This is a genomic window from Stenotrophomonas sp. YJH_SMC_46, from assembly GCF_059370315.1.
In genome coordinates this window covers 56,312-111,064 of sequence record NZ_JCAFTO010000004.1, presented here as the reverse complement: position 1 = coordinate 111,064, position 54,753 = coordinate 56,312, and the positions used below count along the sequence as shown (strand labels likewise).

Genomic DNA, 54,753 nt, shown 5'->3' with positions numbered 1-54,753 from the left:
GAACTGCGGGTTTCCGGCCTGCTCGACCGGGCGCTGGACGCACGCATGGCCGAGTTCAGCAGCACGCTGCTGATGCTGGACCGCAACGAGGAAGTGCTTGCGCTGACCGATGGCATGGCCGGTGTGGCGGCCGAAGGTGAGTCGCCCTCGGCGACGGAAGCCGAATGGGTGGCGTGGCTGCTCAACAGCCGGCTTATGGCGCTGCGCCGGTTGGGCCGTAACGATGATGCGCTGGCCACAGCCAGGCTGGCCGCACGCATCGGTGCGCTGGGCCCGGATGGTGCCGAGCACCAGTTCAACGTCGGCTTCTTGCTCAGTTCGCTGGGCCGCATGCAGGACGCTGCTGTCGCGGTGAATGACATGCCGGGCCTGGCCGGTTACGGCAAGGCGGCCCAGGCACTGCTGCAGTTCGTTGCCGCCCGTGAACGTGGCGATGCCAAGACCGAACAGGCCGCGCGCGCAGCCATCCTGGCCCAGGGCGATGACGCGCGCCTGTTCCAGCGCGAGATGCTGCTGGAGGAAGGCAATCTGGACGCGGCCGCTGCGGTGCTGATCGAACAGCTGCGCTCACCGGTTGAGCGCGGCGAGGCACTGGCCTCCCTGCAGGACATGCGCACCTATCCGTCGCTGCCCGGCGACGTGAAGATCGATGCCGCGTGGCGTGCACTCAAGCAGCGTGCCGACGTGCAGGCCGAGGTGGCACGCGTCGGCCGCATCGAGCGCTACGACCTGGTCAGCACGTCCACCTCGCGCTGAGCCGATTTCCTGTGGAGCCGAGCGTGGGCTCGGCACTACACCTCCCGCCTAGCGGGCTGGCACTTCGGTGCGGATGCCCATCGCTTCGCGGTAGCGCGCGTACAGCGCCATCACCTTGTCCACATAGGCCAGGGTTTCGGCGTAGGGCGGCACGCCCTTGTAGCGGGTGACTGCACCGATGCCCGCGTTGTAGGCAGCCGCCGCCAACGGGCGATCGCCGTTGTAACGGCGCAGCAGCGCGCGCATGTAGCGCGCGCCGCCCTCGATCGACTGCTGCGGCGAAAACGGATCGCGCACGCCATATTCCTGTGCGGTCTCCGGCATCAACTGCATCACGCCCTGTGCGCCCTTGCTGGACACCGCCAGCGGATCGAAATTGCTTTCGGCATGGGCGATTGCGCGCAGCCAGGCATCGTCGACGCCCGTGGCCTTGGCCGCGGCCTTGAACTGCCTGGCGTGCTGCGCCAGCTGCGGCTTGCCCACCTTGCCCAGGCCTTCGTGGGCAGGCTCGCCCGGCGGCGTGGCCACGGTGAACTTCAGGAATACCCGCGAGCCGGGCAGGTTGCGGGTGGAGTAGACAAGCACGCCATCCTGCTCGCGCTCGTACAGTACGCCGCTGAACACGCCCATGTTGCCCCACAGGTTCGGGGTCTGGATGGCGTTGTCGTCGATTTCCTTCGGGCTACAGCGCGAACCCGGTTCCGGCGCGGTGGCCAGGCTGACGGTGTTGCCCTGCACGCAGCGGTAGACGGTGCGCGCGGCAGCCAGCCCGGGCCACAGGCTGGGCAGCAGCAACAGCGCTAGCAGGAGAGGGCGACGGGACATGGCGGCCGGATCATCCGGCCGCGCCCGCTAATGTTGGGTGAATGGGGGCCGGCAGGGCTGCGCCCTGCACCTGCAGAGGCCAGATCAAGAGCAACAGCAGTTGAAGGATGGCGGGGTGGGTCCGGCTGTGGGGGACGCTGCAAGTCCCCCTCCGGGGCCCGGCCCAGCCGCTGGCGGCTGTGCGTTCGGGCGCTTGCGAAGCGGTGCTTCGCAAGCAAAGCGCCCTCACCCATGTAAGCTCGGTCGCCGCTTGCTCGTGTGCGCAATCCTGCGCACACGGCAAGACCGGGGTTGGGCGTCCTGCCCAACCCGCCCGAGGCATGCCTCGGGCTCATGCGGCTCACGCCCCCACAACCGGACCCACCCCGCCTTCGACAGTTCCCAGCAGCGGGCGGTAGATCCACGCCATGCGTGGATGAAGCTCTCTGGAGACGATGGGTCAATGGATGGAACGAAGACGTTGGATCACTTCGCGGTCTTCCGACGCACCCAATACCCCACGCCCAGCAGCACGAACCACACCGGGCTGGCGATCAATGCCTGGCGGGTGTCGGGCTGCAGGCTCAGCAGCACCAGCACGGCGGCGAAGAACACCAGGCAGGCCCAGCACATGGCAACCCCGCCGGGCATCTTGAAGATCGACGCAGCGTGGCGTTCCGGGTAGCAGCGGCGATAGGCCATGTAGGCCACCAGGATCAGCGACCACACGAAGATGAACAGCACCGTCGCCAGCGTCGTGACCAGGGTGAAGGCGGTCACCAGGTTCGGAATCAGGTAGATCAGCAGCGTGCCACCGAGCAGGCACAGGCACGAGAACAACAGGCCACGGGCCGGCACGGCGGCGCGTGACAGTTTCGACAACCCGCGCGGGGCGTGGCCCTCTTCGGCCAGGCCGTACAGCATGCGGCTGGTGGAGAAGATGCCGCTGTTGGCCGAGGACGTGGCAGAGGTCAGCACCACGAAGTTGATCAGGCTGGCCGCGGCCGGAATACCGGCCAGCACGAACAACTGCACGAACGGGCTCTTGTCCGGCACCACCTGGCGCCACGGGGTGACGGCCATGATCGCAATCAGCGCCAGCACGTAGAAGATGATGATGCGTACCGGAATCGAGTTGATCGCCTTGGGCAGGTTGCGCTCGGGATCGGCGGTCTCGGCGGCGGTGGTGCCGACCAGCTCGATGCCGACGAAGGCGAACACCGCAATCTGGAAACCGGCGAAGAAGCCGACCAGGCCCATCGGGAACAGGCCGCCGTCATTCCACAGGTTCGACAGCGACGCGGTGTGGCCACTGGGCGAGGTGAAGCCCCAGGCCACCAGCCCGGCACCGGTGATGATCAGCGCGCAGATCGCCACGATCTTGATCAGCGCAAACCAGAACTCCATCTCGCCGAACAGCTTCACGGTCACCAGGTTCAGTGCCAGCAACAGCAGCACGCAGGCCAGCGCCGGTATCCACGCATCCAGCCCGGGGAACCAGAACTGCGCATAGGCGGCAATGGCGATCACATCGGCGATGGCGGTCACGATCCAGCAGAACCAGTATGTCCATCCACAGAAGAACCCGGCCCATGGGCCGAGCAGATCCGTGGAGAAATCGATGAAGGACTTGTACTGCAGATTCGACAGCAGCAGCTCGCCCATCGCGCGCATCACGAAGAACAGCATCGCGCCGATGATCAGGTAGACGAAGACGATGGAGGGTCCGGCCAGGCTGATGGTCTTGCCCGAGCCCATGAACAGGCCGGTGCCGATGGCACCGCCGATGGCGATCAGTTGCAGGTGGCGGTTGGAAAGGCTGCGGCGCAGGTGCTCGGGGGGCGTTGCGGGCTCGGTCATGGGCGCGGGCAAGAGGGCGGCGAAGCGTTCGACGGTAGTCCTCCAGCGCCCGGAGCGCCAGCATCATACGGGTCAATCACGTCAAATTTGGCCGCTTTCATCACAATGTGACCGAATACCGGATTGATCCCATTCCGCCCGGCCCTGCGCCATGCTCAGATAGCCGTTCCTGCCCAAGGATCGGCCCGCCCATGTGCCCTGCCCTGCCCACCCCGCTGGAGCCCCGGCCATGAGCCGGCTGCGCGTGATCATCGGTGGCACGGCGCTGGCGATTCTGGCCGCAGCCGTGCCGATCGCGGTGATGGCCTATGCCACCTGGGACCGGGCCGTCAGTGTCGAGCAGCAGCGCCTGCGCGATATCGCCGGTCGTACCCTGCGCCGTGCCGACCAGTCCTACCGGGAAGCACTGGCGGCGCTGCAGTCGGCCGAGGCCGGCGCCCAGGACGCCTGCGGGCCGGACCATATCCGGCGCATGCAGACGCTGGTGATGACCTCGCCGTCGGTTGACCAGATGGGCTACTTCGAGGGTGGCAAGCTGCGCTGCACGTCGTGGGGGCCGTTTCTGTCCGACGTGAACCAGCCCAGGGCCGACCACGTCACCAGTGATGGCGCCGGCATTGCCGTGGATGTGCGCCCCGAGGCAAGCGGACGGCGCCAGGTGCTGTCGATCCTGTATGGCAACTACGACGTCCTGGTCGATCCGCGCCGGTTTGTCGATGTCATCGCCGACCCGAACGTGCGCCTTGCCCTGGCCAGCCCGGATGGCCGCCTCCTGGCCAGGCAGAGCGGCATGGATCCCGCGTTGCTGGAGACCCTGCTGCGTGCGCCCGAGGAAGGCCTGGACCACAACACCCTGTACGCCACCGCCCGCAATGAAGAGTGGCTGGCGATCGCAACCACGCCGCGTACCGCGCTGGCTGCAACCTTCCGCCAGCAGGCGTGGCTGTTCGTGCCGATCGGTGTTCTGCTGGCCGCTGCCGGTGCCGGCCTGGTGGTGTGGCTGTCGCGTCGCCGCCTGTCCCTGCGCGGCGAACTGGCCACGGCGATCCGCCGCCGCGAGCTGTACCTGCACTACCAGCCGATCATCGAGCTGGATACCGGCATCTGCGTCGGCGCCGAGGCCTTGGTGCGCTGGCAGCGCCCGGATGGCACGCAGGTACGGCCGGACCTGTTCATTCCGCTGGCCGAAGAGGCCGGCATGATCGGCGCGATCACCGATCTGGTGATCGAGAACGTCGTGCGCGACATGCGCGATCTGTTGGTCGCCGACCGCAGCGCACACATCGCGATCAACCTGGCCGCCGAAGACATCAGCAGCGGCCGTGCGCTGAAGATGATCTCCAAGCACATGACCGGCAGCGGCATCCTGCCGCAGCAGATCTGGATGGAAGCCACCGAGCGCGGCTTCCTCGATCTGGACCGCGCCCGCACGATGCTGGCGCAGGCACGTCGCGCCGGCCACAGCGTGGCCATCGATGATTTCGGAGTCGGCTTCTCCAGCCTGCAGTACCTGGAGCAGCTGCCGCTGGACGCGCTGAAGATCGACAAGTCGTTCATCGATGCGATCGACACCGAGAGCGCGACGAGCCCGGTGACGCCGCACATCATCGACATGGCCAAGGAGCTGGGCCTGTGGGTGGTGGCCGAGGGCGTGGAGACCGAGGCGCAGTTGGCATATCTGCATGCGCGCAAGGTCGAGTTCGCGCAGGGCTGGCTGTTCTCGCGGCCGCTGCCACGGGACGAGTTCGTGGTGTTCCACCACAAGCGGCAGCAGCGCTATGGCGCGGCGCGGGAGCACATGCAGAATCCGCGCAGCGTGCCGATCGAGCGTGAGGGCGTGGAGTAGGGCGGCGAACGGCAAAGCCCCTCGTGGTGGGTCGTGCCCGGTGAATCCATCAGTTGGGGCCGGGTGGATGGGTCGCGCAGGGGGCGCTGCAAGTCCCCCTCCGGGGCCCAGCCCAGCCGCTAGCGGCTGTGCGTTCGGTCGCTCGCGAAGCAGTGCTTCGCAAGCAAAGCGCCCTCACCCATGTAAGCTCGGTCGCCGCCTGCTCGTGTGCGCTGTCCTGCGCACACGGCAAGACCGGGGTTGGGCGTCCTGCCCAACCCGCCCGAGGCATGCCTCGGGCCCATGCGGCTCACGCCCCTGCGCAACCCACCTACCCGGCCACGGACACATTGCGGCGGCGTCCCACCACGGAATCAACAGAAGAAAGCAAAAGCAAAGGCAAACGCGGGTCGCTGTGCTCGGTGGATCCACGCCATGCGTGGATGGCGTGGACCACGGTAGTGCCGGCCGCTGGCCGGCACCGCGCCATCACTGACTCGCCGCCTACGCCCAGGCCTTCGGCCGTGCCAACAGCCACGCCACGCTCACCGCCAGCAGCAGCAACGGCAGCCATCCCAACTGGTTCGGGCCGCCCGCCTGCAACAGCAAACCCCCTGCAACGCCACCGGCAGCAATGGCCAGGTTCCAGCCGGTCACCAGCATCGACTGCGCCAGATCCGCGGCGGCACCGGCACGCCGCGCCAATGCGGTCTGGAACAACGTAGGTACCGCGCCAAAGGCAACGCCCCACAGGATCGTCGCCAGCAGCAGCGCGATCGCGTCGCCCGGCCACAACAGCAGGGTCAGCACCGGCACGATGAAGCCGATCACCGCGGCCCACACCAGCGTGCGCAGATGACGGTCCACACCCCAGCCGGCAATGACGATGCCGGCGATGGCGGCCAGGCCGAAGGCCAGCAGCAGGCGGTCCAGCCACGGGCCGGCACCGGCCTCCACCGCCAGCGGTTCGATGTAGGTGTAGAGCACGTTGTGCGCCAGCACGTACAGCACCATCACCGCCAACGCACTGCGCACGCCCGGCATGCGCCACACCGTAGCCAACGACGTACGCTGACCGGCCGCCGCCGCCGGCAACGCGGGCAATGCCCAGCGCGCGTAGGCCAGCAGCACGACTGCCAGCACGCTCATCAGCGCGAATGCCCAGCGCCAGCCGATCTGCTGGCCCAGCAACGTGCCGGCCGGTACGCCCAGCGACAGTGCCAGCGGCGATCCGACCATCGCCACCGCAATCGCCCGGCCCTGCAGCGAGGGCACCACCATGCGCGCGGCGTAGCCGGCCACCAGCGACCACAGCAGGCCACCACACACGCCGGCCAGGAAGCGCGCGGCCAGGATCAGCGGGTAGCTGCTGCTCAATGCGGTCAGCGTATTGACCACCACGAAGCCGGCAATGGCGGCGAGCAGCAAGGGACGTCGCGGCAGGCGCTGGGTCAGTGCGGTCATCGGCAGTGCGGCCATCACCGAGCCAAGCGCATACACGCTGACCAGCTGGCCAACCGCCGCGTCGCTCACACCGAGGCTTTCGCCCATCGGCCGCAGGACGCCGGCCGGCAGGGTCTCGGTCAGCAGAGTGATGAAGCCGCCACCGGCCAGCGCCAGCAGTCCCGCCCACGGCAGGCGCGTGGCTTTACCGGCCGGGCCAGCCGCATCGATGGCATGGCCGCTCATCGCGCGGTCTCCAGATCGGCATAGACCGCATCGCGCAGCTCATCGACGAAGGCACCGTCCATGCCTTCGTACAGGGTGTTGGTCAGCGCCACCACGCTGAGCCCACGCGCAGGATCGACAAACCAGCTGTGCCCGTAGGCGCCGCCCCAACGCCATGTGCCTGCGCTCTGCGGCGTACCGCTGGCGGCCGCATCGCGCAGCACCGCAAAGCCAAGGCCGAAGCCCCAGCCGGCCGGTTCCGGCGGCCCTTGTTCGCCCACCTGCGGGCTGGCCATCTCCGCTGCCAGTGCCGGCGGCAACAGGCCTGAACGCTGCACATCACGCAAGGCCTCCAGCACCGCCATCACTTCATCGGCGCTACCGACCAGGCCTGCCCCGGCCGAAGGGAAACGGCTGGCATCGGTGGCGCGCGCGAGGCTGTACTCGATACCGACAGTACCCTCGAACGGAGCGACCACCTCGCCTTCGCGCAGGCGGTGCGGCTGCGGTGTGTCGCTCACATAGGGCGTGGCCAGCCGTGCCGCGTTGCGCGCAGCGAAGGCGGTGTCACGCAGGCCCAGGGGTGCGGCCAGCAAGCGCTCGAACAGTGCCTGCAGGGATTCACCGGTCGCTGCTTCAGCCACGGCACCGGCAACGTCCACGCCCAGCGAGTACAGCCACTGGCTGCCCGGCGCGAACAGCAGGGGTGCCTGCGCGATGCGGCGCACGTTGTCGGCCAGAGAGAGCGGGTTCGCGTCCATGCCATCGCTGACGCCAGCGCGTGCGTAGGGACCCTTCGCATCGGCTTCGAGAAAGCGATAGCCCAGCCCGCTGCTGTGGCTGAGCAGCTGGCGCAGGCTGATCGCTGGCGTGCTGCCATCAGCCAGCGCCGGGCGGAAGTCCCGCAGCCAGCGCTGCACCGGTGCATCCAGGTCGAGCACGCCCTCGGCCACCAGGCCCAGGATCACCGTGCTCAGCAGCGGCTTGCTCACCGACGCCAGCCGGAACAGCTGGTCGCGCTGCATCGGCGTGACCGATTCACGATCGGCCAGCCCGGTCGCGCTGGCATGGCGCAGTACGCCGTGCTCGCGCACCAGCACCACCGCACCGACCAGGCGCTGCGGGTGGACCTGCTGCAGCAGCCGCTGCACCGAAGGCAGTGTCGGCGCGGGTTCGAAGGAAGGAGCAGCATTCATCGCGGTGATCCGTGGGGAGAGGCCGCCACGTTAGGCAGCGGGCGTCCGCGCAAAAAGCCGGTTGCCGCTCCGGGCATCATGGACCGTGTAGTCCGCAATCGGCATGATGGCCGGAACCGCAAGGCCGCAACGGTCTCCACGCCACCCCGCACCACAGTGTTGCGATGGCGGAGCCGCCCGCTACAGCCGCGCCGGCCTACCCTGCCGCTTTCATTGCCCGCACGCCCATGTCAGTCCTGGACAACCTCGCCAACCTGCAGACCTTCGTGCATGCCGCCGACACCCGCAGCTTTGTCGAGACCGGGCGCCTGCAGGGCATATCCGCCTCGGCAGCGGGCAAGTGCGTGGCGCGGCTGGAGCACGCACTGGGCGTGCGCCTGTTCCACCGCAGCACGCGCAGCATCACGCTCACCGCCGAGGGTCAGCTGTTCCTGGCGCGTTGCCGGCGCATCCTCGACGAGCGCGATGCCGCACGCACCGAGCTGGCACAGCCGCACGCCACGCCCCGCGGTACGCTGCGCATCAGCCTGCCGCTGGTGGGCGACCTCACCCTGCCGTTGATGGCCGAGTTCATGGCGGCGTATCCGGATATCCGCCTGGACCTGGACTTCAGTGACCGCCTGGTTGATGTCATCGAGGAGGGCTTCGATGCGGTGCTGCGCGTCGGCGAACCCAGCGACTCGCGGATGAACGCACGCCGGCTGGGGGTATTCCCGCGGCGTGTCGTTGCCTCGCCGGGCTACCTGCAGCGCTGCGGTGTTCCGCGCACGCCGGCAGGCTTGATGCAGCACACGCTGCTGCACTATCGCTTCCCCACCACCGGCAAGCTGGAACCGTGGCCGATCCACTGGCCCGACGATGAAACGCCGCAGGAGCTTCCGGTGCACATGGTGGCCAACACCATCGAAGCGCGGGTAGCGCTCGCACTGCGCGATATCGGCCTGGCCTTCGTGCCGGTGCACTCGGTGCGCGATGCCCTGGCCGACGGCCGCCTGGTCACGGTGCTGGACGAACACGTGCATTCCTGCGGCACCTTCCATCTGCTGTGGCCGTCGGGCCGACACGTACTGCCGAAGTTGCGGGTGTTCATCGACTTCGTCGGCGCCCGCCTGGGTACCGTGCCGTAGCCGCGAGCAATCCACCCATGCCCGGCCCACAGTAGATCCACGCCATGCGTGGATGCTTCTCGCGGCGAAAGGAAGCCGAGCATCGGCTCGGCTCTACAGAACCGCCCGATCATCGGTAGCGCCGGGCCATGCCCGGCGGCCGCGCACCCGACCATTCAGCCACTGCCGCTATACTGGCCGCTCATTCCTCCAAGAGGCTCGCGACCAATGCGCCATTGATGCCGCCGTCTTCCCACTAGACGGCCTGACTCTTCCCGCCCCTGCGCGCAGGGGAGAACCCGGCATCCATGGAGGTCGCATGACCCCGCATTCCCTCACGCTCGATCGCGTGTCGTATCGATTGGCCGACGGCCGCCCGCTGTTTTCCGATCTGACGTTTTCCTTCGAACCGGTCGCCACCGGCCTCGTCGGTGCCAATGGCGCCGGCAAGAGCGTGCTCGCACGCCTGCTGGCCGGCCGGCTGCTGCCCGACAACGGCCAGGTTCGCGGCAGTGGCCGCGTGTTCCTGTTGCCGACGCCCGGCTATCCACCCGCCGGCACGGTCGGTGAACTGGCCGGTGTCGGCGCGGAACTGGCCGCACTGCAACGCATCGAAGCCGGCAGCGTGGACGAGGCCGACTTCGCCCGCGTCGGCGACCGCTGGGATCTGCGCGAACGCCTGCAGCAGCAATGGCGTACGCTGCAGCTACCCGACGACCTCGATCCGGCCCAGCCGGCCGCGCGCCTCAGTGGTGGCCAGGCCATGCAGGTCGCGCTGTCCGGTGCCTGGGCCAGCGGTGCCGACTGGCTGATCCTGGACGAACCCAGCAACCACCTCGACGCACGCCATCGCCAACAGTTGTATGAACAGTTGCAGCAGTGGCGCGGCGGCCTGCTGGTGATCAGTCATGATCGCGAACTGCTGGCGCACATGCAGCAGATCGTCGAGCTCGACGCGCGCGGGCTGCATCGCTATGGCGGACCGTGGCAGCACTACGCCGACGCGCGCGCCTCCGAACGTGAAGCCGCCGCCGCCCAGCTTGACCATGCACGTGCACAGCACCGGCAGCAGCAACGCAGCGCGCGCGAACAACACGAACGCCAGCAGCAGCGCCAGGCACGTGGCAACCGTGATGCGAAGCAGGCCAACCAGGCCCCGATCCTGCTCGGCCGGCAGAAGCAGCGCGCCGAGGCCAGCCACGGCCGCGCACAGCAGGTGCAGGCCGAGCGCCTGCAGGCCAGCGCAGAGCAGCTGCGCGCAGCGGCATCCGCGGTGCATGCGGCGCCGGAACTGGCGCTGTTTGCCGGTGCGGGCGAGCGTGGCAGCGCGCGTCTGCTGGAGGCCGAGGCGCTGGTGCTGCCACATGGCTGCAGCGCCCCGCTGCAGCTGGAGATCCGCCGGGGGCAGCGCATCGCCGTGGTCGGTGACAACGGCAGCGGCAAATCGACCCTGCTGCGTGTGTTGGCCGGCCAGCTGCCTGCATGCAGTGGCACCGTGCAACGGCATGCACCACTGGCCCTGCTCGACCAGCAGTTGCTGGGGCTGTCCGGCGCGCGCAGCATCCTTGACACCGTGCAGGCCGCCAACCCGCGCGCGGACCCAGGCGAGCTGCGCACGCGGCTGGCCCTGCTCGGGCTGGATGCACAGCGCATCCAGCGGGCGGCCCACAGCCTCAGTGATGGCGAGCGGGTGAAGGGTGCGCTGGCCAGCGTGCTGTATGCCGATCCCGCGCCCCAACTGTTGCTGCTGGACGAACCCGGTAATGCGCTGGATCTGAGCGCATTGCAGGCGCTGGAGGAACTGCTTGCGGCGTGGCCGGGCGCGCTGGTGATGGTCAGCCACGACCGGCACCTGCTGCAGGCATTGCGACCGACGCAGGTACTGCGAGTCACCTCCGACGCTTGGCAATGGCGCGACGCCTTGTAGATCCACGCCATGCGTGGGTTCGATTCTGTAGAGCCGAGCCCACGCTCGGCTGACGCATCACGCATGGCGTGGAACCACTGCAATTGCAGCCGAGCGTGGGCTCGGCTCTACAAGGCGGGCAAAGACCGGTTGAACCGCCATCCACGCATGGCGTGGATCTACAGGAGCCGTTAGCTCAGCGCTTCCACACCGGGAATGCCTGCGGCATCTGCTGCCACAGCAGCGGTCCCGCACGCAGCTCCTGGTCGTTGAGCAGGCACGCATCCAGCTCTGCGCGCACCGCACGCTCATCCATGTGCACCCCAATCACCACCAGTTCCTGGCGGCGATCCCCCCACAACGGGTGCCACAGCCGCTGCATCGCCGTGTACGCGGCCGAGTCCGGAAATTCCTCAAGCCCCGGCAACGGCGCGCTCCAGCAGTCGGCCTGCTGGCGCGCCCATCCGAGGTCGCTGTACGGCAGCGGTGTCGGCGGCAACAGCGGTGTGGTGTCCTCGATGCCCGCACGCACGCGATCGCGCGCGGCGTACCAGAAGCCCGCCGCCTGCGTCCGCGTCGCGGCCCCCACGGTGTTCAGCTCGCCCACCCAGTCCATCCTGTTGGCCAGCCAGAACCAGCCTTTGCTGCGGATCACGCCGGGCATGCCCGACTGCAGCGCGCGGGCGAATCGCGCGGGGTGGAACGGACGTCGCGAGCGGTAGACGAAGCTACCGATGCCGTACTCCTCGGTTTCCGGTGTGTGCTCGCCCCGCAGTTCCTTCACCCAGCCCGGCGCACGTTGCGCACGCTCCATGTCGAAGCGACCGGTATCCAGCAGCTCGGCCAGCGGCACATTGCCGAAGCTGGACAGCAGCAGCTTCGCGTCGCGGTTCAGGCCACGCAGCACGGCCAGCGTGTCCTGCAGCACTTCGTCATCCACCTGGTCCACCTTGCTGACCACGATCACGTCGGCAAACTCCACCTGCTCGCACAGCAGGTCAACCACGCCGCGATCGTCCTCCGGGCCGGCCTGCTGGCCGCGCTCGGCCAGTCGCGACGTCGAGCCGAAGTCGGCAAGGAACGCGCTGCCGTCGACCACCGTCACCATCGTGTCCAGCCGCGCGATGTCACTCAGGCTGAAGCCGTGCTCGTCGCGCACCGCGAAGGTGGCCGCCACCGGCATCGGCTCGCCGATGCCCGTCGATTCGATCAGCAGATAGTCATAGCGGCCCGCATCGGCCAGACGGCGCACTTCCTGCAGCAGGTCATCGCGCAGCGTGCAGCAGATGCAGCCGTTGCTGAACTCCACCAGCGTCTCTTCGGTGCGGCGCAGTTCGGCCCCACCTTCGCGCACCAGCTGCGCATCGATGTTGACCTCGCTCATGTCGTTGACGATGACCGCTACACGCAGACCCTCGCGGTTGCGCAGGATCTGGTTGAGCAGGGTGGTCTTGCCGGCCCCCAGGAAGCCGGACAGCACGGTGACCGGAAGGCGACGGTCGGCGCGGGAAACAGTGTTCATGTCGGAGCGGGTTGGCTGCGGAACGGGAAATGTTACTGTATAACAATTGTTGCGCAAGGAACCTCCCCCGATGAAGTCGCCTTCTGCCGCCCTGCTCGATGCCGGCGCGGTCGCCCTGTCCAGCCTGTGCCTGCTGCACTGCCTGGCGCTGCCCCTGCTGGCCGCCGCGCTCCCCCTGTTCGGCACCTGGGCCGAAGCGGAATGGGTGCATCTGCTGTTCGTGGCCATCGCCCTGCCGCTGACCGGCTACGCGCTGTGGCGGGCCGAGCGCCGTCACCCGCTGCCGGTGCTGGCCTGGGCCACCGCCGGCGCCGGTCTGGGCCTGTTGCTGGCCGGCGCGTTGGCGCTGCCCTCGCATGACTGGGAAACGCCGATGACCGTCACCGGCAGCCTGCTGCTGGCCGCCACGCACATCTGGAACGCACGGCACCGGCACGCGGGGTAGAGTCGACTGTTAGTCGACTCTCGCGCGAAGCGCGGGATCTCATGCCGCCTGGGCGAAGAGCAGTCGACTAACAGTCGACTCTACCGCCCCTCGGCCTATTTGCCGTAGCGGCGCAGCAGCTCGACCAGCACCGCGGCCTCGTCCGCCCGCTGCTGCGGGTCGTCGGCAGCCACCACATGTTCCTGCAGGTGCTCGTGCAGCAGCTCCATCAACAGGCTGTGGGCTGCACCGCGCACGGCGGCGACCTGCACCAGCACGTCCGCGCAGTCGCCCGCCTCGCCCTCGGGCTTGTCCAGCGCCTGCTCCAACGCCGCCACCTGACCCGCGATGCGGCGCACCCGGGTCAGCAGCTGCTTTCGATTCTTGTGTACATGGGCCATGACTGGATCATATACCCTATGGGGGTATCCACTCCACCCCCTTGGTCCCCCCATGCACCTGGACGCCCTCGCCGCCGCCCGCCGCCACGAACACCGCTTCGACGACGGCAACCCGCTGGCCGAACGCAATACCCGCCGCGCCCTGTGGCTCACCGTCGGCATGATGCTGGTGGAGATCGTAGGAGGCTGGTGGTTCAACTCCATGGCCGTGCTCGCCGATGGCTGGCACATGAGTTCGCACGCGCTGGCGCTGGGCCTGGCGGTGTTCGCCTACCGCTGCGCGCGCCGCTACGCGCACGACCCGCGCTTCGCCTTCGGCACCTGGAAGATCGAGATCCTGGCCGGCTACACCAGCGCCATCGCCCTGCTCGGCGTCGCCGCGCTGATGGCCGTGCAGTCACTGCAGCGGCTGTGGGTACCGGCGCCGATCCACTACAACGAAGCCATCGCCATCGCTGCGGTAGGCCTGGGCGTGAACCTGCTCTGCGCATGGTGGCTGCACGACAGCCCGGGCCACGCGCATCACCACCACGGGCATGACCATGGCCATCATCACGGGCATGACCACGCACACCACGATCACGGCCATGCGCACGGTCACGACCTCAATCTGCGCTCGGCCTACGTGCACGTGCTGGCCGACGCCGCCACCTCGGTGCTGGCCATCGTCGCCCTGCTCGGCGGCAAGCTGCTGGGCCTGACCTGGCTGGACCCGGTGATGGGGCTGGTCGGCGCCGCGCTGGTCACGGTGTGGGCTGTAGGCCTGCTACGCGACAGCGGCCGCATCCTGCTCGACGCGCAGATGGACGCACCGGTGGTGGCCGAAGTTCGCGAAGTGATCGAACAGGGTCCCTGGCCGGCGCGCCTGGCCGACCTGCACGTCTGGCAGGTCGGCCGCGGCAAGTACGCGGTCAGTGCCAGCGTGGTCACCAGCGACGCAGGTCTGGATGCCGATACCGTGCGCAACGCGCTGGCGATCCATGAGGAGCTGGTGCATGTAACGGTGGAGATCCACCGCAGCTGATCCTGCGCGACTGCGGTCGAATCTGTAGAGCCGAGCCCATGCTCGGCTTGCCGTTGCCTTTGCAGCGCCGAGCCATGCTCGGCTGTCGCAGGCCATCAGCCGAGCACGGGCTCGGCTCTACAGTCAGAGCTTCAGCATCATCCGCAGCAGGTACATCAGCAGCGGCAGCGCACTCAGCACCGCACCACCGATGCCGATCCACGGCCAACGCTCACCGCGCACGCGCGAAGCCACCGCCAGACCGCCGCCCACCAGTGCCGCACCCAGCACGCCCACGCCCAGCCCGGCGGCCATGCCATTGCCGCCTGCGGCCACCGCCGCCTGCGCAGCCAACGTGCCCGCGCCCCAACCCACAGCGATCCCCAGCCAACTGGCCATGCCGCACCACGGTGCCTTGCCCTGCGCCATCCGAAAACCCCTTTGTTCTTGCCGAATTTCTGTACGGGCCGTGCCCGCATGCTGCCTACACTAGCCGCACCTGCCCCGTAGGGACATCCCATGCGCATGCTCCGCCTGCTGCTGCCCGGTGCTCTCCTGCTGCTCACCGCCTGCGGTGGTGATGCCGGGCTTCCTTTCAGCGCCGACCCGTTGCAGGGCTGCTTCGCCACCGGCGCGCGCAAACCGGCCGATTTCCGCATCGACAAGGAAGGCGGCCAGTACTTCGTCTCCTTCAGCCGCGGCGACCAGTGGCAGCGCGAGCCCAATGCGCTGCACAAGGCCACCCGCAGCGAGATCAGCCGCTACTTCCGCGATGACGCCGAGCAGATCGACAGCGCATTGATCCGCATGGCCGGTGGCTTCGGCATCTTCCACTTCAACAAGGACGCGACGCTGAAGGGCAAGGCCAGTGATAGTGACTACATGGCGCTGATGCTGATCGGGGCCGGGCCGGTGTATGCAGTGAATTGCCCGTAGGACGCAATGATTCTGATGGCGGCTCAGGGCAATATGGGTACATCCTGTCTTCTTTGAGGAGCGATGCCAATGCTGCTGTTTCTGCTGCTTGCAGTAAGCGCGCCGAAGACGCAGGGTGCCTATGACGAAGTCCGGCAGCTGCCCGATGGCCAGACCCTGATCATGCGCACCCTGGACTGGGATCTCGGTGATGGCCGCCACGAGCGCGTTACCGTTCACTGGCTGCTGCAGGAAGACGGCAGCCTGCGCTACGACTTTGATCGGCAGCCACCGCAAACCCAGGAGGCCCATCGTCGATCGTGCGCGCGGCAGGGCATGCAGCCGTCGCGTGGCGTCGGCATGATCGCGGGGGAAGGGACCACACACGGTTACAGCTGCACCAGCGCTAGCGTCGGGCCCACGCCCGACTCCTCCCTGCCTGCATCCACGCATGGCGTGGACCTACTTTGACATCGGCTTGGCTCTACAACAGCTGCGGTACCATGCCCTCCCCCGAACCGCCCCGGTACCCGCCGTGCCCCATTACACCGGCCCCCTGCTGACCCGCGACAGCGCTGACACCCTGCGCCGTGCCTATGACAAGGGCGCTGCCGACTGGCAGGGCTCGCTCGACCTCGGCCGCAGCGAGGACAGCGTGCCGCTGGATGCCGACGGCTTCCGCTTCCGAGGCCAGCCCTACCCGTGGCCGGGCAAGCTTAAGGACCGCACGCTGTACTACTGGGACGGCGAGGAATTCGCGCCGATCTCGCGTTACAGCGGTTCGCTGATCAAGCTGGTGCCGACCGAATGGGGCGCACCGACCTTCGAGATCGACGGCATCAAGATGCTGCCGACCTCCAAGCTGTCACCCTTCGAGGATGCGCGCCGCAAGGTCGAGCTGGTCGCCCCGGCCGGCAAGGTGATCCTCGATACCTGTGGTGGCCTGGGCTATTTCGCCGCCTGCGCGTTGGAGGCCGGTGTCGGCCAGATCCGCTCGTTCGAGAAGAATGCCGACGTGATGTGGCTGCGCACGCTCAACCCGTGGTCACCGGATCCGGACTCGGCTGCGGCCGGTGGCCGCCTGCAGTTCAGCCACGGCGATGTCTCGCAGCAGATCGAACAGGTGGCCAGCAACAGTGTCGACGCGATCCTGCACGACCCGCCGCGTTTTGGTATCGCCGGCGAACTGTATTCACAGGTGTTCTACGACCACCTCGCCCGCGTCATCCGCAAGGGCGGCCGGCTGTTCCATTACACCGGCGCGCCGAACAAGCTGACCAGCGGCCGCGACGTGCCACGTGAAGTGGCCAATCGTCTGGAAAAGGCCGGCTTCAAGGCCGAGCTGGCGCTTGACGGTGTGCTGGCCGTCAAGCGCTGAGCCTCACTCCGAATCCACCTTGGCCAGCTTCATCACCCACGCCGGCACCTCGGGTTCACCGGCGTAGAACTCCTTCGGTTTCTTCTCCGCCATCGCCCAGCGGTGCAACCAACTCGGGCCGTAACGGCCGCTGTAGCCTTCGGCACCACGTGCATAGGCCGGGTCACGCATCGCTTCATCCAGTGAGATGAAGCGATAGCCGCGGCGCTTCGTCGCCGCCACCAGTTCGGCAAACGTGGCTGCATTGAGTTCGTTGGCGTGCATCAGCCAGACCTGTGGCAGCGCGTAGCCCAGCAGTGCCTGCGACTGCGTCTCGTAGTAGTCCAGCTTGTTCAGCATGTACGGCACGTAGCCCTTGCGCAGCTGTGCCAGCGTCGCCTCGCGCGCCGGTGAATCCGGCTGCTCGTTCATCACGTTGGCGTAGGCGAACGCCCACACCCACTCGCCGTTGTCGACCGTCACCGGTGCCACGCGGTAGCCATGCTGCTTGAAGAACGCGTCCATCTCCGCGCGTTCTTCCGGCGTGCGCCCGGCACGCAGATAGGGGTGACGCATCCACTGCGGCTTCAGCCCGCGCTCGGCCAGCAACGGCCGCAGCACCGTCTCGCCACGCAGGAAATCCCGCTGGAACGCAGGCACGCCCTTGGCGTTCAGGTCCATGTGCGAGTAGGTGTGATTGCCCAGCATGTAGCCGGCGTCCAGCCAGTCGCGCAGCATCTGCACCCGCGCCGGCTGCATCTGCCCGTCGATCTCAAGCTTGTTCTCGTTGACGAAGCCGACCACTGGCACGCCTGCCTCGCGCAGCTGGTCCATCAGCGCTTCATGCCGCGCCTGCAGGTCCGGCGGAACGATCTCATCCACCCGCGCCCAGGGCAGGTCGTCGATGGTCACCGCAATCCGGCGATCTACTTCAGCGGCGTGTACCGCCAACGAACAGAGCAGTAGCGGTACAGCGCGAAGCAACCAACGCATCAGCACTTCCTTGCAGGGGCGAAGTACGGACTTTAGCGTGATTGAGAACGCCTGGTCGGGCATGCAGCTGCTATGGGCTGGGCGACTGCACCTCCCGCTCGCGCACGATCGCCCGCCACAACATGAATCCTGCAGCCATCGCCATCAGCATCACTGCGACCAGCACCAGGGCCAGATCATCGGGATTGCGCAGCAGAGGGGCATGCTCGTGGGTGAGGATCTCGAACACCACCTCCTGCGCCTGTGCCAGCGGCAAACCGCCCTGTTCCCCCAGTTCCATCAGGCAGGTTGTCGGCGCCAGCTTGGCCACACTGGTCCATGCCATGTCGTACAGATGCAATGCCCGCACCGCCAGCACCAGCAACGCGCCATGCAGCATCATCAAGACCCGGTTGGCCCGCCGCAGCCGTCCGGACAACCGCCCCAGCCGATAGACGCTGATCGACATCGCGCCCAGCAGCGCCAGCACCACGCCCGCCATCGGAATCCACTGCAACGGTTGCCACGGTGCAAGCGCAGTGGATCGCGCCAGCAGCTGTTCGGCCACCTGTATGCGTGCGGCCGCGTCGGGCCCACCGCATGCGTCATCCACCGGCTCCAGCAGCAGTCCCACACGGTAGTGGAAGAAGCCGGCTGCAAGGCCTACCGCCAGCAACGCCACCACCTGCAGCGCCAGCAGGATCGGGCCGGGACCACAGATGCGACAGAAGCGGGCAGCGGCAGAGACCATCGGTTCATCCATGACAACAAAGGACCATCCTAACCAAGCATCCTGTGCCTGTCGGCTGGCGTATACGACAACCACCGCGTGGTCCCGGTAGGATGTAGACGAGCATGGATGGTCGTCTGTAGAGGTGTTGTGGATGGTCACGCTGTATCTGTGGGTGCGAACCCTGCTCCCGCTGCTGGCGTTCGTGATCGCGTGGATGCTGCTCTCGCGCCTGATCCAGGCCCGCGTGGCGCGCCTTCCGCGCGTTCCCTTGAACCTGCCTGAGCACAGCAGCAGCCCGCGCAGGAAGGACCGACGTATCTACGCGCGCAAGCTGCGGCGCAAACCGGGGCTGCGCAACGCGACTCGACCCGCCACCGCGCCGCGCAGCTGGATCCTGGCGGCGGTATTCGTTTCGCTGTGCGTATTGATCGCCGCCGTGCTGGCCGTACCAGATGGCGCGCGCTTCCAGGTCATGGTCGAGAGCCTCACCGGCTACCCAGCCACGATTGCTGAAGTACATGTTCCCGCTGCCGGGCAGCCCCTCGTGCTGCAGGCGTGGCAGCCCGCACTGGCGCAGCTCTCACGGCCGGTAACAATGCGCTACCCGATCGGGCGCACCGGCGGCCAGCAGGACGCGCGTGCCACGCTACCGGTACAGGTGAGACATCAGGGTGATCGGCTGCAGGTGGCTACGGCCGTGCCGGTGGATTCCGAGCTGCTGCGTGCGGAGCTTGCGCGCCTGGCTGGGGTACCAGTTGAGGCCATCACCGTCGGCCAGAACAAGATCGCGCCCTGGCTGGAACCCGCCTGGAAGCCGCTGGCCGACCTGTAGAGCCGAGCCTACGCTCGGCTGCTGTTGCCCGCCGACCAAAGGCACGCGCTGGGCGCGTAAGCCGAGCATGGCTCGGCTCTACAGATCAGGATCCCCGCGGTAGCTTCGCCGCCCACATGTTGTCCACCAGATTCGGATAGCGCCGACCATTCTCTTCCGCCCGCTGTCGCGCCGCCTCTTTCTGCGCAGGCGACAGCGGCTGCGAGGTCTGGCCCTTGGGGTTGGGCTTCTTCCACGGGGGTGTCTTGGTCTGGCGCATGGCCGCAGCTTACCGCTTCAGGAAGTTCAGCAGCGCCAGATTGAAGTGGTCCGCATGGCTGGTGTTGCAGCCGTGCGGCGCGCCTTCAAGGATCACCACTTCGCTGCCCGGAATGGCCTGGTGCGTGCGCTGGCCCGAGCCTTCAAACGGCACGATGGCATCGCTGTCGCCGTGCAGGATCAGGGTGGGCACTGTGATCTTCTTCAGATCATCGCGGAAGTCCGTGGTGGCAAACGCTTTCATGCAGCCCAGCGCTGCCGTCTGGTCGGACTGATGACACAGCGCGATCGCCGCCTGGCGCGCTTCCTCGGTGACCATCAGCTTGCCGTTGGCGCTGAAGAAATCGCGGGTGAAGCCGTCGAAGAACGCTTCGCGATCCTTCTCCAGACCACTGCGCATTTCGTCAGCCTTGTCCTGGGTCAGCGGGCCTTCCGGGTTGTCATCACTGCGCAGCAGGTACGGCGGCACGGCGGCAGCAAACACCACGCTGTGCAGGCGCTCCTGCCCGTGGTTGGCCACATAGCGCGCCACCTCACCGCCGCCCATCGAGAAGCCGACCAGGGTGGCGTCGCGCAGGTCACGTTCCTCGATCAACCCCGCCAGGTCCGCCGCCAGCGTGTCGTAGTCATAACCTTCGGCCGGCTTGTCGGAGCGGCCGAAGCCGCGCCGGTCGTAGCTGATCACCCGGTGCTGCGCGTCGCGCAGAATCGTCACCTGCGTCCTCCAGGCATCGGCGGACAGCGGCCAGCCGTGGATCAGGATGACCGGGCGGCCGTGGCCCCCTGTGTCTTCAACGTGCAGGCGGATGCGGGAAGCAGGCATGGGCGCTCCTGTGGAAAGGGAGGCGTTCAGGCTAGTGGCCGTGCCCTGTGGCGGCCGTGAGGGAATCCCGGCCGCTCATGACATCGCCTGCACAGCCAGGGCCCCGGCGCTGGCGCCGGGCCGCCAATGCGGGCGTTCACTCCGTGGAAGGGCCGTTTCGTCGGACGCCGGCTGCAGTGGCCCAAACGCCATGCGAGCCTGCGTGAACCCTCCCTGGAGCCTCACCATGCTGCTGCCCACCCTGCCCTTGCTGGCCGCCGGCCTCGTTGCCGCGCCAGCGCCCGCCGACTCCCTGCGCGAGCAGATCCGCCAGGCCGACACCCAGCTGTTCGCCGCCGCCTTCGAGGCCTGCAATGCCGACAGGGCCGCCGCGATGACGACCGACGACATGGAGTTCTTCCATGACAAGGACGGCAAGTCGGCCAGCAGCCGCGAGGACTTCCGTCGCAGCGTGGCCACCCTGTGCAGCAGCGCGCGCAAGGGTGGCTGGCAGCTGCGCCGCGAGCTGGTGGAATCTTCGCTGCAGGTCTTCCCGCTGCACGATGAGCGGGCGCTCGAAATCGGCAACCACCGCTTCCATGAACGCGGCAAGGATGGCGTGGAACGCTGGACCGGCCAGGCCCGCTTCATCCAGGTCTGGCGCCGCGTGGACGGGCGCTGGTTGGCCGAACGGGTGATCAGCTACGACCATCGGCCGGCGGACTGACCTTTCCGGCGCCCTTCACCGGCCGGATTTATACTGGAGGGGTTCACCCCGACCCACCGCTACCGTTCGATCGCCATGGCAGAACTCACCCCCAACCACCCCGACTACGGCCTCAACCAGCAGGTCCGCCAAGGCGTGGCCGCTCTGGATGCCCAGCATGGCCGTGCGTTCGACCAGACCAGCGAACGCCTGACCGCCAGCCTGACTGTGCTGGCCCGCGAGCAGGGCCTGCAGCAGGTCGACCATGTGCTGGTCAGCAACGCCACGGCCAACCATCCGGCAGGACACAACATCTTCGTGGTACAGGGCGACCCGGCCAATCCGGCGCACCTGCGGGCGATGATGCCGACCGCAGTGGCCGCGCAGACGCCGGTGGAGCAGTCGATGCAGAAGCTCGGCATTGCCCCGCAGCAGCCGGCCATGGGGCAGCTGCCCGAACAGCAGGCCCGTGAGCAGGAACAACAGCAGAACCCAGCACACCGCCTGGGCTGAGCCGCCTCCAGCGTTACTGGCGGCCCACCGCGAGTACGGCGGCTCGCCGTGGCGCTTGCTGCGCTAGGCCATGCGCGGACCGGACTGCTCCTGCACCTGGCGTTGCTGCAGCTCATCCTGCGTGCGCACCTGTGCAGACTGCGACAGCTGCTCGGCACGCTCGAACGAAGTTTCTGCCGGTGTCTGCGCAGCCACCGCTGTTGGCATGCTGGCGCGCAGCTGTGCCGGATCGTTGCGCTCGCCCTGCACGATGAAGATGTTCTGCGCAGCGTCGGGCTGCGCGGTGCGATCGCTCAACAGCACATGGTCAACCTGGGTCAGGCCATTGGCTTTGGCCAGCGCGTACAGGCTGGCACTGATGTTCTCGCTGGTGGCATCGAAGGCACGGCCCCGCTCTGCATCGAGCCGGGCCACGCCCTGGTGGATCTGTGAAAGCAGCGGGTCGTTGCTGTGCCGGGCCAAAAGATCACCGCTTCGTTCGCCCATGCCCTCGGCATCACTCAGCATGTGTTGCTTGAGACTGCGCTCCGGCAGGGGATTGGTTTTCCTCTGGTTGAGCTCGCTGTCCGGAAACGGCGGATCAATGCTATCCACACCGTGGATGTTGCGCAGCGGTCGGAATGCGTCCTTGCCCGCCCCCTTGATGTCAAGAGGAATGCGAACATCCGGAAGAAGCTGGCCAGCGGGACCTCCCAACGCGTTCACGTCGATGCTACTTTTCCGCTGGATGCCTGCGTGGTTCAAGGCTTCCCAGGTGAAGTCCACGCAGTTGTTGCGCACGTCCTTGTATTGAAGATCGAAGCCGTACTTATCCGGGTGCGCACCGAAGGCCTCAAGCTTTCTGTACTGTTGCTCGCTGATCTCGAGCGTGCGGCTGTAATGCGGGTTCCTGTACTCGACCGCATCGGTCTTCATGACCTCGCCCGGCCCGTTCATGCTTCCATGCTCCGTAGGCGCGAAGCCGAAACTCCGCGTGGTCTTGTCCGGCCCATGGAGCACGTAGAACATGTGTCCGGGCCCGGATGTCTGCGGAACCCCGTCCACAACTTTCTGTACACCTCTCTCGTCCACCAACGGCGTACCAGGTGCGGCAATGACGATTTCTACGGTGTAGCGCGGCTTATCCATAAGAAAAATCCTTCAGTTCCTTCCAGCAGTGGGATGACGTCTATTTTCCAGAGAGTGGGTCGGCATGAACCCGCAGCTGCGCCGGGTAATGCTGGAGCGCAGCGGTGGGCTGCACCGTGCGCACATCCAAGCGGTAGCGGGCACCCATTTCTATCGGCAGCGTGACGATGCTCAACCTGTATCGGCTGGCGTCCATCGATACCTGCTGCGCGTAACGCCAGTCTGCCGACTCATGCCATTCGGGGAGCGGCTCACCCAGATTGCGCGCCCGTGCCTGATAGACATCAGACGTTGCAACGTCCTGCCAGGCACCTGCGACCCAGCGCTGCAGGGACAGCTGAAAGGGAACATGAACATTGTCCATGTCAGGCTCACTGTCAGGCCCGGGTCCATGTCGCTGCACTTCAAGATCCAGAACATAGGGACGACCCGGATAGAAGTTGCGGGCATTCGTCTCGAACTCGAACCGCACCGCTTGGCCGGACCCGGCCACGTCGATCGGCTTGACCAGATCCAGCGGCTCCGGCGCATCCGGTACGCGGCTGCTACAGGCGCCGAGTGCGCCCGCCAGCGTGAAGATCAGGCCGGCGCGCAGCCAGCGGTGGATACCCAGCATGATTCAGATCCTTTGGCTCCCTGCCATAGGCCTCAACCCTAGCGGGTGACCAACGGCGTCGCAACCAGGCGATTGATTACTTTCCAGCGGGTCGGGCGGCATGGATCCGAAAACGGGCCGAGTAGCCCTGCAGTGCCTCTGTCCTCTGCACCGTGCGCACGTCCACGCGGTAGCGGGAGTCAATTTCCACTGGCAGAGCAACCAGGCTCATCGTGTACTGGCCGTCACTGCCCATGTGCGGCGACGTATACCGCCATTCGCTGGATGCATGCCATTCCGGAAGCTGTTCACCTGCATTGAGCACCCTGGCCTGATAGCTGTCGTAGGTGGGAACATCCTTCCAGGCATCAGTGCCCCATTGCTGCAGGGTCACCTCGAACGGGACCCTTGATGTGCCCACGTCAGGCTCGTCCGGCCTTCGTGTCCCTTGGCGCTGCAACTCCAGCTCCAGCGCATACGTGCGACCCGGCTGGAAGTTGCGGGCATTCGTCTCGAACTCGAACCGCACCGCCTGGCCAGGCTCGGCAACGATAATTGGCTTGACCAGATCCAGTGGCTCCGGCGCATCCGGTACGCGGCTGCTGCAGGCGCCGAGTGCGCCCGCCAGCGTGAAGATCAGGCCGACGCGCAGCCAGCGGTGGATATCCAGCACGATTCAGATCCTTTGGCTCCCTGCCATGGGCTTCAACCCTAGCGGGTTGGCGCTGGGCACTGCAACCAGGCAAAGAAAAAGGCAGGGCCTGCACCCTGCCTTCTTCACGCGGCGCGTCGCCGGGCGGGACCCGGCGTCACCCCATTACAGCTGAATCCGTGCCACGCTCTCGTCAGCGCCCTTGTCATCCTTCTCGCCGTTCTTGATGCTCACGAACAACACGTTGTTCTTCGCATCCAGCGCCAAGCTGTTCGGGTGGGTCGGCACGGTGTAGGTGGCCACCTTCTGGTAGCTGTCACTGTTGTAGGCGGTCACCGTACCGGCTTCGCGGTTGGTCACGTACAGGCGCTTGCGCGGTGCATCCAGCAGGATGCCCAGCGGGCCGGCATCGGTCGGGATGCTGGCCAGTTCCTTGCCGGTACTGCGGTCCAGCACCAGCACGCGCTGGCCCGGATGCTTGCTGACCAGGCCGCTGCTCTTGGCCTGGTAGCCACGCAGGAATTCCGAGCCCTGGTCGGTCACGAACAGGCGCTTGCCGGCCGGGTCCAGCGCGATGTTCATCGGCTGCTCGGCAGCGATCCTGTGCTGCGCCACCACCTTGTTCGACTCGGTGCCCACCACCACCAGGTCGGCCAGCAGGTTGCTGGTGTAGACGCGCTTGTTGGCCGCATCCAGCGCCAGGCCCGGCGCCTTGGCATTGCCCAGGCCGTCGATGGTGTTGATCACCTTCAGCGTGGTGGTATCGATCACGAACAGCACGCTGCTCACGTCCGGCTGGCTGCTGTGGCCGGTCACGTACAGGCGGTTGGCGGCGCTGTCGACCACCAGCTCGCGCAGGTCGTGGGTGTAGGCGGCCTTGCCGTCCTTGCCGGTCTTCTTCTCCATCAACTGGATGGTGCCCACGGCCTTGTTCTGCGCGGTGTCGACCACGGTCACCGACAGGTCCACGGTGTTGCCCACGTACAGGCGGTTGTGGGCGTCGTCCAGCACCACGCCGAAGGCTTTGCGCTCCAGCGGAATGCGGGTTTCCACGGCCAGCGTGGCCGGGTTCAGGCGCAGCACCTGGGCCGGGCCGGCGTCATCGCCGAAACCGCCGGAGGAGGCCACGAACACGGCGTTCTGCTTCGGGCTGTAGGCCAGCTCGTACAGGCCCTTGGCCACGGCCTGGCGCTGCACAGCGGCGGTGGTAGCACTGGCAGCGGGTGCGTTGTCGGCGAACGCGGAGGGCGCGCCGAGGCTGAGCGAAACGGCAACGGCCAGGGCGGCCGAGCGGAAGAGAGGAGTACGGAACATGCGAGCGTCCTTGAATGGGCACGGGAGGGTGTCCTGGCTCGCTGGGCCGTACTGCGACGGCCCGCCCCGCATCTGTCTGCGCGGGTGGGCTGGCTGGGGTTGCGGGGGAATGGTAGCAGGTGGGGGGCGTGACGTGCGCCGGCGCGGGCATGGCCGACGCTCGACCTCGATGCTGCGCCCGCGGCTATGCCATCCGTGGACCGTGGCTCTGCTGAAGCTGCTGCTCCTCCTGCAGGCGCTGCGCGTCTCGCTGCGGCTCGTTCTGCTGCAACTGCGCGACGCGATCGAACGAGGCCTCCACCGGTGCCTGCGCAGCCACCTCCGCCGGCATGCTGGCGCGCTGGTGTGCCGGGTCACTGCGGTCACCCTGCACGATGAACAGCGTCGGTGCGGTATCACCGCGCTGCTCGCCCAGCACCACCTCGTCCACGCGCGAGAATTGCTGCTCCTTCGACAGCGCGAGCAGGCTGGCACTGACATTGCCGTTGCGTACACCGAAAGCGCCGAGGTCGGCCACCTGCTGGTGGATCTGGTTGAGGCGGGCATGATCGTCGTGCGCCGGGTCTGCGGGCGTGCCGCTTGCCGCGAGTGCACTGTTGTCGCGCCACTGCTCGCCGTTCTCGGTGAACATCCACTCGCGGAAGGTCTGCTTCGGCATCGGGTTCCACTGCACCTTGTCCAGTTCGCTGCCCTTCACCTGCTGCGGAATGGCATTGACGGCGCGGATGTTGTCCAGGACCCTGGTAGCGCCCTCGTAGTTGGTGATCTCCCCGGCCAGCCCCACCGGGCGCAGCCCTGCGTGGTTCAGGGCACCCCACGCGAAATCGGTGCAGGCGTTGGAGAAGAAGTCGTAGTTCATGTCGAAGCCGTGCTTCTTCGGGTCTGCCGAGAACTCGAGGATGCGGTCGTACTGCTCCTTGCTGATCTCGATCGTGCGCTCGAAGCGGGGCTTGTCGTAGACCCACACGTCCATGTCATCGACTTTGCCCCTGTTCGGCTCGTCCTTGGTGCCTGCGTGGGTGAAACCCATGCTCTCCGGCAAGGGTTCACCCGAACGGCGCAGCGACAGGAACATGTGGCCCGCGAACGAGGGCTCCAGCAGAAACCTGTTCCCCTCAGCATCACGGCCGTAGCGCGGCGTGCCGGGGGCCGCCAGATGGATGGTTACGCTGTAGCGTTCGGCATCGTCCTTGTGCATGTCTACTTTCCTAGTGATTGGTAGCCAACGATCAGTTCTGCTTTCAGGCCATTCAGCCGGGGTCGATCCTCCACAAGGTCGACCCGCAGAACGTAGCGCCCGGGTGCAATGCCTCCGACCTGCGCCAACTGCAGCGTGCGATAGAGCACGTCTTCAGAGTACAACCCGGCCTCGGCCAAGCTGTTGATGTCCACGCTCCCCGTCGTCAGGTCTGTTACCACGCCATCCTCCCCGATTTTCTGAGAATCGCGTCCATCGCGAGTACGCTGCCAGAGCTGCACAGGACCAGGTGCACCGCCATCAATACGCTCCAGGCGCAGCCGCGTTGGCAGCCGTCCCAGCGTGATCTTCTCCGAAGCATCCAGCAGCCGTCGCGCATCGGTATCCTGCAGCCGCAACCCGATGTTCAGGATCGGAATGGCCGGCTTCTGGGGCGCCGGCAAATCAAACGTGACCTCGGCAATCCGACCGGCCTTCTGCAACTGCACGGCCCGCGTGAACGGCACAACCGTGCGCGCCTCGGCCTGTGCGCGCGTCAGCAGGGGCGGCGCAACCTCCGGCGCTGGTGACGCACGGCATGCCGCCAGCGCGCCCAGCACCGCCAGTACCACCAGCCCCCGCCGCAGTGGCCGCATCATTGCTCCTTCAACCGCAGCGAATCGGCCACATCGGTCTTGGCCGCCACCTCGGTGGCGATGCTGGCGCGGCGGTGCCCCGGGTCGTTGCGGTCCCCCTGCACGATGAAGATGCTCTCCGCCGCATGGCTGCTTTGGGTCGGCCTGCTGAGCAGCACGTGGTCCACGCGCGAGAGATTGTTCTGCTTGGCCAGCACCAGCAGGCTGGCGCTGATGCGCTGGCTGGCCGCATCGAACGGGCGGCCGTGCGCGGCATCCAGTTCGGCCACTTTCTGGATCAGCTGCGAGAACAGGCGATGGTCCGGATGTGAGGGGTCCAGCAGCGTGCCGGCCACTTCGATCGGCGTCGGTGGCGGTTCATCGATCGCGCGGTCGCCCTGGCGATGATGTTCGGCCTCGCGCTCGGGCATCGCGTGGTGGGTTTCGGCATTCAGATCGCTGCCCGGGAACGGCGCGGCAATGCACTGGATTTCCGGCAGGTTGAACAGCACCGCGAACTCGCCCAGGTTGCTGCTTCCGTCCAGCGGGGCCGGTAGCGGATGCAGGCAGGCGTAGTGCAGCGCCGCCCAGACGAAATCGCTGCAGCGGTTGATGGTGGCCGGGCGATCCACATCGAATTCGAACTCGGCCGGTTCCTCGGCGAAGTCGCGCAGGCAGCCGTAATGCTCTTCGGTGATTTCCAGGGTGCGGCTGTAGTACGGGTCCAGATGCTCGTCGGCATCGTCGTGACGCACCTGCGCGTACTGCACGCCGGTGGGGGCTTCACCCGGCGCGTAGCGCGGCGGTGCGAAGCCGTAGCTGTGGGCCTCGTCGCCTGCGGCCACCTGCAGGTACATATGGCCGCGCGGCGAGGTGCCCCCACTCTTCAGCGGGGTGCCGGGGGCGGCCAGGTACAGCGTTGCGGTGTAGCGTGTTGCCTGCTCCATGCCTGTTCAGCCTTGATGGGTGCTGCGGTCCTGGCCGGATGATGGCATAGGTGGGATGGGGGGTAGGTGGAGGACAAAGTTGGGGCCACGACTGGCATGCTGAATGTGTGAACCAGCCAGCAATCCAAGAAGCTGACTGCTTCGCTACTTGGGCCTGCGCAGGTAAGCAACCAGCAGTTCCGGGTGGAACGGCTCAAGCTGCGGCAAGGGCGAATGCAGTTGCACTTCAACCCGGTATCGGCCCGGCGAGGGATTGCGTGCCCATGCGAAGGCCAGCTGTGCGTAGGTATCACCGGGTCGTTCCAGCCCAGCATTCTGCAGCGCCAGTACGTCAGCATCGTCCAGCCACGCGCTGGTTACTCGACCATCGGTGGGGATGGGAATCGTCTGGGCAGGTTCCCCGATGATCGACTCCAGCCGGAGCAACGGCACGTCCTTCCATCCACCCGATTCCAGGCGCGCCATGGAGACGTTGGCCTGGAGCCCGGATGCCTGAACATCGACCAGTGCCTCCAGTGCCGGGACGTCGTCCGTACGATTGACCCGAATACCGATCATGAGCGTCGGAGAGGAATTCCTGCTGGGAACATCCACATCGAATTCCACCGCCAATGGTTCATCCATTGGCGAGGTGGGCATGGCGCGCACAAGCGGCACCAGATCCGGACGATGGGCATCTGCGAACGAGCCTGCGTCGCGAGCCGCCTCGGGTCGGCACCCCGTAGCCAGAAGAACGAGCAGTCCAGCGAGCATGCAGATCCGGCGCTTTCCTTGTGGCTTCATCTTCGGTCCTTTTCGCAGGTCGCCCAGTGCAGCTCACACGTTGATCATCCCCCGCTGGCCGCACGAATCTGGATGTCGTGCTGCACACGCTGATCTTCCAGCTGCTGATCCATCTGATTCGCAAGCGCACGCTGATGCGCTTCACGGCTGACAGAGTCGAACTGTTGCAGTGACTCTTCAACTGATGTCTGCGCCGCCATCTCGGTCGGCATTGCAGCACGCTGATGCGCCGGATTGCTGGGCTCGCCCTGCACCACGAACAGCGTGTGCCCGGCCGGGTGTTCGTGCGTGGCGTTGCTCACCAGCACATGGTCCACCCGTTCCAGGTCGTTGTCCTTGGCCAGTACCAGAAGGCTGGCCGTCATCCGCTCGCTGACTTCATCGAAGCTGCGGCCGTGCTTGGCATCCAGCGCTTCCACGCCCTCGCGGATCTGCTGATACAGCGCGTGATCGGGGTGGCCGGGCTGCGTAGGGTCGTGCAGCGCCAGGTTCGGGCCCGATGCCTCATCCGGTGCGGGCGCGGCTGGCTCAGGGCTTGGCGCTATCGTGGGCTCGGCAGGAACGGTGACAGCCGCAGTGACAGGCTGGGGTTCATCCAATGGAGCCGGTTCGGGCTCTGGCACGTGTCGTGCCGCTTCCTGCTCCAAAGGCCATGGATCGCGCGCAGGCTCAGCAGGCAGCGGCTCCTTGAAGGGCACCGGTTCCACCTCCTGCACTGCCATGTCCTGCGTTGGAGTGGGAGCAACCGCAGGCACCGGGGCGATCCGCTCCGGCTCCGATGCCTGCTCTGTGCGCTGCGTGGGCATCATCTGCGTTGCCGCATCCAAGGGCGCGGCGACATGTGGCGTCGCGCGCTCAGGTGCGGCCGGGTGCGCCTGCATCGGCCCAGCGGGCTCCGGCGTCTGTGAGGCGGTACGGTTCTCGGTGGGCGCTTCGCTGTTTGGATGGGGCTGAGGTTGCGGCTCCGCCTCACGCCGCGGCGGATCGCGCTGCTCGGCGTGCCGTTGAGGCGCGGGCTTGTCCTGTGCCGCGGGCGTAGGTGGTGGCGTGACCGCTACCGCGGGCGGCGCTGCCACAACCGCCGCAGGCGCGATGGGTTGCGCAGTCGCCGGCTCTTCAGGCCGCACTTCCACGTTTCCATCCTGCTCGGATGGCTTGTCGCCATGTGCCACCTGCGCGGCTGCTCGTGCAGCCTGTCCTGCATCTACCTGCGCAGCACCCAGCCGATTGGCTTCCTGCAGTGCCTGCCGGTACGCCTCCTGCTCACCCGCCGACAGCGCAGCAATGCGCAGCTCGGGCGAGTCGGGCAACGGCGCCTGCTCATTGGCACGCGCGCGCACCTCATTCCATGCGGCCTGCAGCTCCTGCGTGCTGGTGGTCGCGAAGGCGCGCGCCACGCCATCCTGACCCACCTGGTAATGGGTGATGGGCCGAGACGCGCCCGCGTTGCCCTCGGCTACAGGCCCCAGTTCCTGCAGCGTGGGACCCGTAATGCCGTGCTGCTCGCGCGTGCGTGCCGTGGCCAGGGCAATGGCCTGCTCCCACGCCGGTGACAGCGCGACGCCCGCAGCGTAGTAGGTGTGGCGCAGCTCGTTCTGGTTCACTTCCGCCGCAGATGGCAACGGTCGCGCGTCCAATGCAGCAATGGTCTGGTTGAACTGATCGAGCGACGGCTGCTGGATGATGCGGGTCAGCTCCAACTCCAGCGCCATATTGCCCTGCGCGATCTGGCCAGCGTGGTGCCATTGTCCTGCGTCATCGCGCTGGTAAAGCTGGTTGTCCGAGCCCTGGATGGCGTCGGGCCTGGCACGCGCCTGCTCCACCGCTTCCGGCACCAGCGGCACGAAGTCGCTGGCGCGGGTAGCGGCGTAGGTCTCCAGGTAGCTGGCGGCAATGGCGGCTTTGCCGTTGGCAATGTTGTTCTCGATGCGCTGCACCGCCTCACGATTCAACTCGTTGGCGCGTTCGGGGGTGGCGGTCTGCGTCTCGTACACCCCCCGGTCGTTAGCGCCGGACACGCCAATCTTGACCTGCCGCGTCCACTGCTCGGTCTGCGCATCGCGGTACCAGTTGGGATTGTCCAGACGGCCCTCGCCGTCCTTCGCCGGGATGCTGAAAGGATCCTGCGGCGGCGGCGCCTTGCCCAGCGCCAGCTCTACCGCTTTTACGTGGGCGTACGCACCCAGCTCGCGGGCCTTCTCGTAACTGGCGCCCACACTGCGCTCAGCCGGATTGCCCAGGCCGTCGCCTGCGCTGTCCATGACCGCCTGGCGCTGCCAGTTCAGGCCATTGAACTGCCACGTGACGCCGGCCTTGTCGGTCTGCCGGTAAATGGCGCGGTTGTCGAGCAGATCGGCGCCCTTGTCGAACGCCTTACTCATCAGCAGCGCATCGCCCGCGACGATGGCCGCAGGGACGAAGCTGGACGTGCCGATCACCGACGCGGTGGCCATGCCACCGACCCAGCCACCGCCGTTGCGTGCCAGAGCGTGGGTGAGCTCGGACTGGGCGGCGGCGCCGTTGCCTTCTTCCAGCAGCTGCGAGGTGCGACGGGCGGTGATGACAGCGTCGGCGCCAGAGGCGAGCAGGCCGCCGGATCGGATCAGTTGGCTGGTGGAGGCTTCGCCGAGGAGGAGGTCCATGGTGATGCCGCCTTGCTGCAAGCGAGGCGCACGAATGCGATAGGCAGCCTCCTCACCCAGCACACGCTCCACTTTCAGGATGCCGGGCTCCGACATGACAATCCGACCAGACTGTTGCGCTTCGGAGATTGCCGCCGACAAGCTGTTCTTCTGAAGCTCAAGATCACTTCCTTTAGTCAGCTTGGCGCCGAACTGATCATGGACATCCAGCAAAGCCACAATGCGCGATTCAGTCCTGGTCACTAGAAGATGCATTCGCTCGTCTGGACTCATGCCAGTCAACGCACCGTACTGCAAGGAGTGGACCTGCGCGTAGTGATCGACACTCCCGAAGAATGCCTGCGTTCGCGGCCTGATGGCATCTGAATCCATGCCAAGAGGGGCGTTCGTGTAAAGATCACCATTGACCAGGCCAATCGTCATTGTGTCGCGAAGGCCGTTGACCTGAGCTGCCACGCGCTGCATCGCAGCCACGTCACCGCGAAGCGCAGCTTGGCCGTCTGGTGATGCCTCGATCAGCTCCAGAGAAAAGGTGATTCCGTTCTGATAGTCCTTGATCGGCCCCCCGCCATGAGGGGACACCCCCATGGCAGCAGCGAGCTTCTTGTCTGCCGGCATGTAGAGCAGGTTCTCGAACACGTCCTTCTCAACGAGCTCTGCGTCCACCAATGCCTGCAGAAAATCGTTGTTATTGAAGGTTTGTTGCTCAAGCACATGGTGCTTCTGAAGAATCGGACTGTTGCGCGGCATAGAGCGACCTCTTCCTTGAGTTCAATCAGCGGACTCAGATATCAGCTGCGTCCGTAAACGATAGTCCTCGCGACTCGCCCCTACCACCGATGCCGGCGGCCAGAACCGCATCGCGCAAAGCGCTGTCACAGAAAACCAGGTTCCCTGAGTAAGGCGTTCTGAATATGTGCGCCTGGCTGATGACATCCTTTCGGAACGCCAAGGAACTCCCACCCCTGAGGTCGTAAAACTTGCCTCCGGGATAGCCCTCGTCGCGAACAATGCGGAGCTTTGACGCAGCTTCATCGACCGCATCGATCACTCGGGTCACATCGCAGAGGAAGTAGCGCGGCCCTTCAGATCCATTGGCGAGGCGGTATTCGCTCTCCGCAAACTCGAATCCGTTGGGATCGACAGAGACGAACGCGTTGCGCAAGCGCTCCGAGACGAGCCAGTAACCGCTCATTCCTCCTTCAAGATCTTCCGGAAGCCCCCCCTTCTTGGGCGAGTGAACCAACAGTGGTTTCTCTGCCAAAGGTGGAAATCCCCCCCCTTCAGGACGCAGGATCAACCGTGGAGGTGTGCGAAGTTTCTTCATATTCTCGAACACTACCCCGTGCCCCTTTCCCCCTCGCGTGGTATCCGGCATCAAGAGGAAGAATTCCCCATGTCTGGGCTGAGTTGACTCCATTTGCTCCATGATATTCATCCCTTACAAAATCCTAATTGCTAGCCTAGAGCCAACCTGAAGGAGAGGAAAGTGACCTCCTTTCATTTAAGTGAAAGCTGGCGCCACGCTGCCGCACGTTGCCCTGCGTGACATAGCTGTCGTACGTTCCCAACGCACCGAAGCTCCAAGAGCTGGCACTCCCCAGCTTCAGCTCCGCTAGGCCAACACCAGATCCCCATTGATCAGCGCCACCTTCACCGTGTCCTGCAGCACCCTCACGGCCTCCACTGCCCGAACGATAGAACCTAGGTCGCCTTCAAGCGCCCCTTGCCCGTCCGGCGAGGCCTCGATGGTAGCCAACTGCCGCAACATGCCCTGTGAGTAGGCATCAATCGGCTCCTGCACATAGCGCGAGCATCCCAGCTCATCTGCGAACGCCTGCTCAATGGGCAGGTACAGCCAATTGTTTGCAGAGTTGATGTCGAACTCACCCGCCGCCTGCAGATGGCGAAGCAGGTTGCTTCCCGCAACGATCGTGGGACCGATGATCAACTGAGAATCGAACAGCGCGTCATTGTCTTCGATGGCAGCCATGGGTCTCCTTTCCTATGGGTGTTGCGATGGGTAACTACGGTCCTCTTTTACTCTGGCATGCATTGGTACGCAATCGGACCACAATCAAATTTTTCGGACCGCCGACGGCGCGTCCCGCCGTGTGAGACCCATCGCAGCCACACTCCTCTTCTCACTGGAGGATGCCCATGATCAGAATCGACCCCACATGGCTGGAAGCCTTCGACAACGAGCTCCTCCACCTGTTCGCCATCGACCATCGCGATGCCGGCATGGATGAGTACCTGCTGGGTTGCTACGCAGATCTGCCTCCGCACGAGGCCGCACTGGCGTTCGGCAACGACTACGACCTGGAGCGCGACGATGCGCTGTGGCCACGGCCTGGCATGCCAGTGTGAACCGTGCAGCCGTCCGGCGCGCCGGCATTCAAGGCAAGCCATGCCAGAGGATGGCCGCTATGCTGGCAGCGCACCGGAATGGAAACCACGTATGCCCCGTTTGAACACCACCCTGGCACTGAACCTCGTTCTGATGCTGCTGGGCGCTACACCTGCCATGGCCATGGCGGCAGACCCGCAGGTTTCCACTGAAGTGTTCGTAGAGCGCGGTGACAACCCCACCTTCGAGCTGCAGCAGGCGCCTGCCGTTGTGTATTCAACGGCCCCTGCCACCCCGCCCGATACCTTGCTGCAGATGCCCATGGCGGTGCTGTTGGTTGCTCAGCTGGATGAGCTGGGCCAGGTTTCCAACGTGATGGTGGTGCGGTCCAGCGGACTGCGGGAGCTTGATCGTGCGGCCTTTACCGCAGTGGACCAGTGGCGCTTCGAACCGGTCGTGGTTGAGGGCGTCGCGCGGCATGCGCGGGTTCGGGTGCGTTTGAGCTTCGTGCCTCCGGCCGAGGCGCCGCCCGGCTGAACCGCTGGTTCAATCTGTCGCGATTGGCCCTACGCCATGGCCCAGACTGCGAGCAGTTCTGCACTTGGGGCCAATAACGCCAAGCCCTCCAAGACCGTTGCGGCGCAATCGCTTGCCGGCTTAACACCGTGTGCGACAATGCCGAAAGCGTCAGGACTGGCAATCGCCGGTTCTGCAGTTTCTTGGCATTTGGTAGCTGTACGGGTATCTCTTGGCGTGCCACCGGAAAAGGGTGGCGCGGGACTCGAAAACCCGTCTGAATACCCAGTGCTTTACGCTTGCCAGTCGGCGTCATCTTCGGATGGCGCCGGCTGGCAATCCGTTCGCGTTCCATGGCGGGCGGTGCGTGGGGGCCTTCGGGCCCGCCGGCTTGGGTATTCACCGGTTTTCGAGCCCGCACCGTCCGCCACCTTTATCGGTGGCGCTGCTATCTGTCCTGTACGGAGCATTGCCATGAACACATCGGACTTCCGTTCCCTGCACGCGCACTACGATCCGGACAACGCCGTGACCGAGCGCGAACCCTCACCCGATCCAAACTCCTTCGTCGCCACGCTGCACCGCATCGGCACCGGTGCGGCGGCGGATGGCCAGCCGTGGCCGGAGCGGCATCAACTGCCTGGGCGCTGCCTTCAGTTGGCAGATGCAGATTGCGCGCTGGCGGGGCTGCGCGTGGTGGCGGAGCTGATGCTGGCTGCGGAGCGGACTCGGCAGAACGGCGCGCCCGAGGAGTACCTGGGGGATCGGGTGATGGAGGGGTTGAAGATGGCTTGTGTGGCGTTGACTGCGCAGGTGAGTGAGCGGTTGCACGTGCGGGAGTAGCACGTGTGCATGAGCGGCCGGCTCCGATAGTTCAGGGAACCCAGCTACTGAGCTCGCTGCTATGCGCAGCGGGTGGGTTCACTTGAGGAGGGATGTTGCCATTCGGCCGCCAGTGTTCCGGCGTCACCAGCAATCCACGCTCTAAATCAAAGGGCAACACCCAAAGCTGTAGTTCGGCGCTGAAATCAAATGCGGGAAGGGGCTGCGTGAATCCCGCGTGCTGCGGATAGACCAGCGCCAACTGCCCTGCTCCACCCAGGTAGCGCTGCCCGTAGGCAAACATCTGGTAGAAGTCGGATTGTTTGAGCCCATACTTCTCACGCGCATCGCTGGCCGTCGCATCCAGCACCTTCCACTTCGTATCAAGTACGCGGAGCTCATCGCCTCGTCGCAGCAGAAAATCTGGAATCAGATTGAACCAGCTTGCCCCGCCATGGCTGCACAGGTACTCCGACGCTGCACCGCCAACCCGCCACTCCGGCGCGAACTGGCGCGCTAGGCAAGCGCCCACGTAGCGCTCAAACAGCCGCTCCATGGGGAACATCATGCTTGGGCTGCGCCAATCGCCCGCCAATGCCAAGGGGCTCTGGCCCGACAAGATCAGCTCGCATAGCGGACGGACTTCACGATAGTGGGCCATCAGCCGGTCGCTGCCCCAAGCGCGCAGATCGTTAGCCACCTGGGTACTTCGTGGCACGCTGGCCATACGCGTAGACAACTCCTGGGCAAGTCTCCAGGTTCCCGCGTTGCGCGTACGTGCACACACGCGATCCAGGGCGACGCGCAGTAGCCGGTTCTCAGGCCTGTCCTCGCTAAACACATCGTGCTCGATGTTGAAGACGTGGGCACGAGTGGGCGACTGACGGAGCTGACGCGAAATATCCAAGCGACCACGCAGGAACAACTGCTCCTCGCGGACCCGTGTGTAGTCGAAGCGAAGTCCGCGCTTTAGTAGTTCATCCAGCGCGCCGATGAATCGCCCCATGACCCATTCATTTAATGGCGTATCGAATAGAGTCACGTCGGCAGGACTACCTTCCCTCGGTGAGATGTCTAGCACGGTGCATAGCATGCGGCGCAGCAACCGCCTCGCGCCGAGCGCATCATCTACATGTGCAACGTGCTTCGGCAGCACCTCCAATGTGGTGCCGTCGGGACATTCCACTACACCTACATACTGGTCCAGACGCAGCCAGCGTGCGCCATCGCGCTGCATGAGCGCCGCTCCGCCCGCGCGCAAGCGCTCGAACTCACCACAGAGCCAGTCAAAGGACGCCTGCGGGAAGAAGGCGGCATCCAGCCCCTCCTGCTGCGGACCGCCTTCTGAAACGCCGATCCGCGCATACTCGCGCACAGTCAGCACAGCCATCGGTCAGTCTGCCTGGCCGACGAGAATTCCCCTGTAACTGGCTGCCTGCTCGAACGCTGACTCATGGATATACCAATTGGCGGTGTCAGGTGCGAGCTGTGCCTCCGGGGCAAACAGGCGGTTCAACTGCAGCTCGCGCTGGCGCAAGAAGCGCTCACCCTGCGGCTTAGCATCATCGTTCAGCACCCAAGCGATACGACGCCAGTCTTCGAAGAAGTACTCCTGCAGCAACGGCAGAATGCGCAGGCGGAACGCCTCAGCCAGCCCAGGCAGATCTTTGGCGCCCATCAAGTACGCATGGCCGATGAGGTGATCCCGGCCGAGCAGAACTTCGATGCGACTGTTTAGGGTGCTTAACAGTTCACCCATGCGAATACCGTCGACGTCCCAATCAAGCAGCTCCGGCTGGGGCGGCATTTCGATGAACCGGAAGCGTCGGCGCAGTGCTACGTCCATCGCAGCCAGCGAGCGGTCCGCAGTATTCATTGTGCCAATGATGTGCAAGTTGGCTGGCACCGCAAAATCTTGCTTGGAGTACGGCAAGCGAACGGACAACGCTTCATCCATCCCCTGCCGCTTGCTGGGCTCAATGAGGGTAATGAGCTCGCCGAAGATGCGGGCGATGTTTCCCCGATTAATCTCGTCGATGATGAGTACGTATGGCAGGTCGCTGTGCTGCGCATCGATGCAAAGCTCGAGGAAGACACCGTTCTCAACGCCATACTCGAGCGCACCGCTTGCACCTGCACGAGCCTTCAGGCCCTCCACGAAGTCCTCATAAGCGAAGCTCTGGTGGAAGGTGACGAAGCGGATGCGTCCTTCTTCATGCAGCGCATCGAAGCGTTGCTTGAGCACGGCTCGCGCACCAGCCCCCTGACCCTTGATGGCGGCCAGCAACTCCGGATCGAGGATCTCCAGAGCCTTATCCACCACACCATAGGTCTTGCCGGTACCGGGTGGGCCATAGAGGATGGTGTTGGAGGGAGCGTGCATCACCTGCATATCGTCATCCTGTTCCACAGCTTCATCTTCTTGCTCCTCAGCCTCTGCACCGTCGCCCTGCTCATAGGCGATGGCCACCCAGAGGAAGGACTGAACGTCGATCATGTCTGAGGGCGGCCAGCCGTCATCTGACAGTCGATCGGCGAGGCGGCTCGAGAGCGCACGAATGCGCTCCCATTCTTCGACGGTCATGCCGCCCTTGCGGAAGTCGAAGGTCGGGTCGAGCAGACCCAAGGCACGGCGCATCTGGCCGGTCTTGATGAAAAAGTAGCGAGTCGGATCTTTTAGAGTAAGCAGAAGGCTTGAAAGCGACCGTTGGCCGGCAGGCTGTAGCGGTGCGCTCAGCTTGTACAAGGACTCATTGAAGGCCTCAAGTGCAACGTTGTCGTCCCGCCTCCTAAGCAGTGAGAGGACCGCCCTACCCAGCGCTACTCGATCGTCCTCTGGCAACTCGGCCAATTGCGCGACAATTCGCCAACCAACAATGTTCTGAGGTTGCACGTTCTCTACGCCAACGCGAACCTTAAGCAGCTTGAGCAGCGCAGACCAAATTTCCTCTGGCTGTCCGCTCCTGAGCGCCGGACGCATGATCGCGGGGTACTGCTCTACCAACTGCCGCTTGTAGCTGGTTTCCCGCAACAAGCGCTGATCTTTAGAGAAGCCGGTGAATCCGGGGAATCGTGCGAGGAAGCGTTCGCGCAGACGTACGTAGCCGAGCTCAAACGTGTCTCGGCTGCCCTTGCGTGCCTCAATTCGATACTGCCCGTTTGTCTCTTGAATGATGAGCAGCGAATCGCCCGCTGTTACCCCAAGGCGCCTAAACGCGGGCGCAACACGTGCGCGGATGCGAGCTGAGCCTGGTCCATTGGGCCGCAAATCGGAGGTGATCTGATAGCCATTCGGGAACGTAAAGGTAGCTTCTCTTCCTGACGCTACGTCTGGAAGGCCCAGCATGGCTGCATCGAAGCCTGACCAACTGGGGTCAACTGAGATGTAGCCGTTGCGTATGGCGCCATCGGTGAGCACGACTTCCCAGATCAACGGGCCACTCGCCACAGCGGGCGTAGGAGTAGCGAAGGACTTTGTGTTTGCTGGCGGCAGAATCTTTCCGTCACCCTTCAGTCGCAGCTGGCGCGCAGAGAACTCGGTTGGGGAGACGCTAGGACGCCACTGCAGGATCTCAGCCAGGCTGTCGCTATGACCGGTTCCAATGTCGACCGCATCGAACAGGCACGTAACAGGGTGCTCCCCGTCCATCGCCACGAAGTCGAGCTTGCCGCAGTAGATGAATGGGACCGCATTGGAGGCGCCGCGAAACTTTGCCCTCATCCGCGCGAACAGATAGGTGGGCGAACCGCCTGAGATCCTGCGGATGATCGGGGAGCTTTGACTGTTCCTATTCTGGCTTTCCCAGTAGAAGTCGGTGCCGTCGAAAACGTCGAGGTAGTCGGCTTCCCCTTCCTTCTCGAGTGTTACGAACAGCAACACAGCGTTCTCGAGTTCTAGGATGCCGTCGGCCCAGGCAGTGCCATAAATTTCCGTTGGAACAGGCAATCCGCCCAGATGTGCGACATCTTGACGAGAGTACTCGGAACCGATCCGAAACCCATCCAGTCCGATCGGTGAGTTGATGCGTCCCATGCATGACTCATAAAAATTGGCCCAGTACTAATCCTAATGGAACAATGCCAATTACGTCACCAAGTAGCGGTTGGCAGCTTGACTGCTCTCACGTAGAGACAATCAAGCCTCACAGTCCCTCAGACCAGAACATTCCAGGAGAGTCATCGACTCCTCTCTTGTAATACCTCAATGAATCCGCGTACCACGAGATCCTTCTCGCTCGTCATTCAGCCCAATTCGAAAGAAAACGCAAGGAAGATCGCATGCGATTGGGAGAAAAGGCGTCGTCAAAAACGCCAGCCCCATCGAAGCCGATCATAGAAGCAGGCAAGCTTTCTATAGTAGCTCACGTAGCCAGTCGATCCCGCCTTGAAAATATCAAAATTGTCTTCAAGAAAACCTCGAAGAACTTCGAGATCGATCTTGTCGGCAGAAAGGAATGGAATGTATGCGGCCGCGACCTCCGGGGTAAATTCATCGATCACATCCTGAATATCCATATCCTTACACTTCTTAGCGAAAGACTTCTTGTAAACGTTGGAACGGAACTCATCGATCCTCCGCTCAACCCATTTCTTAAGATCATACTCCGACTTGTTAAAATCAGCCTTTGTCGTAATTCCGGCAGCATTCAAATACTTGAAAACCGGAACATTACTGGTATTTCTTCCGACACTCTTAATGACACTCTTGAGTATCATATCAGCGCTGTACTGACGATCCTGAATTACCAGATCAGAGAGCAAATCCACTAACTGGATCGACTCATAACCGACCGCGGAGAGGCCCTTAGCAATTACTCCAACGCCTACCAAGAATTCAACATCATCCGTTTTAGTGATGTTCTCGATGTCGATGACGCTTATTTTCTTATCCGGGTCACCGCTCTTGACAATTTCATACATCTGATCCTTACAAAAACGCAATATACGGGCAGGAACTTTTCTCTTGGTTTTCTCAAGCGCAGCATAAACCTTCGAGAAATCTTGTGTTTTTACGAGAACAATTGGAATCTGCTCTGCATCCAAAGCGTAATAGGATTCCGAAATTGAATCACCCTCTTCTTCCTCAGGCCTCTGCAAGAATATTAAGTTCTTTCTCAACTTGCTAACATTCTTACTGCCTATGCATGAGCTAATAGATCTAAGTATCGACTGAATATTCGGATCAGATAGCGAATACCCAATAAACACGACGGGATGTTCAACAAATACCGTAATTAGCTTGGCAGCCAAGTACGGATTCCGGCTTGCGAATAGTGCGTAGTCGTCAGAGGTCAGGACCAGCGATTCAGGATCCGAGCACCCGCCGTGGATTTTATATATCTCACCAACCTCTTGCGGGTTAGCGAACAGCAAGTCCCCCTGTCCTACGTAGACCTTATAATCAGGGAAAAGATGCTCGGCAAAACAATCCCAATTAGTGGTAATAACACCATCGACATTGAGCCTGCGAACTATCTCAACCTCTTCACCAAGAAGCACACCATCCGGGAATTTATCAGTAAGTGAGGACAGATATCTGCAGATCTCAACCCTTAGGGCTGATGAACTGGTAGATACGCTCTGACCATAATGAGCGCGACTTTCCTCAAACTCGGGATCGGACCACCATCTTTCGTTAAAATCGACAGACAGGAGCTTTGCCGCTTCTGGATAGTCGCCATCAACTCGGGAAAGATAGTATTCGAACTTCTTCCCTGGAGCACAGAAGCGCTGCAAAAGCCCCTTCCAGTCTTCCAAGCCGATGTAGCGCCTGGAAAAACCGGAGCCAAGGAACAGAAAAGCTCCGGATGTCTTCTCTTTGAATAGATCGGTCAGATAGCCTTCAATATCCATATTCAAGCCCTAAAAAATGGGCGACCCACGGGTCGCCCATTTAATGAAAGATAACTACCTAATCAAACCCCAACAGGATTAGCCTTCTCCGGATCAATCTTGTACTGCTTGATCGCCCGGGCCACATCCTTCGCGGTCATCTTCCCTTCCTTCGCCAACGCCGCAATCGCGGCATGCGCGATGTAGTACCGGTCAACCTCAAAGAACCGGCGCAGGTTCGCACGCGTATCCGAACGACCAAACCCATCCGTACCAAGCACGGTGTACGACATCGGCACGAACGCACGGATCTGGTCCGCATACGCACGCACGTAGTCGGTGGCGGCAATTGCCGGGCCCTGGCGGCCTTCCAGCAGTTCGGTCACGTAGGCCTTGCGCTGCTCACCTTCCGGATGCAGGCGGTTGGCACGTTCCACGTCGAAACCATCGCGACGCAGTTCGTTGAAGCTCGGGCAGCTCCAGATATCGGCGGTCACGCCGAAGTCCTTGTCCAGCAGCTCGGCGGCAGCAATGGCTTCGCGCAGGATGGTGCCGGAGCCCAGAAGCTGCACGCGCAGCTCGCCCTTCTTCGGCTTGCCGGCGTCGGTCAGCAGGTACATGCCCTTGACGATGCCTTCGGCCGCGCCTTCCGGCATTTCCGGGTGGGTGTAGTTCTCGTTCATCAGGGTGACGTAGTAATACTCGTCCACCTGGTCTTCCATCATGCGCTTGGTGCCGTGCTGCAGGATCACCGTCACTTCGAAGCCGAAGGTCGGGTCGTAGCTACGCACGTTCGGGATGCCACCGGCCACCAGATGGCTGAAGCCATCCTCGTGCTGCAGGCCTTCACCGTTCAGCGTGGTGCGGCCGGCGGTGCCACCCAGCAGGAAGCCGCGGGTACGCATGTCGGCGGCCTGCCAGGCGATGTCGCCCACGCGCTGGAAGCCGAACATCGAGTAGTAGATGTAGAACGGCAGCATCGGCACGTTGCTGACCGAGTAGCTGGTACCGGCGGCCATCCACGAGCTGATCGCACCCGGCTCGCTGATGCCCTGCTGCAGCACCTGGCCGCTCTGGTCTTCACGGTAGAACATCAGCTGGTCGGCATCGACCGGCTTGTACTTCTGGCCAAACGGCGCGTAGATGCCGATCTGGCGGAACAGGCCTTCCATACCAAAGGTACGGGCTTCGTCGGCCACGATCGGCACGATGTGCGGGCCCAGTTCCTTGTCACGCAGGGTGATGTTCAGGCTCTGCACGAAGGCCATGGTGGTGGAGTAGCTGCGCTCGCCGCTGCTCTTCAGCAGGCGCTCGTAGGCTTCCAGCTTCGGCGCCACGAAGGTCTTGTCGGCCTTGCGGCGGCGCTGCGGCAGGTAACCGCCCAGGGCAGCACGGCGTTCCTGCAGGTACTGCACTTCCGGCGAATCCGGGCCCGGGTGGTAGAACGGCACCTGGCCGTCGGCCAGCTGCGCGTCGGTCACCGGAATGTTGAAGCGGTCGCGGAAGTGGCGCACCGCTTCGTCGTCCAGCTTCTTGGTCTGGTGGGTCGGGTTCAGTGCCTCACCGGCGCTGCCCATGCCGTAGCCCTTCACGGTCTTGGCCAGGATGACGGTCGGCATGCCCTTGGTGTTCACGGCCTGGTGGTAGGCGGCGTACACCTTGTGCGGGTCGTGGCCACCACGGTTCAGGCGCCAGATGTCGTCGTCGCTCAGGCCGGCCACCATCGCAGCGGTTTCCGGGTACTTGCCGAAGAAATGCTCGCGGGTATACGCGCCGCCGAAGGCCTTGCAGTTCTGGTATTCGCCGTCGACGGTTTCCATCATCAGCTTCTTCAGGACGCCGTTGGTGTCCTTGGCCAGCAGGGCATCCCAGTAACCGCCCCACAGCAGCTTGATCACGTTCCAGCCGCCGCCACGGAACACGCCTTCCAGTTCCTGGATGATCTTGCCATTGCCGCGCACCGGGCCGTCCAGGCGCTGCAGGTTGCAGTTCACCACGAAGATCAGGTTGTCCAGGCCTTCACGGCCGGCCAGGGCGATGGCACCCAGGGTTTCCGGCTCGTCGCTCTCGCCGTCGCCGATGAAGCACCAGACCTTGCGGTCGGACTTCTCGATCAGGCCACGGTTTTCCAGGTAGCGCATGAACTGCGCCTGGTAGATGGCGGCCAGCGGGCCCAGGCCCATCGACACGGTCGGGGTCTGCCAATAGTCCGGCATCAGCCACGGGTGCGGGTACGAGGACAGGCCACCGCCGTCCACTTCCATGCGGAACTTGTCCAGCTGCTCTTCGCTGATGCGGCCTTCCAGGAAGGAACGCGCGTAGATGCCCGGGGCGCTGTGGCCCTGGATGAACAGCAGGTCGCCCGGGTGGTTCTCGCTGGGGGCGCGCCAGAAGTGGTTGAAGCCCACGTCGTACAGGGTGGCGCCGGAGGCGAACGAGGCGATGTGGCCGCCCAGGTCACCCGGCTTGCGGTTGGCGCGCACCACGGTGGCCATCGCGTTCCAGCGGATGATCGAACGGATGCGCCATTCCAGCTCGGCATTGCCCGGGCTCTTGGCCTCGAGCTGCGGCTCGATGGTGTTGACGTACTCGGTGGTGGGAGAGAACGGCAGGTAGGCGCCCGAACGACGGGTCAGTTCCACCATGCCTTCCAGCAGCTGATGCGCGCGCTCGGAGCCCTCGACATCAATAACGGCCTTCAACGACTCGATCCACTCCTGGGTTTCCACAGGATTCGGGTCGTTGTTCAGCACCTCGTTCAACCAGTTCATTAGCGCTCCCATAACCGCACGCACGCGCGCGACTGTTGTATAGATTTCTAGACCGCAAAGTGTAGCGCACCAAGGGCTTTCGTCACTTGGCTACGCTGGCGTATGGATGCATGCGGCCAGTGTCCGCAAGGCATGTCCCGCCCTGTCCAGCAGCAGGACAGGCCCCTGTTTCCGGCCGCTACGGCCTCTTGCGGCCGGCGCCCCGCTGTCGCATCAGGCCCGCTGCGTCCATGCGCAGGACGCAGTGTTACTACTGCCGATGACGCTTCTGGGGCAGGTTGGGTGTCGGGGGCGGCCGCTTCCGGCGCCGGGCACTGAACCAGCGGCAACATGCCGCATCCGGCACTGGAAGTGCGCCGCTGGCGGCCGCAGGGTAGAGACCGAGTGCTGGCCCCAAGGCCCCGCTCCCTTCCACAGTTGCTGCCGGGGCGCCCTGCAAAGGGCGCCCCGTTTCTACGCGCGCCGCCCGCCGTGGCCCAAAACAGACCCGCTTGTGGCCGGATCGAGTGTTGTCGCGTTCGACATATCGATATATCGTTTGCACACTCGTTTACCGATATATCGAAATGAGCCGTCCCCCTTCTCCCCGAGCCCGTTCCACCGATCCGGCGGTGCCCCGCCGCAACGGCCAGCCACGCGTGCTGAGCCGCGGTGACCTGCGCCTGCTGGTGCTGGCCCTGATCGGCGAGCAGCCGCGCCATGGCTACGAGCTGATGCAGCTGATCAGCAACCAGTTCATGCAGGCCTATACGCCCAGCGCCGGCACCATGTACCCGCTGCTGGCCAGCTTCGAGCAGGCCGGCTGGATCGAGGCCGAGGAAGTGGACGGCAAGCGGATCTTCCGCATCACCGCTGCTGGCGAGTTCGAGCTGAAGGTGCAGCGCACCCAGGTACGCCTGGCGCAGCGGCGTGCCTTCGACCGTGCCCGCGAGATCACCAAGGCTTCGCTGCCGCCGCCGCTGGCCACTGCCCTGCGCGAGTTCAAGCGGGCGCTGGTGCATCACCACGGCCGCTGGGCCGAGGGTGAGGCGGACGAAGTGGCGGCGCTGCTGACGCGGGCCTCGGCCCTGCTCAACGGTACCGCCGGTAGCGAGCAACCACCGATTTCAACGACCCAGCCAGACTGAATCCAGCCAGGTCTCCCCATGCCGCGCGCCCCCGCGCGACACCTTTACAGGTAACCCCCATGACCGAACACAACAACACGCGCCTGCGCCTGGATGTGCGCTTCCGTGAATTGACCGTGCTGCGCACTGAAGAGGTCACCCCGCACATGCGCCGCATCGTGCTGGGTGGCGCAGAGCTGGCCGGTTTCGATTCGCCCGGCGCCGACGACCACATCAAGCTGTTCTTCCCCAACGCTGCGGGCGAGATGGTGCTGCCGGTGCTGACCGCCGAAGGCCGCAGCTACCCGGACGGCAAGGTGCCTTCGCCCTCGCGCGACTACACCCCGCGCTGGTGGGACCATGAAGCCGGCGAGCTGGCCATCGACTTCGTGCTGCACGACCAGGGCGTGGCCGGGCCGTGGGCCGAGCGCGCACAGCCCGGCGATACGCTGGTGATCGGCGGCCCGCGCGGCTCGTTCGTGGTGGCCGACAGCTACGACGCCTATGTGCTGATCGGCGATGAAACCGCGCTGCCGGCCATCGCCCGCTGGCTGGACGTGCTGCCGGACGGTGCCGAGGTGCAGGCCTTCATTGAAGTGCGCGACGAGGACGAGCGCCAGGACCTGCCGCAGTACGAGAACGTGCGCATCCACTGGCTGGAGCGCAACGGCTTCCCGGCGGCCAGCAGTACGCTGCTGGAAGACATGCTGACCGACTTCGAGGCCCCGGACGGCGATGTCTTCTACTGGATCGCCACCGAATCGCGCCGCGCGCGGATGATGCGCAAGTTCATCGAAGGCCACCTGGGCGTGCCGCGCGACTGGATTCGTTCCACCGGCTACTGGAAGGCGCACCCGGACGAAACCGACGGCGATTGACCGGGCAGCCGGTGGGTGCGGGCCCTGCTTGGTGGGTGCGGACCGTTGGTCCGCACACCTTTGACGCACCTTCCTGGGTGGGTGCGGACCGTTGGTCCGCACGCCCTTGACCATGTAGAGCCGAGCCCACGCTCGGCTGCTCTCCGCTCCGCCATCGGAAACCCTCGCGCTGCGCGCGATAAGCCGAGCGTGGGCTCGGCTCTACAGGGGTCATCGGCGGCCATGCACATTCCCTGGTGGGTGCGGACCGTTGGTCCGCACGCCTTTGACTGTGTAGAGCCGAGCCCATGCTCGGCTGCTCTTCGTTCCGCGATCGGCGAACCCTCGAGCTGCGCGCGATGAGCCGAGCGTGGGCTCGGCTCTACAGGTAATCCGCCGCCCGGTTCAACGCATCAGCCGCCAAGCAATGCGACAATCGCGCTCCTTTCCTGCAGCAACGAGGCCCACATGGCCAAACTGACCCTGGCCAGCGTGGATGCGCTGCGTGCCCGCTTCGCTGATGACGCTGCCTGCGATGCGGCCCTGGCCGCCTTCGCCGATACCGCTGCACTGCGCACGCCGCTGCGCGAACTGGTGGAAGCACAGCACCGCTACCTGCAGGCCGAATTCGAAGTGGCGCAGGTGGCCGACGTGCTGCGCCGCGACCAGAAGTACGCACCGGTGGGCCGGCCTTCGATCAACATCGTGCAGCTGCGCAAGCAGCAGGCTGCCACCAAGCAGGCGGCGTTGATCGCCCGCCAGGTGGTGGCGCAGGCCGCGCAGACGTTCGTGCGGGTGAGCGGGCTGGCGGTGAAGGCCAAGCAGAGCCCGAGCGAAGCGTGCGTGGCATGGTTGGGCGCGTTGCGCTGAGGGATCGTGCGGACCAACGGTCCGCACCCACCAGATGCCGGTTGGCACCTACCGGGTAGTGCCGGCCGCTGGCCGGCAACCCCATCGGCATCGGGCACCTCGCATGCAGAGCCCAAAAAGAAGGCCCGCTTTTCAGCGGGCCTTCTGCCTTCTCACGACGAGTGAGTGGGGTGCATCAGGCCGCCGGCTTTTCGCCGGTGGCTTCGGTGGTGATGCGGATCTTCACTTCATCGCTGACGTTCGGGGCGTAGGCGCCGACGCCGAAATCGCTGCGCTTCAGGGTGGTGGTGGCATCGAAGCCAGCCGCCGGAACCTTGGCCATCGGGTGCTCGCCGCCGCCGTTGACGGTGACGTCCAGGGTGACCGGCTTGGTGATGCCCTTGATGGTCAGGTCGCCGGTGACGGTCAGCTTGTTGGTGCCGGCCGCTTCCACCTTGGTGCTCTTGAAGGTGGCATCGGCGAACTTGGCGGCGTCGAAGAAGTCGGCGCTCTTCAGGTGCTCGTCGAACTTGGCGGTGAAGCTGTTCAGGCCGCTCAGCGGCAGCTTCACTTCCACGGTGGACTTGGTCACGTCTTCGGCGTTGTACACCAGGGTGCCTTCGACGTTGCCGAAGTGCGCGCTCGGGTTGGAGAAGCCGAAGTGGCTCCACTGCGCCAGCACGTCGGTGTGGCTCGGGTCCAGCTTGTAGGTGCCCGAGGCGATCTTGATCGCTTCGGCAGCCGGCGCGGCAGCAGCGGCATCGGCAGCCGGGGTGGCAGCCTGCTCGGTGGTGGCCGGGGCGGCGGCATCGGCAGCCGGGGCCGCGGTGTCGGCCGGCTTGGAGCAGGCGGCGATGGCCAGGGTCAGGGCCAGCGGCAGCAGCAGTTTACGGGTGGCGCTCATCTGAGGAACTCTCCGGATCGTAGGGTGGGTACACGGTGCAGCAATGGCCCGCCGCGGAACAGCGGGCCCGAAACCGATACAGCGACTTACGCGATGCGCGCCGCTTCGTCGAACGACAGGCGCGGCAGGCGCGGGAACAGGCCCGCCGGATCACCGTAACCCAGGTTGACCAGGAAATTCGACTTGATGGAGGTGCCGGCGAAGAAGGCTTCGTCGACCTTGGCCGGGTCGAAGCCGGACATCGGGCCGGCATCCAGGCCCAGCGCGCGCGCAGCCAGGATCAGGTAGGCACCCTGCAGGCTGCCGTTGCGGATGGCGGCTTCGTGGCGGCCTTCCTGCGGGCCGTCGAACCAGGCCTTGGCATCGGTGTGCGGGAACAGGTACGGCAGCTTCTCGTGGAAGTCCAGGTCGAAACCGATGATGACGGTGACCGGCGCGGCCATGGTCTTGGCCAGGTTGCCTTCGGACAGCGCCGGGGCCAGCTTGTCCTTGGCCTCCTTCGAGGTGACGAAGACGAAGCGCGCCGGCGTGGTGTTGGCCGCGGTGGGGCCCCACTTCACCAGGTCGTACAGTTCCTTCAGCAGGCTCTCGGGGACCGGCTTGTCGAGGAAGGCGTTCTGGGTGCGGGCCGTACGGAACAGCTGATCAAGGGCGGCGGCGTCGAGCGCGTGGGACATCGGTGGATCTCCAGGGCGGCGAAAGGAAGTCAGTGCCCGCGGGCGGCGCGGGGCGAAACGACGAGCCGCAGTGTAGAGTGTCGCGACTGTTGCAACACCCAGCAGGGCTGAAACGAATTAATGCCAATGGTGAAACGATCGAGCGCGCCATGGACGGTCACCGACGGCCGTGCGGGCAATGTCCGCCAGGCGGTCGCGCTGGCCTCGGCACTGCGCCAGGGCACCCACCGACCGCTGCTCCTGCAACCGCGCGCACCCTGGCGCTGGCTGTCGCCGCGGCGCCTGCCCGGCGATGTGAATGGCTATGGCGAGGCCTTCGCGACACTGGCTGCCGAGGCCCCGGCGCTGGCGATCGGCTGTGGCCGCCAGGCCGCCGGTGCCCTGCGCGTGCTGCGCGCACGCGGCAGCCAGGTGGTGCAGATCCTCGACCCGCGCATCAACGCTCGCTATTGGGATGTGGTGGTGGTGCCCGAACACGACGCCCTGCGCGGCAGCAACGTGCTGACCCTGCTCGGCAGCCTCAACCCGGTGGACGATGACTGGCTGGCCTGGGGCCGCGCCGCGTTCGCCGGCTTCAGCACCCTGCCCGGCCCGCGCACCGCGCTGCTGGTGGGTGGACCGACGCCGCTGGCGCCGTGGGATGAAACGTCGATGGTCGGTGTGTTCCGCGCGCTGGCCGACCAGATCCACAGCGAGGGCGGCAGCCTGCTGGCCACCACCTCGCGACGCACGCCGCCCGCCTTGGCCGAGATCCTGCGCGCGACCTTCGCGGACCTGCCGCACGTGATCTGGGGCGACGGCGGCGACGGCACCAATCCCTATGGCGGCCTGCTCGGATGGGCCAACCGCGTGGTGGTGTCGCCCGATTCGGTGAACCTGCTGTCTGAAGCCTGCGCCACGCGCATGCCGGTGATGGTGGCGCTGGCCGATACCGCGCAGGGTCGGCTGGCGCGCTTCCAGCAGCAGCTGCGCGAGCGCGGGCGGTTGCAGGCGCACTGGCTGGACTGGCAGTACGACCGCATCGAGCCGCTGCGCGAGACCGCTCGGGTAGCGGCGGAAGTGAAGCAGCGCCTGGCATTGGGGTAGTGCCGGCCGCTGGCCGGCAACGCTGTGCGCATTACCGAACACCGCCGATGCCGGCCAGTGGCCGGCACTACCGGGATGCACAGCGATTTCTGAACATTTCAATCTGCCCATACCGTTAGAGTCCGGTGCCCCCCACCGGACCGAATGCCTTCATGCGCACCCTGCTCCTGCTGCCCCTGGCCCTGCTCGCCGCGTGTTCGACCGCGCCCACCGAGCTGGACCCGATCTCCTATCAGTGCCAGCAGCAGCTGGACGCGTACCGCGAGCAGCCGGCGCTGCGCGATCCGAAGACGGGCGAGCGCCCGCCGCTGCCGATCGCCCCGATCAGCGATGCCTGCGACAGGGAACTCCAGCGCAAGGGCGTGGATCGCCCGCTGCGCTGAGCAGCGTATGATCGGCGCGCGGGCCTGCCCGCCGCTGAAGGTACCGACATGGATCGTTTTGCCCGCCTGCCCCGTGCCGCGCTGCTGATCGCCAGCCTGCTGGCGACCGCACCGGCCTGGGCCGACAGCACCGCCTGCCGCGAGCGCTACCCGAGCGTGGCGTCGCAGGCGGCGATGCTGGACGTGGCCTGGACCACCGCCGAGCGCCTGGATGCGCTGCCCGATGTGGACGTGGTGGTCGCCGCACGCGGTGGCCAGGATCTGAGCCACTACGGCCTGCGACACAGCCACCTGGCCTTCCTGCTGCGCGAGGACGATGGCCGCTGGCGCGCGATGCACCTGCTCAACCGCTGCAAGACCGACAGCTCGCAGCTGTACCACGAAGGGCTGGGCAACTTCGTCGGCGAGAGCGGCGGCCATACCGACCTGCGCATCGGCGTGCCGGCGGCGCCGCTGCGTGCCGCGTTGAAGGCGATGCTGGTGTCGCCCTCGATCCAGCCCAAGGCGCTGCACGAAACCAGGTACAACGTGGTCGCCTACCCGTTCGCCACCGACTACCAGAACTCCAACCAGTGGATGCTGGAGGTGCTGACCGCGGCAATGGCGCAGGCCGAAGGCGCGCCGGCCATCGTCAAGCGCGAACAGGCCCAGCAGTGGCTGCGCCAGCAGAAGTACCAGCCCAGCGTGCTGCATATCGGCCTGGGCAAGCGCGTGGGTGCGCGCCTGTTCGTGGCCAACGCCACCACCACCGACCATCCGGCCGGCGAACGCATCTCCGGCAACTATTCGGTGGTGACGGTGGAATCGGTATTCGACTTCCTGCACCAGCGCAGCCAACTGCAGCAGGAACTGGTGATCCCCCATGTGCCGGTGGCCGGTGCTGCCGCCGCCACGCCCTGAATCCAGCAAGGAGAACGACATGCGTCCGCTGCTTACCTCTGTGTTGTCGATGGTGATCGTCACCGGCCTGGCCTGGTCCACGGCTGCCCACGCCGAACGCCGCATCGTGATCATCCACGACCCGGGCCCGCAGGGACCAAGCCTGGAAATGTCCACGCAGATGGTGGCCTCGGCCCGCGCTGCAGCGGCCAAGGAAGCGCAGGATGCGGCCGACGCCGGCCGGCCGCTGGCCCGCCCGCAGCAGATCAAGCTGCCGCAGATGGAGGTGAGTGCCATCTCCACTACCGTGGATGGCCGCCGCGAAGTGCTGCTGCGTGATGCCAACGATCCGCAGAACACCGCATCGATGCAGTATCCGCGCGGCGTCGGCGACCCGGCCGTGCAGTTCACCGTGGGCCAGACCGTGAATTTCGAGCCAACCGGCAACGACCAGGGCTGGCAGCTGAAGGACAACCAGGGCCGCCCGCTGGAGTACCTGCCCGAGGCCACCGGCCCGCGCGATATCTTCGATACCCGGCGCTGAGCCGCCGTCTCCCCCCCTGACCAGGAGGTCTCCATGTTCCGTTGCCTGCGCGTTCCCGCTTCTGCATTGCTGCTCTCCGCGCTGCTGGTGCCCACCGTCCATGCCGGCGCCGCGCCGCAGTTGAACAGCAGCGAGGCCAGCGTGCTGATCACCTCACTGATCGTGGTCTCGGTGCCGCTCGCTGCATCGGCGGGCCTGTCCGAACTGTCCAAGGCGCCGTTCAAGGCCAGCGAACGCAACGGCCGGGCCACGCGCACCAAGGCAGTGCCGCTGCCGCCGATGGAGGTGAAGAAGGTGGAGACCACGCCGGAGGGCGAGCGCCAGGTACAGCTGCAGGTGCCCGACAAGGCCGATCAGACCGCCACCCTGCGCTGGCCGGCGCGCGTACATGAAGACCAGACGGCGGCCTTCGTGGTCGGCCAGCGGGTGCATTTCGAGCCCACCGAGGCCGGTGCCGGCTGGACCGTGAAGAGCGCGCAGGGCCAGGCCCTGGCTTACGTCCCCACCGCCTACGCCGCCGGTGACGTGATGAGTGAAGCGCTGTAAAGCTGAACGACCGTTTTTGGTTTTGCCACGGCCCGGGCGGATAATGGGTGATCCCCTTTCTCCCCCTGGCTCGCCATGTCCGTGCGTCCTGCCCCTCTGTTTGCCCCGCTGACCCCGCGCGCCCTGGTGCTGGCGGTACTGGCGATGGGCGCGGTGGTGCTGCTGTCCAACGTGCTGGTGCAGTACCCGATCAACGATTGGCTGACCTGGGGTGCCTTCAGCTATCCGGTCGCGTTCCTGGTCAGCAACCTGATCAACCGCCGCTTCGGCCCGGGCCCGGCGCGCCGCGTGGCGTGGATCGGCTTCGCGGTGGCGGTGTTGTTGTCGATCTGGGTGGCCACCCCGCGCATCGCCATTGCCTCCTGCTCGGCCTTCATCGTGGCCCAGCTGCTGGACATCACCGTGTTCGACCGCCTGCGCCGCGGCAGCTGGTGGCGCGCACCGATGGTGGCCACGACCTGCAGTGCGACGGTGGATACCACCATTTTCTGGTCGATCGCGTTTGCCGGCTCCGCGCTACCGTGGGTGAGCTGGGCCGCCGGCGACCTGGCAGTGAAGCTGGCGATCGGCGTGTGCCTGCTGGCCCCGTTCCGCGCGCTGCTGTGGAAGATGGCGCCGCTGCGCGCCACCAGCTGACCGCCATTGCCCTGGTAGGTGCCAACCTTGGATGGCACATGAGCACGGTAGGTGCCGACCGTTGGTCGGCACGCTCCATCAGAGTTCATCACCGCTGACAGATTGTGCCGACCAACGGTCGGCACCTACCAACAGCGGATCATCCCCGGGCAATTGCTCTAATGGGTGCACCCACTCACCCGAACGGCAATGCCGCCGCTCTGCACGCCGCCGTAATCGCCGCACACGCGTCTTCAATCGCGGGCGTGGTCGGTGCCAGTCGCGGGCGCCGGTCCAGCGTGCAGGCCAGGCCTACGTCGAGCAGCGTGGCATGCGCGGTATGCAGTGCCTGCGCGGTGGCACCGGGCAGGAAGCCCGCAACCGCCAGCGCATCTATCAACGACGGTGTATCGCGCGGCTGCAGCAGCGCGGGATGCTGCGCACTACGCGCCAGCACGCCGGTCTGCAGCAGGAACTCCAGGTCCACCACGCCACCGGCACCCTGCTTCAGGTCCAGTCGCGCAGCATCGCTGCGGTCCAGTTCGGTGCGCATGCGGCCACGCATCTTCAACACATCGGCATACAGCGTGGCCGGATCGCGTTCGCGGCCCAGCGTCTGCGCACGCACCTGTTCGAAATCGGCCAGCAGGCTGGCATCACCGGCCACGCCGCGTGCACGTACCAAGGCCTGGTGTTCCCATGTCCACGCGCGTTCGCGCTGGTATTCGGTGTAGCTGGCCAACGAAGACACCAGTGAACCCTTGCCGCCATCCGGGCGCAGGCGCACGTCGATGTCGTACAGACGGCCGGCGGCGGTGACCGCACCGAGCAGCGCCATCACCTTCTGCGCCAGCCGCGCATACCAGCGCCCCGGTTCCAGCGGACGTGCGCCATCGCTGGCCTCCACGCCGGCCGGATTGTCGTGCAGGAATACCAGGTCCAGGTCGGAACCGAAGCCCAGCTCAAGCCCTCCGAGGCTGCCGTAGCCGATGATCGCGAAGCGCCCACCAGGAATCACGCCGTGTGCCGCGCGCATGTCCGCTTCGGCCATCGCCAGCACGGTGGTGACCACCGCCTGGGCCAGCTCGGCCAGTTGCCGCGTGCTGTCCACTGCGCCCTGGCGACCGTCCAGCGTGGCCATCGCCATGCGGAAGCTGAGCGCCAGCCGCGTCTCGTTGAGCCAGCGCAGTGCGAATTCGGGGTCTTCCACCGCCAGCACCTGCTGGCACTCGGCCAGCATGCCGGCCGCATCGGGCATCGGCCCGGACACGCGCACGTCCAGCAGTTCGTCCAGCAGCAGCGGGTACGCGGCCAGCCGCTCGGCCAGCAGCGCGCTGCGCGCCAGCACATCCACCAGCCGCGCCAACGCGCTCGGTTGTTCGTCCAGCAGCGCGAGATAGCTGGTCCGGCGCAGCACCGCCTGCAGCAGGCCAAGCACGCGCTTGAGCGCGGCATCGGGTTGCGGCGAGCGCGTGGCCGCATGCAGCAGCGCCGGCAGTACGCGATCCAGCCGTGCACGTGCGGCGTCGGACAGGGACTTCACGCCGGTGCCCTGGGCGAAATCGCGCAGCGACTGATCGGCGCCATTGGCATCGAGGAAACCGGCTTCCGCCAGCAACGGCGCGTCGCTGCCCTCGGGCAGGCTGCGCCAGTAGTTGGCCAGCGCGTCGGGCGCAGCCTGGCCCTTGCGCGGCGCCAGCAGCGCGGCGAATTCAGTACTGACCCGCTGCTGCTGTTCGGCCAATGCCGCGCGCAGCACGTCCCAGTCCGGGTAGCCGAGGCCGACGGCGATGCGCTCGCGGTCCAGTGCATCGCTGGGCAGCACGTGGGTCTGCGCATCGCGCAGCATCTGCAGGCGGTTCTCAAGCCGGCGCAGGAACAGGTAGGCCTCGCGCAGCGCACTGCCGTCCTCGGGCGCGATCTGCCCCGCAGCCACCAGCGCGTCCAGCGCCACCAGCAGGCGGCGCTCGCGCAGCGCAGGTTCGCGGCCACCGCGGATCAGCTGCAGCGCCTGGCACAGGAACTCGATCTCGCGGATGCCACCGGCGCCGCGCTTGATGTCTTCGTGCAGCTCGCGGCGCGCGACTTCGGCGGTGATCGCCGCCTTCATCTCGCGCAGGCCGTCGAGCGCGGTGAAATCGAGGTAGCGGCGGTACACGAACGGGCGCAGGGTCTGCAGCCACGCCTCACCGGCGGCGATGTCGCCGGCTACCGCGCGCGCCTTCAGCCATGCGTAGCGCTCCCAGTCGCGGCCTTCGCGCTGGAAATACTGGTCCATCGCCGCGAACGACAGCGCGACGCGGCCGGCGCTGCCGAACGGGCGCAGGCGCAGGTCGACGCGGTGGCTGAAGCCATCGACCGTGGTTTCGTCCAGCAGCTTGGCCAGGCGCTGGCCGAGGCGTGCGAAATACTCTTCGGCGGCCAGCGCGCGCGCGCCGTCGGATTCGCCGCCGTGCGGGTAGGCGTAGACCAGGTCCACATCGGAACTGAAGTTGAGCTCGCCGCCGCCGAGCTTGCCGAGGCCGAACACCACCAGCTGCTGTGGGGTGCCTTCGCCATCGCGGACCACGCCGTGGCGTTGGGC

General features: G+C 65.5%; 53 protein-coding genes (2 of these 53 only partly in view). 24 read left to right on the top strand and 29 right to left on the bottom strand.

Translation table 11 applies throughout. The annotated features are described in order from the left end of the window. Positions 1–756, top strand: partial view of a tetratricopeptide repeat protein gene (locus AC5P8C_RS14175; protein WP_495218976.1) — the 3' portion only. The gene continues 765 nt to the left of window position 1, outside the view; 756 of the gene's 1,521 nt are visible here — the last part of the coding sequence; the start codon falls outside the window, past its left edge; the stop codon is at positions 754–756. Between the two features lie 48 nt (positions 757–804). Here AC5P8C_RS14175 and AC5P8C_RS14170 read toward each other — a convergent pair whose 3' ends face one another. Both AC5P8C_RS14170 and cycA read right to left on the bottom strand, forming a co-directional pair. Then, on the bottom strand, positions 805–1,581 hold the full coding sequence (locus tag AC5P8C_RS14170) for a lytic transglycosylase domain-containing protein (protein WP_495218975.1): 777 nt from the start codon (positions 1,579–1,581) through the stop codon (positions 805–807). Positions 1,582–2,046: 465 nt separating this feature from the next. Beyond that, positions 2,047–3,420 carry a D-serine/D-alanine/glycine transporter gene (gene cycA, locus AC5P8C_RS14165; protein WP_495218974.1) on the bottom strand — a complete coding sequence of 458 codons (1,374 nt, stop codon included), beginning with the start codon at positions 3,418–3,420 and terminating at the stop codon, positions 2,047–2,049. A gap of 229 nt (positions 3,421–3,649) precedes the next feature. Between cycA and AC5P8C_RS14160 the strand changes: the two genes are divergently transcribed. Beyond that, positions 3,650–5,266 carry an EAL domain-containing protein gene (locus AC5P8C_RS14160; protein WP_019660889.1) on the top strand — a complete coding sequence of 539 codons (1,617 nt, stop codon included), beginning with the start codon at positions 3,650–3,652 and terminating at the stop codon, positions 5,264–5,266. Positions 5,267–5,749: 483 nt separating this feature from the next. Here AC5P8C_RS14160 and AC5P8C_RS14155 read toward each other — a convergent pair whose 3' ends face one another. Further along, positions 5,750–6,934 carry an MFS transporter gene (locus tag AC5P8C_RS14155; RefSeq protein ID WP_495218973.1) on the bottom strand — a complete coding sequence of 395 codons (1,185 nt, stop codon included), beginning with the start codon at positions 6,932–6,934 and terminating at the stop codon, positions 5,750–5,752. Beyond that, a complete protein-coding gene (locus AC5P8C_RS14150) occupies positions 6,931–8,109 on the bottom strand; it encodes a serine hydrolase domain-containing protein (RefSeq protein WP_495218972.1) in 1,179 nt (392 codons plus the stop codon). Before AC5P8C_RS14150 ends, AC5P8C_RS14155 begins: the two co-directional genes overlap by 4 nt. A gap of 227 nt (positions 8,110–8,336) precedes the next feature. Between AC5P8C_RS14150 and AC5P8C_RS14145 the strand changes: the two genes are divergently transcribed. Together AC5P8C_RS14145 and AC5P8C_RS14140 are read left to right on the top strand one after the other, a co-directional pair. Continuing rightward, positions 8,337–9,236 carry a LysR family transcriptional regulator gene (locus AC5P8C_RS14145; protein ID WP_019337977.1) on the top strand — a complete coding sequence of 300 codons (900 nt, stop codon included), beginning with the start codon at positions 8,337–8,339 and terminating at the stop codon, positions 9,234–9,236. 298 nt (positions 9,237–9,534) lie between these two features. After that, on the top strand, positions 9,535–11,142 hold the full coding sequence (locus AC5P8C_RS14140; RefSeq protein ID WP_313510029.1) for an ATP-binding cassette domain-containing protein: 1,608 nt from the start codon (positions 9,535–9,537) through the stop codon (positions 11,140–11,142). 175 nt (positions 11,143–11,317) lie between these two features. Here the strand turns inward: AC5P8C_RS14140 and AC5P8C_RS14135 are convergent, their stop codons facing one another. Beyond that, complete coding sequence (locus AC5P8C_RS14135) at positions 11,318–12,643, bottom strand: GTP-binding protein (RefSeq protein WP_053442453.1); 1,326 nt, start codon at positions 12,641–12,643, stop codon at positions 11,318–11,320. 70 nt (positions 12,644–12,713) lie between these two features. Here AC5P8C_RS14135 and AC5P8C_RS14130 point away from each other — a divergent pair, with 70 nt between their 5' ends. After that, the gene (locus AC5P8C_RS14130; RefSeq protein WP_010484159.1) at positions 12,714–13,088 is read left to right on the top strand and encodes a MerC domain-containing protein; all 375 of its coding nucleotides are present in this window, start codon (positions 12,714–12,716) and stop codon (positions 13,086–13,088) included. A gap of 95 nt (positions 13,089–13,183) precedes the next feature. Here the strand turns inward: AC5P8C_RS14130 and AC5P8C_RS14125 are convergent, their stop codons facing one another. Further along, entirely contained in the window at positions 13,184–13,468 is a 285-nt protein-coding gene (locus AC5P8C_RS14125; RefSeq protein WP_010484160.1) for a metal-sensing transcriptional repressor, read from the bottom strand. Between the two features lie 52 nt (positions 13,469–13,520). Here AC5P8C_RS14125 and dmeF point away from each other — a divergent pair, with 52 nt between their 5' ends. Next, positions 13,521–14,492: a CDF family Co(II)/Ni(II) efflux transporter DmeF gene (dmeF, locus tag AC5P8C_RS14120; protein ID WP_227200179.1), complete on the top strand. Its 972-nt coding sequence runs from the start codon at positions 13,521–13,523 to the stop codon at positions 14,490–14,492. A gap of 123 nt (positions 14,493–14,615) precedes the next feature. Here dmeF and AC5P8C_RS14115 read toward each other — a convergent pair whose 3' ends face one another. Further along, positions 14,616–14,900 (bottom strand): hypothetical protein, encoded by a 285-nt coding sequence (locus tag AC5P8C_RS14115; RefSeq protein WP_019660881.1) that lies wholly within the window; start codon positions 14,898–14,900, stop codon positions 14,616–14,618. Between the two features lie 90 nt (positions 14,901–14,990). On the opposite strand from AC5P8C_RS14115, the gene AC5P8C_RS14110 reads away from it, so the two are divergent. From AC5P8C_RS14110 to AC5P8C_RS14100, 3 genes are all read left to right on the top strand, one after another. Then, a complete protein-coding gene (locus AC5P8C_RS14110) occupies positions 14,991–15,407 on the top strand; it encodes a hypothetical protein (protein ID WP_019660880.1) in 417 nt (138 codons plus the stop codon). Positions 15,408–15,476: 69 nt separating this feature from the next. Beyond that, positions 15,477–15,857: a hypothetical protein gene (locus AC5P8C_RS14105; RefSeq protein ID WP_227200171.1), complete on the top strand. Its 381-nt coding sequence runs from the start codon at positions 15,477–15,479 to the stop codon at positions 15,855–15,857. Next, positions 15,838–16,764, top strand: coding sequence for a class I SAM-dependent methyltransferase (locus tag AC5P8C_RS14100; protein WP_495218969.1), 927 nt, complete (start codon positions 15,838–15,840; stop codon positions 16,762–16,764). The genes AC5P8C_RS14105 and AC5P8C_RS14100 overlap by 20 nt, the downstream gene beginning before the upstream one ends. Before the next feature lie 3 nt (positions 16,765–16,767). Here AC5P8C_RS14100 and AC5P8C_RS14095 read toward each other — a convergent pair whose 3' ends face one another. Both AC5P8C_RS14095 and AC5P8C_RS14090 read right to left on the bottom strand, forming a co-directional pair. Further along, positions 16,768–17,736 carry a polysaccharide deacetylase family protein gene (locus AC5P8C_RS14095; RefSeq protein ID WP_495218967.1) on the bottom strand — a complete coding sequence of 323 codons (969 nt, stop codon included), beginning with the start codon at positions 17,734–17,736 and terminating at the stop codon, positions 16,768–16,770. A 70-nt stretch (positions 17,737–17,806) separates the two neighbouring features. Beyond that, positions 17,807–18,466: a hypothetical protein gene (locus AC5P8C_RS14090; protein ID WP_495218966.1), complete on the bottom strand. Its 660-nt coding sequence runs from the start codon at positions 18,464–18,466 to the stop codon at positions 17,807–17,809. Between the two features lie 133 nt (positions 18,467–18,599). Here AC5P8C_RS14090 and AC5P8C_RS14085 point away from each other — a divergent pair, with 133 nt between their 5' ends. Beyond that, positions 18,600–19,280 carry a hypothetical protein gene (locus tag AC5P8C_RS14085; RefSeq protein WP_495218964.1) on the top strand — a complete coding sequence of 227 codons (681 nt, stop codon included), beginning with the start codon at positions 18,600–18,602 and terminating at the stop codon, positions 19,278–19,280. Between the two features lie 85 nt (positions 19,281–19,365). Here AC5P8C_RS14085 and AC5P8C_RS14080 read toward each other — a convergent pair whose 3' ends face one another. Together AC5P8C_RS14080 and AC5P8C_RS14075 are read right to left on the bottom strand one after the other, a co-directional pair. Next, positions 19,366–19,539, bottom strand: coding sequence for a hypothetical protein (locus tag AC5P8C_RS14080; protein ID WP_005412082.1), 174 nt, complete (start codon positions 19,537–19,539; stop codon positions 19,366–19,368). 9 nt (positions 19,540–19,548) lie between these two features. Continuing rightward, positions 19,549–20,361: an alpha/beta fold hydrolase gene (locus AC5P8C_RS14075; protein WP_019660876.1), complete on the bottom strand. Its 813-nt coding sequence runs from the start codon at positions 20,359–20,361 to the stop codon at positions 19,549–19,551. Between the two features lie 226 nt (positions 20,362–20,587). On the opposite strand from AC5P8C_RS14075, the gene AC5P8C_RS14070 reads away from it, so the two are divergent. Both AC5P8C_RS14070 and AC5P8C_RS14065 read left to right on the top strand, forming a co-directional pair. After that, positions 20,588–21,067 (top strand): nuclear transport factor 2 family protein, encoded by a 480-nt coding sequence (locus tag AC5P8C_RS14070; RefSeq protein ID WP_019660875.1) that lies wholly within the window; start codon positions 20,588–20,590, stop codon positions 21,065–21,067. A 75-nt stretch (positions 21,068–21,142) separates the two neighbouring features. Next, complete coding sequence (locus AC5P8C_RS14065; protein WP_233653296.1) at positions 21,143–21,559, top strand: XVIPCD domain-containing protein; 417 nt, start codon at positions 21,143–21,145, stop codon at positions 21,557–21,559. Between the two features lie 63 nt (positions 21,560–21,622). Here the strand turns inward: AC5P8C_RS14065 and AC5P8C_RS14060 are convergent, their stop codons facing one another. From AC5P8C_RS14060 to AC5P8C_RS14010, 11 genes are all read right to left on the bottom strand, one after another. Beyond that, a complete protein-coding gene (locus AC5P8C_RS14060) occupies positions 21,623–22,687 on the bottom strand; it encodes an XVIPCD domain-containing protein (protein WP_167692773.1) in 1,065 nt (354 codons plus the stop codon). A gap of 40 nt (positions 22,688–22,727) precedes the next feature. Beyond that, a complete protein-coding gene (locus AC5P8C_RS14055) occupies positions 22,728–23,303 on the bottom strand; it encodes a hypothetical protein (protein WP_019660872.1) in 576 nt (191 codons plus the stop codon). Positions 23,304–23,379: 76 nt separating this feature from the next. After that, on the bottom strand, positions 23,380–23,955 hold the full coding sequence (locus AC5P8C_RS14050) for a hypothetical protein (RefSeq protein WP_495218962.1): 576 nt from the start codon (positions 23,953–23,955) through the stop codon (positions 23,380–23,382). A 144-nt stretch (positions 23,956–24,099) separates the two neighbouring features. Next, positions 24,100–25,248: a YncE family protein gene (locus tag AC5P8C_RS14045; protein ID WP_495218961.1), complete on the bottom strand. Its 1,149-nt coding sequence runs from the start codon at positions 25,246–25,248 to the stop codon at positions 24,100–24,102. A gap of 184 nt (positions 25,249–25,432) precedes the next feature. Continuing rightward, complete coding sequence (locus AC5P8C_RS14040; protein ID WP_495218960.1) at positions 25,433–26,446, bottom strand: XVIPCD domain-containing protein; 1,014 nt, start codon at positions 26,444–26,446, stop codon at positions 25,433–25,435. A gap of 2 nt (positions 26,447–26,448) precedes the next feature. Next, complete coding sequence (locus AC5P8C_RS14035) at positions 26,449–27,084, bottom strand: hypothetical protein (RefSeq protein WP_424555993.1); 636 nt, start codon at positions 27,082–27,084, stop codon at positions 26,449–26,451. Further along, positions 27,081–28,007: an XVIPCD domain-containing protein gene (locus AC5P8C_RS14030; RefSeq protein ID WP_495218958.1), complete on the bottom strand. Its 927-nt coding sequence runs from the start codon at positions 28,005–28,007 to the stop codon at positions 27,081–27,083. Before AC5P8C_RS14030 ends, AC5P8C_RS14035 begins: the two co-directional genes overlap by 4 nt. A gap of 144 nt (positions 28,008–28,151) precedes the next feature. Then, positions 28,152–28,790 (bottom strand): hypothetical protein, encoded by a 639-nt coding sequence (locus tag AC5P8C_RS14025; RefSeq protein ID WP_495218957.1) that lies wholly within the window; start codon positions 28,788–28,790, stop codon positions 28,152–28,154. A gap of 44 nt (positions 28,791–28,834) precedes the next feature. Further along, complete coding sequence (locus tag AC5P8C_RS14020) at positions 28,835–32,182, bottom strand: XVIPCD domain-containing protein (RefSeq protein ID WP_495218955.1); 3,348 nt, start codon at positions 32,180–32,182, stop codon at positions 28,835–28,837. A gap of 34 nt (positions 32,183–32,216) precedes the next feature. Then, positions 32,217–32,861 carry a DUF1629 domain-containing protein gene (locus tag AC5P8C_RS14015; protein ID WP_080112533.1) on the bottom strand — a complete coding sequence of 215 codons (645 nt, stop codon included), beginning with the start codon at positions 32,859–32,861 and terminating at the stop codon, positions 32,217–32,219. Between the two features lie 186 nt (positions 32,862–33,047). Further along, positions 33,048–33,425 (bottom strand): hypothetical protein, encoded by a 378-nt coding sequence (locus AC5P8C_RS14010; protein WP_019660861.1) that lies wholly within the window; start codon positions 33,423–33,425, stop codon positions 33,048–33,050. A gap of 167 nt (positions 33,426–33,592) precedes the next feature. Between AC5P8C_RS14010 and AC5P8C_RS14005 the strand changes: the two genes are divergently transcribed. The 3 genes from AC5P8C_RS14005 to AC5P8C_RS13995 all read left to right on the top strand — a co-directional run bounded on the left by AC5P8C_RS14005 (position 33,593) and on the right by AC5P8C_RS13995 (position 35,141). Continuing rightward, positions 33,593–33,802, top strand: coding sequence for a hypothetical protein (locus tag AC5P8C_RS14005; protein ID WP_495218954.1), 210 nt, complete (start codon positions 33,593–33,595; stop codon positions 33,800–33,802). 91 nt (positions 33,803–33,893) lie between these two features. Beyond that, positions 33,894–34,319 (top strand): energy transducer TonB, encoded by a 426-nt coding sequence (locus AC5P8C_RS14000; protein WP_019660859.1) that lies wholly within the window; start codon positions 33,894–33,896, stop codon positions 34,317–34,319. Between the two features lie 453 nt (positions 34,320–34,772). Then, positions 34,773–35,141, top strand: a complete 369-nt coding sequence (locus tag AC5P8C_RS13995) for a hypothetical protein (RefSeq protein WP_019660858.1) — start codon at positions 34,773–34,775, stop codon at positions 35,139–35,141. A 31-nt stretch (positions 35,142–35,172) separates the two neighbouring features. Here the strand turns inward: AC5P8C_RS13995 and AC5P8C_RS13990 are convergent, their stop codons facing one another. From AC5P8C_RS13990 to aceE, 4 genes are all read right to left on the bottom strand, one after another. Further along, positions 35,173–36,510 carry an McrC family protein gene (locus AC5P8C_RS13990; RefSeq protein WP_109814305.1) on the bottom strand — a complete coding sequence of 446 codons (1,338 nt, stop codon included), beginning with the start codon at positions 36,508–36,510 and terminating at the stop codon, positions 35,173–35,175. A gap of 3 nt (positions 36,511–36,513) precedes the next feature. Next, positions 36,514–39,153 (bottom strand): AAA family ATPase, encoded by a 2,640-nt coding sequence (locus AC5P8C_RS13985; protein ID WP_495218953.1) that lies wholly within the window; start codon positions 39,151–39,153, stop codon positions 36,514–36,516. Positions 39,154–39,422: 269 nt separating this feature from the next. Next, entirely contained in the window at positions 39,423–40,973 is a 1,551-nt protein-coding gene (locus tag AC5P8C_RS13980; protein WP_026347113.1) for an SIR2 family protein, read from the bottom strand. A 62-nt stretch (positions 40,974–41,035) separates the two neighbouring features. Then, positions 41,036–43,723, bottom strand: coding sequence for a pyruvate dehydrogenase (acetyl-transferring), homodimeric type (gene aceE, locus AC5P8C_RS13975; protein WP_019660853.1), 2,688 nt, complete (start codon positions 43,721–43,723; stop codon positions 41,036–41,038). A 566-nt stretch (positions 43,724–44,289) separates the two neighbouring features. Here aceE and AC5P8C_RS13970 point away from each other — a divergent pair. From AC5P8C_RS13970 to AC5P8C_RS13960, 3 genes are all read left to right on the top strand, one after another. Then, complete coding sequence (locus tag AC5P8C_RS13970) at positions 44,290–44,850, top strand: PadR family transcriptional regulator (protein WP_495218952.1); 561 nt, start codon at positions 44,290–44,292, stop codon at positions 44,848–44,850. A gap of 59 nt (positions 44,851–44,909) precedes the next feature. Continuing rightward, positions 44,910–45,707: a siderophore-interacting protein gene (locus AC5P8C_RS13965; protein ID WP_019660851.1), complete on the top strand. Its 798-nt coding sequence runs from the start codon at positions 44,910–44,912 to the stop codon at positions 45,705–45,707. 447 nt (positions 45,708–46,154) lie between these two features. Beyond that, on the top strand, positions 46,155–46,556 hold the full coding sequence (locus AC5P8C_RS13960; protein ID WP_233653309.1) for a hypothetical protein: 402 nt from the start codon (positions 46,155–46,157) through the stop codon (positions 46,554–46,556). A 175-nt stretch (positions 46,557–46,731) separates the two neighbouring features. Here the strand turns inward: AC5P8C_RS13960 and AC5P8C_RS13955 are convergent, their stop codons facing one another. Continuing rightward, positions 46,732–47,439: a YceI family protein gene (locus AC5P8C_RS13955; RefSeq protein WP_005415047.1), complete on the bottom strand. Its 708-nt coding sequence runs from the start codon at positions 47,437–47,439 to the stop codon at positions 46,732–46,734. Between the two features lie 86 nt (positions 47,440–47,525). After that, entirely contained in the window at positions 47,526–48,116 is a 591-nt protein-coding gene (locus AC5P8C_RS13950; protein WP_005415046.1) for a malonic semialdehyde reductase, read from the bottom strand. Between the two features lie 126 nt (positions 48,117–48,242). Here AC5P8C_RS13950 and AC5P8C_RS13945 point away from each other — a divergent pair, with 126 nt between their 5' ends. The 6 genes from AC5P8C_RS13945 to AC5P8C_RS13920 all read left to right on the top strand — a co-directional run bounded on the left by AC5P8C_RS13945 (position 48,243) and on the right by AC5P8C_RS13920 (position 52,190). Then, positions 48,243–49,202, top strand: coding sequence for a mitochondrial fission ELM1 family protein (locus AC5P8C_RS13945; RefSeq protein ID WP_495218951.1), 960 nt, complete (start codon positions 48,243–48,245; stop codon positions 49,200–49,202). Positions 49,203–49,354: 152 nt separating this feature from the next. After that, positions 49,355–49,585, top strand: coding sequence for a hypothetical protein (locus AC5P8C_RS13940; RefSeq protein ID WP_005415044.1), 231 nt, complete (start codon positions 49,355–49,357; stop codon positions 49,583–49,585). A 48-nt stretch (positions 49,586–49,633) separates the two neighbouring features. After that, complete coding sequence (locus tag AC5P8C_RS13935) at positions 49,634–50,485, top strand: DUF2145 domain-containing protein (RefSeq protein WP_495218950.1); 852 nt, start codon at positions 49,634–49,636, stop codon at positions 50,483–50,485. A gap of 19 nt (positions 50,486–50,504) precedes the next feature. Next, positions 50,505–51,008, top strand: a complete 504-nt coding sequence (locus AC5P8C_RS13930) for a hypothetical protein (RefSeq protein ID WP_495218949.1) — start codon at positions 50,505–50,507, stop codon at positions 51,006–51,008. 33 nt (positions 51,009–51,041) lie between these two features. Continuing rightward, positions 51,042–51,554, top strand: coding sequence for a hypothetical protein (locus tag AC5P8C_RS13925; RefSeq protein WP_019662190.1), 513 nt, complete (start codon positions 51,042–51,044; stop codon positions 51,552–51,554). A gap of 75 nt (positions 51,555–51,629) precedes the next feature. Further along, positions 51,630–52,190 carry a queuosine precursor transporter gene (locus AC5P8C_RS13920; RefSeq protein WP_019662191.1) on the top strand — a complete coding sequence of 187 codons (561 nt, stop codon included), beginning with the start codon at positions 51,630–51,632 and terminating at the stop codon, positions 52,188–52,190. A 175-nt stretch (positions 52,191–52,365) separates the two neighbouring features. Here the strand turns inward: AC5P8C_RS13920 and glnE are convergent, their stop codons facing one another. After that, positions 52,366–54,753, bottom strand: partial view of a bifunctional [glutamate--ammonia ligase]-adenylyl-L-tyrosine phosphorylase/[glutamate--ammonia-ligase] adenylyltransferase gene (gene glnE, locus AC5P8C_RS13915; RefSeq protein WP_495218948.1) — the 3' portion only. The gene runs 408 nt beyond the window's last position; the window shows 2,388 of its 2,796 coding nt (coding positions 409–2,796); the start codon falls outside the window, past its right edge; its stop codon occupies positions 52,366–52,368.

What these genes read in the sequence shown, in the direction of transcription:
- AC5P8C_RS14170 (WP_495218975.1), bottom strand. Translation starts at nt 1,581, where the DNA reads ATGTCCCGTCGCCCTCTCCTGCTAGCGCTGTTGCTGCTGCCCAGCCTG.
- cycA (WP_495218974.1), bottom strand. Translation starts at nt 3,420, where the DNA reads ATGACCGAGCCCGCAACGCCCCCCGAGCACCTGCGCCGCAGCCTTTCC.
- AC5P8C_RS14160 (WP_019660889.1), top strand. Translation starts at nt 3,650, where the DNA reads ATGAGCCGGCTGCGCGTGATCATCGGTGGCACGGCGCTGGCGATTCTG.
- AC5P8C_RS14155 (WP_495218973.1), bottom strand. Translation starts at nt 6,934, where the DNA reads ATGAGCGGCCATGCCATCGATGCGGCTGGCCCGGCCGGTAAAGCCACG.
- AC5P8C_RS14150 (WP_495218972.1), bottom strand. Translation starts at nt 8,109, where the DNA reads ATGAATGCTGCTCCTTCCTTCGAACCCGCGCCGACACTGCCTTCGGTG.
- AC5P8C_RS14145 (WP_019337977.1), top strand. Translation starts at nt 8,337, where the DNA reads ATGTCAGTCCTGGACAACCTCGCCAACCTGCAGACCTTCGTGCATGCC.
- AC5P8C_RS14140 (WP_313510029.1), top strand. Translation starts at nt 9,535, where the DNA reads ATGACCCCGCATTCCCTCACGCTCGATCGCGTGTCGTATCGATTGGCC.
- AC5P8C_RS14135 (WP_053442453.1), bottom strand. Translation starts at nt 12,643, where the DNA reads ATGAACACTGTTTCCCGCGCCGACCGTCGCCTTCCGGTCACCGTGCTG.
- AC5P8C_RS14130 (WP_010484159.1), top strand. Translation starts at nt 12,714, where the DNA reads ATGAAGTCGCCTTCTGCCGCCCTGCTCGATGCCGGCGCGGTCGCCCTG.
- AC5P8C_RS14125 (WP_010484160.1), bottom strand. Translation starts at nt 13,468, where the DNA reads ATGGCCCATGTACACAAGAATCGAAAGCAGCTGCTGACCCGGGTGCGC.
- dmeF (WP_227200179.1), top strand. Translation starts at nt 13,521, where the DNA reads ATGCACCTGGACGCCCTCGCCGCCGCCCGCCGCCACGAACACCGCTTC.
- AC5P8C_RS14115 (WP_019660881.1), bottom strand. Translation starts at nt 14,900, where the DNA reads ATGGCGCAGGGCAAGGCACCGTGGTGCGGCATGGCCAGTTGGCTGGGG.
- AC5P8C_RS14110 (WP_019660880.1), top strand. Translation starts at nt 14,991, where the DNA reads ATGCGCATGCTCCGCCTGCTGCTGCCCGGTGCTCTCCTGCTGCTCACC.
- AC5P8C_RS14105 (WP_227200171.1), top strand. Translation starts at nt 15,477, where the DNA reads ATGCTGCTGTTTCTGCTGCTTGCAGTAAGCGCGCCGAAGACGCAGGGT.
- AC5P8C_RS14100 (WP_495218969.1), top strand. Translation starts at nt 15,838, where the DNA reads ATGGCGTGGACCTACTTTGACATCGGCTTGGCTCTACAACAGCTGCGG.
- AC5P8C_RS14095 (WP_495218967.1), bottom strand. Translation starts at nt 17,736, where the DNA reads ATGCGTTGGTTGCTTCGCGCTGTACCGCTACTGCTCTGTTCGTTGGCG.
- AC5P8C_RS14090 (WP_495218966.1), bottom strand. Translation starts at nt 18,466, where the DNA reads ATGGTCTCTGCCGCTGCCCGCTTCTGTCGCATCTGTGGTCCCGGCCCG.
- AC5P8C_RS14085 (WP_495218964.1), top strand. Translation starts at nt 18,600, where the DNA reads ATGGTCACGCTGTATCTGTGGGTGCGAACCCTGCTCCCGCTGCTGGCG.
- AC5P8C_RS14080 (WP_005412082.1), bottom strand. Translation starts at nt 19,539, where the DNA reads ATGCGCCAGACCAAGACACCCCCGTGGAAGAAGCCCAACCCCAAGGGC.
- AC5P8C_RS14075 (WP_019660876.1), bottom strand. Translation starts at nt 20,361, where the DNA reads ATGCCTGCTTCCCGCATCCGCCTGCACGTTGAAGACACAGGGGGCCAC.
- AC5P8C_RS14070 (WP_019660875.1), top strand. Translation starts at nt 20,588, where the DNA reads ATGCTGCTGCCCACCCTGCCCTTGCTGGCCGCCGGCCTCGTTGCCGCG.
- AC5P8C_RS14065 (WP_233653296.1), top strand. Translation starts at nt 21,143, where the DNA reads ATGGCAGAACTCACCCCCAACCACCCCGACTACGGCCTCAACCAGCAG.
- AC5P8C_RS14060 (WP_167692773.1), bottom strand. Translation starts at nt 22,687, where the DNA reads ATGGATAAGCCGCGCTACACCGTAGAAATCGTCATTGCCGCACCTGGT.
- AC5P8C_RS14055 (WP_019660872.1), bottom strand. Translation starts at nt 23,303, where the DNA reads ATGCTGGGTATCCACCGCTGGCTGCGCGCCGGCCTGATCTTCACGCTG.
- AC5P8C_RS14045 (WP_495218961.1), bottom strand. Translation starts at nt 25,248, where the DNA reads ATGTTCCGTACTCCTCTCTTCCGCTCGGCCGCCCTGGCCGTTGCCGTT.
- AC5P8C_RS14040 (WP_495218960.1), bottom strand. Translation starts at nt 26,446, where the DNA reads ATGCACAAGGACGATGCCGAACGCTACAGCGTAACCATCCATCTGGCG.
- AC5P8C_RS14035 (WP_424555993.1), bottom strand. Translation starts at nt 27,084, where the DNA reads ATGATGCGGCCACTGCGGCGGGGGCTGGTGGTACTGGCGGTGCTGGGC.
- AC5P8C_RS14030 (WP_495218958.1), bottom strand. Translation starts at nt 28,007, where the DNA reads ATGGAGCAGGCAACACGCTACACCGCAACGCTGTACCTGGCCGCCCCC.
- AC5P8C_RS14025 (WP_495218957.1), bottom strand. Translation starts at nt 28,790, where the DNA reads ATGAAGCCACAAGGAAAGCGCCGGATCTGCATGCTCGCTGGACTGCTC.
- AC5P8C_RS14020 (WP_495218955.1), bottom strand. Translation starts at nt 32,182, where the DNA reads ATGCCGCGCAACAGTCCGATTCTTCAGAAGCACCATGTGCTTGAGCAA.
- AC5P8C_RS14015 (WP_080112533.1), bottom strand. Translation starts at nt 32,861, where the DNA reads ATGGAGCAAATGGAGTCAACTCAGCCCAGACATGGGGAATTCTTCCTC.
- AC5P8C_RS14010 (WP_019660861.1), bottom strand. Translation starts at nt 33,425, where the DNA reads ATGGCTGCCATCGAAGACAATGACGCGCTGTTCGATTCTCAGTTGATC.
- AC5P8C_RS14005 (WP_495218954.1), top strand. Translation starts at nt 33,593, where the DNA reads ATGATCAGAATCGACCCCACATGGCTGGAAGCCTTCGACAACGAGCTC.
- AC5P8C_RS14000 (WP_019660859.1), top strand. Translation starts at nt 33,894, where the DNA reads ATGCCCCGTTTGAACACCACCCTGGCACTGAACCTCGTTCTGATGCTG.
- AC5P8C_RS13995 (WP_019660858.1), top strand. Translation starts at nt 34,773, where the DNA reads ATGAACACATCGGACTTCCGTTCCCTGCACGCGCACTACGATCCGGAC.
- AC5P8C_RS13990 (WP_109814305.1), bottom strand. Translation starts at nt 36,510, where the DNA reads ATGGCTGTGCTGACTGTGCGCGAGTATGCGCGGATCGGCGTTTCAGAA.
- AC5P8C_RS13985 (WP_495218953.1), bottom strand. Translation starts at nt 39,153, where the DNA reads ATGGGACGCATCAACTCACCGATCGGACTGGATGGGTTTCGGATCGGT.
- AC5P8C_RS13980 (WP_026347113.1), bottom strand. Translation starts at nt 40,973, where the DNA reads ATGGATATTGAAGGCTATCTGACCGATCTATTCAAAGAGAAGACATCC.
- aceE (WP_019660853.1), bottom strand. Translation starts at nt 43,723, where the DNA reads ATGAACTGGTTGAACGAGGTGCTGAACAACGACCCGAATCCTGTGGAA.
- AC5P8C_RS13970 (WP_495218952.1), top strand. Translation starts at nt 44,290, where the DNA reads ATGAGCCGTCCCCCTTCTCCCCGAGCCCGTTCCACCGATCCGGCGGTG.
- AC5P8C_RS13965 (WP_019660851.1), top strand. Translation starts at nt 44,910, where the DNA reads ATGACCGAACACAACAACACGCGCCTGCGCCTGGATGTGCGCTTCCGT.
- AC5P8C_RS13960 (WP_233653309.1), top strand. Translation starts at nt 46,155, where the DNA reads ATGGCCAAACTGACCCTGGCCAGCGTGGATGCGCTGCGTGCCCGCTTC.
- AC5P8C_RS13955 (WP_005415047.1), bottom strand. Translation starts at nt 47,439, where the DNA reads ATGAGCGCCACCCGTAAACTGCTGCTGCCGCTGGCCCTGACCCTGGCC.
- AC5P8C_RS13950 (WP_005415046.1), bottom strand. Translation starts at nt 48,116, where the DNA reads ATGTCCCACGCGCTCGACGCCGCCGCCCTTGATCAGCTGTTCCGTACG.
- AC5P8C_RS13945 (WP_495218951.1), top strand. Translation starts at nt 48,243, where the DNA reads ATGGTGAAACGATCGAGCGCGCCATGGACGGTCACCGACGGCCGTGCG.
- AC5P8C_RS13940 (WP_005415044.1), top strand. Translation starts at nt 49,355, where the DNA reads ATGCGCACCCTGCTCCTGCTGCCCCTGGCCCTGCTCGCCGCGTGTTCG.
- AC5P8C_RS13935 (WP_495218950.1), top strand. Translation starts at nt 49,634, where the DNA reads ATGGATCGTTTTGCCCGCCTGCCCCGTGCCGCGCTGCTGATCGCCAGC.
- AC5P8C_RS13930 (WP_495218949.1), top strand. Translation starts at nt 50,505, where the DNA reads ATGCGTCCGCTGCTTACCTCTGTGTTGTCGATGGTGATCGTCACCGGC.
- AC5P8C_RS13925 (WP_019662190.1), top strand. Translation starts at nt 51,042, where the DNA reads ATGTTCCGTTGCCTGCGCGTTCCCGCTTCTGCATTGCTGCTCTCCGCG.
- AC5P8C_RS13920 (WP_019662191.1), top strand. Translation starts at nt 51,630, where the DNA reads ATGTCCGTGCGTCCTGCCCCTCTGTTTGCCCCGCTGACCCCGCGCGCC.